At 63.4% G+C, this 56,907-nt stretch carries 51 protein-coding genes and 1 pseudogene (1 of these 52 only partly in view); 33 read left to right on the top strand and 19 right to left on the bottom strand.

Features of this window, described 5'->3' with window-relative positions; all coding sequences use genetic code 11:
• Positions 1 to 178: 178 nt before the first annotated feature.
• Positions 179 to 439: a DUF1344 domain-containing protein gene (locus tag NKJ04_RS10505; protein ID WP_023809849.1), complete on the top strand. Its 261-nt coding sequence runs from the start codon at positions 179 to 181 to the stop codon at positions 437 to 439.
• A 228-nt stretch (positions 440 to 667) separates the two neighbouring features.
• A complete protein-coding gene (locus NKJ04_RS10500) occupies positions 668 to 853 on the top strand; it encodes a DUF1059 domain-containing protein (protein ID WP_013529972.1) in 186 nt (61 codons plus the stop codon).
• A 1-nt stretch (position 854) separates the two neighbouring features.
• On the opposite strand, the gene NKJ04_RS10495 is transcribed toward NKJ04_RS10500, so the two are convergent.
• From NKJ04_RS10495 to NKJ04_RS10485, 3 genes are read right to left on the bottom strand one after another with little or no spacing between them, the layout of a single operon-like run.
• On the bottom strand, positions 855 to 2,120 hold the full coding sequence (locus NKJ04_RS10495; RefSeq protein ID WP_352674745.1) for a CCA tRNA nucleotidyltransferase: 1,266 nt from the start codon (positions 2,118 to 2,120) through the stop codon (positions 855 to 857).
• Complete coding sequence (locus NKJ04_RS10490; protein ID WP_023809851.1) at positions 2,117 to 2,749, bottom strand: CoA pyrophosphatase; 633 nt, start codon at positions 2,747 to 2,749, stop codon at positions 2,117 to 2,119. Before NKJ04_RS10490 ends, NKJ04_RS10495 begins: the two co-directional genes overlap by 4 nt.
• Positions 2,749 to 3,378 (bottom strand): DUF1285 domain-containing protein, encoded by a 630-nt coding sequence (locus tag NKJ04_RS10485; RefSeq protein WP_023809852.1) that lies wholly within the window; start codon positions 3,376 to 3,378, stop codon positions 2,749 to 2,751. Before NKJ04_RS10485 ends, NKJ04_RS10490 begins: the two co-directional genes overlap by 1 nt.
• Before the next feature lie 154 nt (positions 3,379 to 3,532).
• Between NKJ04_RS10485 and NKJ04_RS10480 the strand changes: the two genes are divergently transcribed.
• The 4 genes from NKJ04_RS10480 to NKJ04_RS10465 all read left to right on the top strand — a co-directional run bounded on the left by NKJ04_RS10480 (position 3,533) and on the right by NKJ04_RS10465 (position 10,463).
• Positions 3,533 to 4,537 (top strand): AAA family ATPase, encoded by a 1,005-nt coding sequence (locus NKJ04_RS10480; RefSeq protein WP_023809853.1) that lies wholly within the window; start codon positions 3,533 to 3,535, stop codon positions 4,535 to 4,537.
• Positions 4,537 to 5,502, top strand: coding sequence for a DUF58 domain-containing protein (locus NKJ04_RS10475; protein WP_023809854.1), 966 nt, complete (start codon positions 4,537 to 4,539; stop codon positions 5,500 to 5,502). Before NKJ04_RS10480 ends, NKJ04_RS10475 begins: the two co-directional genes overlap by 1 nt.
• Positions 5,499 to 8,321 (top strand): DUF4159 domain-containing protein, encoded by a 2,823-nt coding sequence (locus tag NKJ04_RS10470; RefSeq protein WP_352674742.1) that lies wholly within the window; start codon positions 5,499 to 5,501, stop codon positions 8,319 to 8,321. The genes NKJ04_RS10475 and NKJ04_RS10470 overlap by 4 nt, the downstream gene beginning before the upstream one ends.
• A gap of 63 nt (positions 8,322 to 8,384) precedes the next feature.
• The gene (locus NKJ04_RS10465; protein WP_352674740.1) at positions 8,385 to 10,463 is read left to right on the top strand and encodes a hypothetical protein; all 2,079 of its coding nucleotides are present in this window, start codon (positions 8,385 to 8,387) and stop codon (positions 10,461 to 10,463) included.
• Between the two features lie 2 nt (positions 10,464 to 10,465).
• Here the strand turns inward: NKJ04_RS10465 and clpS are convergent, their stop codons facing one another.
• The 4 genes from clpS to NKJ04_RS10445 form a co-directional block, all read right to left on the bottom strand.
• On the bottom strand, positions 10,466 to 10,771 hold the full coding sequence (gene clpS, locus NKJ04_RS10460; RefSeq protein ID WP_023809857.1) for an ATP-dependent Clp protease adapter ClpS: 306 nt from the start codon (positions 10,769 to 10,771) through the stop codon (positions 10,466 to 10,468).
• Between the two features lie 240 nt (positions 10,772 to 11,011).
• Positions 11,012 to 11,377 carry a hypothetical protein gene (locus NKJ04_RS10455; RefSeq protein WP_352674737.1) on the bottom strand — a complete coding sequence of 122 codons (366 nt, stop codon included), beginning with the start codon at positions 11,375 to 11,377 and terminating at the stop codon, positions 11,012 to 11,014.
• Positions 11,378 to 11,592: 215 nt separating this feature from the next.
• Positions 11,593 to 11,826 carry a hypothetical protein gene (locus NKJ04_RS10450; RefSeq protein WP_013529962.1) on the bottom strand — a complete coding sequence of 78 codons (234 nt, stop codon included), beginning with the start codon at positions 11,824 to 11,826 and terminating at the stop codon, positions 11,593 to 11,595.
• Positions 11,827 to 11,865: 39 nt separating this feature from the next.
• Positions 11,866 to 12,168 carry a hypothetical protein gene (locus tag NKJ04_RS10445; protein WP_023809859.1) on the bottom strand — a complete coding sequence of 101 codons (303 nt, stop codon included), beginning with the start codon at positions 12,166 to 12,168 and terminating at the stop codon, positions 11,866 to 11,868.
• Between the two features lie 252 nt (positions 12,169 to 12,420).
• On the opposite strand from NKJ04_RS10445, the gene NKJ04_RS10440 reads away from it, so the two are divergent.
• On the top strand, positions 12,421 to 13,137 hold the full coding sequence (locus NKJ04_RS10440; RefSeq protein ID WP_013529960.1) for a response regulator: 717 nt from the start codon (positions 12,421 to 12,423) through the stop codon (positions 13,135 to 13,137).
• The gene (locus NKJ04_RS10435; RefSeq protein ID WP_023809860.1) at positions 13,134 to 14,540 is read left to right on the top strand and encodes an ATP-binding protein; all 1,407 of its coding nucleotides are present in this window, start codon (positions 13,134 to 13,136) and stop codon (positions 14,538 to 14,540) included. The genes NKJ04_RS10440 and NKJ04_RS10435 overlap by 4 nt, the downstream gene beginning before the upstream one ends.
• Before the next feature lie 51 nt (positions 14,541 to 14,591).
• On the opposite strand, the gene choV is transcribed toward NKJ04_RS10435, so the two are convergent.
• The 3 genes from choV to NKJ04_RS10420 all read right to left on the bottom strand — a co-directional run bounded on the left by choV (position 14,592) and on the right by NKJ04_RS10420 (position 17,683).
• The gene (gene choV, locus NKJ04_RS10430; protein WP_023809861.1) at positions 14,592 to 15,773 is read right to left on the bottom strand and encodes a choline ABC transporter ATP-binding protein; all 1,182 of its coding nucleotides are present in this window, start codon (positions 15,771 to 15,773) and stop codon (positions 14,592 to 14,594) included.
• Complete coding sequence (choW, locus tag NKJ04_RS10425) at positions 15,770 to 16,624, bottom strand: choline ABC transporter permease subunit (RefSeq protein WP_127266555.1); 855 nt, start codon at positions 16,622 to 16,624, stop codon at positions 15,770 to 15,772. Before choW ends, choV begins: the two co-directional genes overlap by 4 nt.
• A gap of 123 nt (positions 16,625 to 16,747) precedes the next feature.
• Positions 16,748 to 17,683 carry a choline ABC transporter substrate-binding protein gene (locus NKJ04_RS10420; RefSeq protein ID WP_023809863.1) on the bottom strand — a complete coding sequence of 312 codons (936 nt, stop codon included), beginning with the start codon at positions 17,681 to 17,683 and terminating at the stop codon, positions 16,748 to 16,750.
• 258 nt (positions 17,684 to 17,941) lie between these two features.
• On the opposite strand from NKJ04_RS10420, the gene NKJ04_RS10415 reads away from it, so the two are divergent.
• A complete protein-coding gene (locus NKJ04_RS10415) occupies positions 17,942 to 18,553 on the top strand; it encodes a thymidine kinase (RefSeq protein ID WP_352674731.1) in 612 nt (203 codons plus the stop codon).
• A 70-nt stretch (positions 18,554 to 18,623) separates the two neighbouring features.
• Here the strand turns inward: NKJ04_RS10415 and NKJ04_RS10410 are convergent, their stop codons facing one another.
• Positions 18,624 to 19,520 (bottom strand): DMT family transporter, encoded by an 897-nt coding sequence (locus NKJ04_RS10410; RefSeq protein WP_128303731.1) that lies wholly within the window; start codon positions 19,518 to 19,520, stop codon positions 18,624 to 18,626.
• A 101-nt stretch (positions 19,521 to 19,621) separates the two neighbouring features.
• On the opposite strand from NKJ04_RS10410, the gene NKJ04_RS10405 reads away from it, so the two are divergent.
• From NKJ04_RS10405 to NKJ04_RS10370, 8 genes are all read left to right on the top strand, one after another.
• On the top strand, positions 19,622 to 20,479 hold the full coding sequence (locus NKJ04_RS10405) for a LysR substrate-binding domain-containing protein (RefSeq protein WP_128303730.1): 858 nt from the start codon (positions 19,622 to 19,624) through the stop codon (positions 20,477 to 20,479).
• A 114-nt stretch (positions 20,480 to 20,593) separates the two neighbouring features.
• On the top strand, positions 20,594 to 20,983 hold the full coding sequence (locus NKJ04_RS10400; protein ID WP_127809512.1) for a c-type cytochrome: 390 nt from the start codon (positions 20,594 to 20,596) through the stop codon (positions 20,981 to 20,983).
• A 311-nt stretch (positions 20,984 to 21,294) separates the two neighbouring features.
• Entirely contained in the window at positions 21,295 to 22,383 is a 1,089-nt protein-coding gene (locus NKJ04_RS10395; protein ID WP_127266549.1) for a hypothetical protein, read from the top strand.
• Positions 22,384 to 22,414: 31 nt separating this feature from the next.
• Positions 22,415 to 23,560, top strand: a complete 1,146-nt coding sequence (locus NKJ04_RS10390) for a hypothetical protein (RefSeq protein ID WP_352674727.1) — start codon at positions 22,415 to 22,417, stop codon at positions 23,558 to 23,560.
• 24 nt (positions 23,561 to 23,584) lie between these two features.
• The gene (locus NKJ04_RS10385; protein ID WP_352674725.1) at positions 23,585 to 25,495 is read left to right on the top strand and encodes an AAA family ATPase; all 1,911 of its coding nucleotides are present in this window, start codon (positions 23,585 to 23,587) and stop codon (positions 25,493 to 25,495) included.
• Positions 25,496 to 25,690: 195 nt separating this feature from the next.
• Positions 25,691 to 27,001: a DUF6638 family protein gene (locus NKJ04_RS10380; RefSeq protein ID WP_352674724.1), complete on the top strand. Its 1,311-nt coding sequence runs from the start codon at positions 25,691 to 25,693 to the stop codon at positions 26,999 to 27,001.
• 105 nt (positions 27,002 to 27,106) lie between these two features.
• Positions 27,107 to 28,231 (top strand): DUF2333 family protein, encoded by a 1,125-nt coding sequence (locus tag NKJ04_RS10375; protein ID WP_352674722.1) that lies wholly within the window; start codon positions 27,107 to 27,109, stop codon positions 28,229 to 28,231.
• 312 nt (positions 28,232 to 28,543) lie between these two features.
• Positions 28,544 to 30,223, top strand: coding sequence for a formate--tetrahydrofolate ligase (locus tag NKJ04_RS10370; RefSeq protein ID WP_023809872.1), 1,680 nt, complete (start codon positions 28,544 to 28,546; stop codon positions 30,221 to 30,223).
• A gap of 64 nt (positions 30,224 to 30,287) precedes the next feature.
• Here NKJ04_RS10370 and NKJ04_RS10365 read toward each other — a convergent pair whose 3' ends face one another.
• Entirely contained in the window at positions 30,288 to 30,932 is a 645-nt protein-coding gene (locus tag NKJ04_RS10365) for a cysteine hydrolase family protein (RefSeq protein ID WP_352674720.1), read from the bottom strand.
• A gap of 126 nt (positions 30,933 to 31,058) precedes the next feature.
• Between NKJ04_RS10365 and NKJ04_RS10360 the strand changes: the two genes are divergently transcribed.
• Positions 31,059 to 32,054 (top strand): GlxA family transcriptional regulator, encoded by a 996-nt coding sequence (locus tag NKJ04_RS10360; protein WP_352674717.1) that lies wholly within the window; start codon positions 31,059 to 31,061, stop codon positions 32,052 to 32,054.
• A gap of 5 nt (positions 32,055 to 32,059) precedes the next feature.
• Here NKJ04_RS10360 and NKJ04_RS10355 read toward each other — a convergent pair whose 3' ends face one another.
• Positions 32,060 to 32,617: a sugar O-acetyltransferase gene (locus tag NKJ04_RS10355; protein WP_352674715.1), complete on the bottom strand. Its 558-nt coding sequence runs from the start codon at positions 32,615 to 32,617 to the stop codon at positions 32,060 to 32,062.
• A 143-nt stretch (positions 32,618 to 32,760) separates the two neighbouring features.
• On the opposite strand from NKJ04_RS10355, the gene NKJ04_RS10350 reads away from it, so the two are divergent.
• From NKJ04_RS10350 to NKJ04_RS10335, 4 genes are all read left to right on the top strand, one after another.
• Complete coding sequence (locus NKJ04_RS10350) at positions 32,761 to 33,222, top strand: membrane protein (RefSeq protein WP_023809876.1); 462 nt, start codon at positions 32,761 to 32,763, stop codon at positions 33,220 to 33,222.
• Entirely contained in the window at positions 33,219 to 34,595 is a 1,377-nt protein-coding gene (locus tag NKJ04_RS10345) for an FAD-containing oxidoreductase (RefSeq protein ID WP_352674712.1), read from the top strand. The genes NKJ04_RS10350 and NKJ04_RS10345 overlap by 4 nt, the downstream gene beginning before the upstream one ends.
• Positions 34,596 to 34,721: 126 nt before the next feature.
• Positions 34,722 to 35,894: an MFS transporter gene (locus tag NKJ04_RS10340; RefSeq protein ID WP_292702147.1), complete on the top strand. Its 1,173-nt coding sequence runs from the start codon at positions 34,722 to 34,724 to the stop codon at positions 35,892 to 35,894.
• A gap of 87 nt (positions 35,895 to 35,981) precedes the next feature.
• Positions 35,982 to 37,037 carry a succinylglutamate desuccinylase/aspartoacylase family protein gene (locus NKJ04_RS10335; RefSeq protein WP_352674709.1) on the top strand — a complete coding sequence of 352 codons (1,056 nt, stop codon included), beginning with the start codon at positions 35,982 to 35,984 and terminating at the stop codon, positions 37,035 to 37,037.
• Between the two features lies 1 nt (position 37,038).
• Here the strand turns inward: NKJ04_RS10335 and NKJ04_RS10330 are convergent.
• Positions 37,039 to 37,810, bottom strand: a pseudogene (locus tag NKJ04_RS10330) (isocitrate lyase/PEP mutase family protein).
• Positions 37,811 to 38,125: 315 nt separating this feature from the next.
• Here NKJ04_RS10330 and NKJ04_RS10325 point away from each other — a divergent pair.
• Complete coding sequence (locus tag NKJ04_RS10325) at positions 38,126 to 40,315, top strand: anthranilate synthase (RefSeq protein ID WP_352674706.1); 2,190 nt, start codon at positions 38,126 to 38,128, stop codon at positions 40,313 to 40,315.
• A gap of 5 nt (positions 40,316 to 40,320) precedes the next feature.
• Positions 40,321 to 41,268, top strand: a complete 948-nt coding sequence (locus tag NKJ04_RS10320) for a cation diffusion facilitator family transporter (RefSeq protein ID WP_128303713.1) — start codon at positions 40,321 to 40,323, stop codon at positions 41,266 to 41,268.
• A gap of 244 nt (positions 41,269 to 41,512) precedes the next feature.
• Here the strand turns inward: NKJ04_RS10320 and NKJ04_RS10315 are convergent, their stop codons facing one another.
• Positions 41,513 to 42,604 carry a hypothetical protein gene (locus tag NKJ04_RS10315; RefSeq protein ID WP_352674704.1) on the bottom strand — a complete coding sequence of 364 codons (1,092 nt, stop codon included), beginning with the start codon at positions 42,602 to 42,604 and terminating at the stop codon, positions 41,513 to 41,515.
• 102 nt (positions 42,605 to 42,706) lie between these two features.
• On the opposite strand from NKJ04_RS10315, the gene NKJ04_RS10310 reads away from it, so the two are divergent.
• From NKJ04_RS10310 to NKJ04_RS10290, 5 genes are all read left to right on the top strand, one after another.
• Positions 42,707 to 43,144, top strand: coding sequence for a DsrE family protein (locus NKJ04_RS10310; RefSeq protein ID WP_352674701.1), 438 nt, complete (start codon positions 42,707 to 42,709; stop codon positions 43,142 to 43,144).
• A gap of 150 nt (positions 43,145 to 43,294) precedes the next feature.
• Positions 43,295 to 44,074, top strand: coding sequence for an SDR family NAD(P)-dependent oxidoreductase (locus NKJ04_RS10305; protein WP_023809885.1), 780 nt, complete (start codon positions 43,295 to 43,297; stop codon positions 44,072 to 44,074).
• A gap of 62 nt (positions 44,075 to 44,136) precedes the next feature.
• Complete coding sequence (locus NKJ04_RS10300; protein WP_127290228.1) at positions 44,137 to 44,445, top strand: putative quinol monooxygenase; 309 nt, start codon at positions 44,137 to 44,139, stop codon at positions 44,443 to 44,445.
• A gap of 28 nt (positions 44,446 to 44,473) precedes the next feature.
• Complete coding sequence (locus NKJ04_RS10295; RefSeq protein ID WP_023809887.1) at positions 44,474 to 44,719, top strand: type II toxin-antitoxin system Phd/YefM family antitoxin; 246 nt, start codon at positions 44,474 to 44,476, stop codon at positions 44,717 to 44,719.
• Positions 44,720 to 44,809: 90 nt separating this feature from the next.
• Positions 44,810 to 45,913, top strand: coding sequence for an AbrB family transcriptional regulator (locus NKJ04_RS10290; protein ID WP_352553369.1), 1,104 nt, complete (start codon positions 44,810 to 44,812; stop codon positions 45,911 to 45,913).
• A 7-nt stretch (positions 45,914 to 45,920) separates the two neighbouring features.
• Here NKJ04_RS10290 and NKJ04_RS10285 read toward each other — a convergent pair whose 3' ends face one another.
• A complete protein-coding gene (locus NKJ04_RS10285) occupies positions 45,921 to 47,000 on the bottom strand; it encodes an SIP domain-containing protein (protein WP_352674699.1) in 1,080 nt (359 codons plus the stop codon).
• A 130-nt stretch (positions 47,001 to 47,130) separates the two neighbouring features.
• Positions 47,131 to 48,024: a LysR family transcriptional regulator gene (locus NKJ04_RS10280; RefSeq protein ID WP_352674697.1), complete on the bottom strand. Its 894-nt coding sequence runs from the start codon at positions 48,022 to 48,024 to the stop codon at positions 47,131 to 47,133.
• Between the two features lie 147 nt (positions 48,025 to 48,171).
• Here NKJ04_RS10280 and NKJ04_RS10275 point away from each other — a divergent pair, with 147 nt between their 5' ends.
• On the top strand, positions 48,172 to 49,707 hold the full coding sequence (locus NKJ04_RS10275) for an MFS transporter (RefSeq protein WP_352674695.1): 1,536 nt from the start codon (positions 48,172 to 48,174) through the stop codon (positions 49,705 to 49,707).
• 23 nt (positions 49,708 to 49,730) lie between these two features.
• On the opposite strand, the gene NKJ04_RS10270 is transcribed toward NKJ04_RS10275, so the two are convergent.
• Positions 49,731 to 50,507, bottom strand: coding sequence for an esterase family protein (locus NKJ04_RS10270; protein ID WP_023809891.1), 777 nt, complete (start codon positions 50,505 to 50,507; stop codon positions 49,731 to 49,733).
• Positions 50,508 to 50,511: 4 nt separating this feature from the next.
• Entirely contained in the window at positions 50,512 to 51,678 is a 1,167-nt protein-coding gene (locus NKJ04_RS10265; protein WP_352674693.1) for an ATP-grasp domain-containing protein, read from the bottom strand.
• Between the two features lie 712 nt (positions 51,679 to 52,390).
• On the opposite strand from NKJ04_RS10265, the gene leuA reads away from it, so the two are divergent.
• The 3 genes from leuA to NKJ04_RS10250 all read left to right on the top strand — a co-directional run.
• A complete protein-coding gene (gene leuA / locus NKJ04_RS10260) occupies positions 52,391 to 54,067 on the top strand; it encodes a 2-isopropylmalate synthase (RefSeq protein WP_352674810.1) in 1,677 nt (558 codons plus the stop codon).
• Positions 54,068 to 54,251: 184 nt separating this feature from the next.
• Positions 54,252 to 56,027 (top strand): tetratricopeptide repeat protein, encoded by a 1,776-nt coding sequence (locus NKJ04_RS10255; protein WP_352674690.1) that lies wholly within the window; start codon positions 54,252 to 54,254, stop codon positions 56,025 to 56,027.
• Between the two features lie 197 nt (positions 56,028 to 56,224).
• A protein-coding gene (locus NKJ04_RS10250; protein WP_352674808.1) for an alpha/beta fold hydrolase crosses the window boundary here: on the top strand, positions 56,225 to 56,907 show its 5' portion. It continues 121 nt past the right edge of the window; 683 of the gene's 804 nt are visible here — the first part of the coding sequence; it begins with the start codon at positions 56,225 to 56,227; its stop codon lies beyond the right edge, outside the window.

Here is a 56,907-nt window from a genome sequence, read left to right as displayed (position 1 = left end):
GCCGGGTCGGGAAGCGCCGGCGGCTCGCCTGCGCGCAATTCCAGGAAAGTGCGAAACGGCTTTCCGACGGGAATTGCGTCAAGACAAAGCGAGCCGCGACCCGACGCGACCGGACGGCCCAAGACGATGCGGGACATCTTCGTCAAAAAGATACCCGCCTTTCCAGGAGTACTTCGCAATGCGCAAGATCATTGTTTCGGCTGCCGCCGCTGCCCTTCTCGCTTCCGGTTCAGTGGCATTCGCCGCCGTCAAGCACACCACCGGAACGATCAAGACCTTTGACACGACGGCCATGAGCCTGGTCCTCGATGATGGATCGTCTTTTACGCTTCCCAAAACCTTCAAGGATCCTGGCCTGACGGTCGGTGAAAAGGTCCGCGTCTCATGGGATATGAAGGGCAAGAACAAGGTCGCCGAGGCCGTCAAGGTCGCAAAATGATGGCTTGCCCGCCAGAGCAGGATGAGACGATATCCGGTCCTGTTTGGGGGTAGCGTAAGAGGGCGGAGCAGCGCCTGCTCCGCCTTTTCGCCGTTGACTGCAACCAATGCCACCCCATCTGTGTTATGCTTCTCCCGCTCGCGGCCCCCAGGATCCGATCTCGGATTTGGACCGTCAGCCAAAAAAGTGCCGGGGCCTCGGGCTCCACGGAGGAAAAGGAGAAATCTCATGAAGGAATTTCACTGCGGGTCGCTCGTGCCCGGCTGTGACTGGCACACGCGTGCCGACGAGGAGGCCGAGGTCATGCGCCGTGCCGTCGAGCACATGCGCGAGACGCATGGCGAGACGGTGATCCGCGAGACGATGATCGAGGCGATCCGCTCGCGCATCGAAAAGACCCGCGACGCGGCCTGATCTACCCGGCCTTCAAGGCTTCGGCGGCGCGCTTGAGGAGCGCGTCGCGATCAGGGGTAAACCCGGCTTCGACCCATTCCGCTTCAAGATTCCTGAGGATTTCGCCCAGTTTCGGCCCCGGAGTTGCGCCGAGCGCCGTCAGATCGGCACCTTTCAGCGGAAACAACGGCTTTTCCCATTCGGTGGCGAAGGCAAGCAGGCGCGAAAAGCCACCGGCTTCGAGCAGCGCCTCATTGTCCTCGACGGCGCGCACCCTGGCTGCCGCAAGCGACAGCCGCAGACGGTCGACAAACCCCTGCCGGTCACCGCGATAGAGCTTTTTCGCCAGTTCGCCCTCGGTCGTCTTCGGCTCGACGGCGGTGGCAAGCGCCCAGTGGCGCAGGCGATCCGCTTCGGCGGTCGAGAGTTTGAGCCGCTCGGCGAGCGTCTTCATGCGCGCGGCATCGGGCGGCACGATCGCTTCCAGTCTGAGCAGCGGGTCGGGTGCCCAGCCCAGATCCTTCCCGGCCTTGGCCAACCCATGGATGGCATCGATGCCCCATTTCTCGCTTTCCGGCAGCGCTGCGGTCAAGACACCTGCCTGCCGCATCCAGAGCAGCGCCCGTGACGGATCGGGCGCCGACAAAAGTTTCTTCAGTTCCGACCAGATTCGCTCGGACGAAAGCTGGGCCAGCCCTTCCTTAAGCCGGGCACAGGCTTTCAGCCCTTCGGCGTCCGGCCGCCCGTCGCCGTACCAGGCGAAGAAGCGGAAGAAGCGCAGGATGCGCAGGTAGTCTTCGCGAATGCGCGCTTCCGGGTCGCCGATGAATCGCAGCCGGCGCGCCTCGATGTCGGCAATGCCGCCGACCAGGTCGACCACCTTGCCATCGGCCCCGGCATAGAGCGCGTTGATGGTGAAGTCGCGCCGCTCAGCATCGAGCTTCCAGTCGCGCCCGAACGACACTTTCGCGCGCCGCCCGTCGGTCTCGATATCGGCGCGCAAGGTGGTGATTTCATAAGGTTTTCCGCCGGCAACCACGGTGATTGTCCCATGCTCGATGCCGGTTGGCACCGCCTTGAACCCTTCCGCTTCGGCGCGGCGGAGGGTTTCCTCCGGCAGGCAGGTGGTGGCGATGTCGATGTCGGCGACCGGCTGGCCCATCAGCGTGTTGCGCACCGCGCCGCCTGCGACTCGCGCCTCTTCACCGCCTTCGGCCAGTGCGAACAGCAGGCGCTGCAGATGCTTGTCGCCGAGCCAGTCGGCCCTGTCCGCGATCGAGACACTCACGCATAAAGCCTTTCATAGAGGGTACGGATGATGCCGGCGGTGACGCCCCAGATGCGCCGTTCGCCGTAAGGCATGTCGTAGAAGAACCATTCGAGATCGTTCCACATACGGCTGTCGCGCTTGTGGTTGGCCGGGTCCATCAAGAAGCGCAGGGGCACTTCGAAAGCGGCGTCGACCTCGTCGGCGTTGAGCGTCAGTTGGAAACCGGGCAGCACGATGCCCAGCACCGGCGCGATGCGGTAGCCGCTGCCGGCCACATAGTCGGGCATGCGGCCGATGATCTCGATGCGGTCTCGGCCAAGCCCGATCTCCTCGAAGGTCTCGCGCAGCGCCGCAGCCTCAGGGCTCGGATCGGTCGGATCGATTGTGCCGCCGGGAAATGCCACCTGCCCCGAATGGCTGCGCAGCTTTTCGGCCCGTTTGGTCAGGAGAACCGTCGCATCGCCCTCATGATCGACCACCGGGATCAGCACCGCGGCATTGCGCAGCGCCATGCCCTGATTGAGGCGCGGATGGCCGGGGTTAAAGCGATGATCGCCATAATCGTCGCCTGCATGCGCATCGGGCTGCACGGCAAAACGCGCGCGAAAATCCGCGGATGAAAACGGCGCCGGCGTCACCTGGTCCATCACGCGCTCAGCCGCTTCAACTGGTCCGCCGGCATGATCGGGAACACGGCGCCCTTGGAGCGCACCGCGAACATCGTCTCGCCGCCGATCTCGACCTCCTCGCAATGCCCGACCAGTTCATACATCACCGGCCGCGCCACCAGCGCCTCCAGACGGCCACGCACCAGCACATAGGGCTTCAATCCGCCGGTCTCGTTCTCGTCGACAAAGCGCAGCGGCCGTTCCGGCCCGGCCTCGACGACATCGCCGACATTGGTGCGGAAGGTGATGGTCTGCGCTTCGCCGCTACCCGAAACGTCCATTTCGACGGCGATGAACGGCGCATCGGCGACGCGGATGCCGACCTTTTCCACCGGTGTCACCAGATAGGTCCTGCCATCGGCGTCCTTGCGCAGCACCGAGGAGAAAAGCTGCACCAGCGGCATGCGCCCGATCGGCGTGCCCAGATAGAACCAGGTGCCGTCGGACTTGATCTCCATGTCCAGATCGCCGCAGAAGTCGGGATTCCAGCGTTCGACGGGTGCCGCGCCCTTGCCGGCACGGGCGGCGCGCGAGATGAGTGCCTCGAGGCCACGCGCCTCGGTGGCACCAGTCAGGCTTTCTTCACGATGTACCAAGGGTCCCGTCATGGTCACGAAATAGTCACTGTTGTTCCGCTTGTCAGCCTAAGTCTGTGATTTAAGTTTCGACATAGGCGCCACGCGAGGCCGAATCGCGGCAACTTATGGTATGGTGCAGCCGTTGTTCCAGCCATGGTATTCCAACCACAAGGATCGATGCGGCATGAGCGTGATGGTCAAGGAAAGCCCGATCAGCGAAAAGGACATGATCGCCGAGGCCGAAAAGGCGCTTGCCGACATCTCCCGGATCCGCGACGGGGTCGGCCGGGTCATCTTCGGACAGGAAAGCGTCGTCGAGCGTACGCTGGTGGCGCTGCTGGCCGGTGGACATGCGCTTTTGGTCGGCGTGCCGGGCCTCGCCAAGACCAAGCTGGTCGAAACACTTGGCATCGTGCTCGGCCTCGATTCGCGCCGCATCCAGTTCACCCCGGACCTGATGCCGTCCGATATCCTCGGCTCCGAGGTGATGGAGCAGGACGAGACCGGCAAGCGGGCCTTTCGCTTCATCTCCGGGCCGATCTTCGCCCAGCTTCTGATGGCCGACGAGATCAACCGCGCCTCGCCGCGCACCCAGTCGGCGCTGCTGCAGGCCATGCAGGAATACCACGTCACCATTGCCGGCGCCCGCTACGACCTGCCGGCGCCCTTCCATGTGCTGGCAACGCAGAACCCGCTCGAGCAGGAAGGCACCTATCCCCTGCCCGAGGCGCAGCTCGACCGTTTCCTGATGCAGGTCGACATCCTCTATCCAGAAATCGAGGCCGAGCGCCGCATCCTTCTGGAAACCACCGGCATCGAGGACGCGAAAGCCCAGAACGTGCTGCAGCCGGTGCGGCTGAAGGAAATCCAGACGCTGATCCGCCGCATGCCGGTGCCGGAAAGCGTCGTCGAAGCGATCCTGACGCTGGTGCGCTCGGCGCGTCCCGGCCAAGGCAACGCCGAAACCGACAAGAACGTCGCGTGGGGCCCCGGCCCTCGCGCCAGCCAGGCGCTGATGCTGTGCACAAGGGCGCGCGCGCTTTACGACGGACGGCTGGCGCCCTCGGTCGACGACGTGCGTGCGCTGGCCGAGCCGGTGCTGCAGCATCGCATGGCGCTGACCTTCGCCGCCCGCGCCGAAGGCACCAGCGTGCGTGACGTGGTGGCGAAACTCGTGAAAGGGATTTGATGCCGCGCATCGGCGAGGTCCAGGCTCCGGCAGCGACGCGTGACGCGCTCGCCCGTGGCCGGTTGCGGGCCTCGCTTGTGCCAGACCTGCTGGTTGAGGCGCGGCGCATCGTCAACACCGTGATCGCCGGCTGGCATGGCCGCCGCAAACGCGGCATCGGTGAGAATTTCTGGCAGTTCCGGCCCTATGTCGAGGGCGATTCCTCGCGCATCGACTGGCGCCGCTCGGCCCGCGACGACCACACCTATGTGCGCGACCGCGAATGGGAAGCCGCCCATACCGTTTGGCTGTGGGCCGACCCCTCGCCGTCGATGCTCTACAAATCGACCGGCGCCAGCGTTTCCAAGCAATCGCGCGCGCTGGTGCTGGCGCTGGCCATGGCCGAGCTGTTGTCGCGCAGCGGCGAGCGCATCGCCTGGCCGGGCCTCACCGATCCGTTCACCGCCCGCAACGGCGCCGAACGCATCGCCGCCCAGTTGATGCATGCCGGCGATTTGCCGGCAAAACCCGATTTGTCCGATATCAGGCGCTTCTGCGACATCGTCATCGTCAGCGATTTCCTCGATCCCGTCGAAGAGACGATGGCCTGGCTCGACGTGCTGGCCCGCCACGGCGTACGTGCCCACCTGATCGAGGTCGCCGACCCGGCCGAGGAGACCTTCCCCTATGCTGGCCGAACCGAGTTCACCGATCCTGAGACCGGCGACAAGCTGACCGCCGGCCGCGCCGAAATGCTGGGGGATGAGTATCGCCTGCTCTACGCCGCCCGACGCCACGAACTGGCAGCCTGGTGCAAACGGCTTGGCTGGAGCTTTACCGTCAACCACACCGATCGGCTGGCTTCCGACGCGCTGGTGCGGCTGCACATGGCGATGACCACTGATGGCCCCTCGGTCAGGCCGACCGCTGACGGTCGTGCCGGCACGATCGCCGGTGGCGATCGGCCAGGAAAGGCTGTCGCATGAGTTGGCTGCCGCTTTCCTTTGGCGCCCCCATGGTGCTGTGGGGCCTCCTGGCACTGCCGGTGATCTGGTGGCTGCTCAGGCTGACGCCGCCCAAGCCGCAGACCGAAATCTTCCCGCCGCTGAAGATCCTGGCCCGCGTGCTGAAGCGCGAGGAGACGCCGCAGCAGAGTCCGTGGTGGCTGACGCTGCTCAGGCTCTTGATGGCGGCCCTCATCGTCGCCGCATTGGCCGACCCGGTCTTCAATCCGCGCGAAAAGCTGCCGGCCGAGGGTGCAGCGCTTGCCCTGGTCATCGACAATGACTGGGCAAGTGCCGCCGACTGGGGCAAACGCGCCGCCACCGCCGAGCGGCTGATCAACGACGCCGGCTCCAACGGCGTGCCGGTCGTCATCGCCTTCACCGCCGAAAAGGCCAATGCCGAGATCGGCCCGTTCGATGCCGCCACCGCCCTTGACCGGCTGCGCGCCGCCAAGCCGCGGCCGATCCCGACCGACCGGCCCGCCGTCTATGCCCGCGTCGCCGGCGTGCTGGAGACCTTGCCCGGGGCCAGTGTCGCCGTGCTTGCCGACGGCCTGGCCGCAAAAGGCGATGAAGCCGCCTTCAACACACTTTTGTCGAAAAATGCCGCCCGTGTCGTCTGGGCAACCGCCGACAGGCTGTCGCTGACCGGTCTGACCGCCGCCGACAACCAGGTCGACGGCTTTGCACTGACCGCCATCCGCGCGCCGGGCGACCCTGCCCCGGCTCAGGTCACCGCCGGCGCCTTCGATGACAAGGGCCGCCGCATCGCCGATGCTACGCTGACCTTTTCGCCTGGCGAAACCACCGCCACCGGCACCATGGCGGTGCCGTTCGAGCTGCGCAACGACTTCGCTTCCATCGCGCTCGACGGCGAGCGGCAGGCCGGTGCGGTCCGCGTGCTCGACGAAAGCTCCAAGCGGCGGCGCGTCGGTCTATTGTCGCAGGCCGAGGCCGACCAGGCACAGCCGCTTTTGTCGCCGCTCTACTACATCAGGCGGGCGCTGCAGCCATTCGCCGATCTGGTCGAACCCTCCAGCGCCGATCTTGCCGACGCCATCCCGCAGATCCTCGACCAGAAGCCCGCGATGATCGTCATGGCCGATATCGGCACCATTCCCGGACAGGTCCGGCAGAGGCTTGTCGATTGGGTCGACAATGGCGGCACGCTGGTGCGTTTCGCCGGTTCGCGGCTGGCTACTGCGGGCGATGACGACGATCTGCTGCCGGTCCGCCTTCGCACCGGCGAGCGTTCGCTCGGCGGCGCGCTGTCATGGACGTCGCCGCAGCCTGTCACCGAATTCCCTAAGGCCGGCCCGTTCGCCGATCTGGCGCCCCCGACCGAGGTCACCGTCAGCAGGCAGGTGCTGGCCGAGCCGACACCCGATATCGTCGAGCGCACCTGGGCGGCCCTTGCCGACGGCACGCCGCTGGTCACCGGACTGAAGAAAGGCAAGGGCACGCTGGTGCTGTTCCACGTCACCCCCGAGGCAACCTGGTCGAACCTGCCGATCTCTGGCAGCTTCGTCGAGATGCTGCGCCGCATCGTGCAGTTGTCGCGCAACCAGGGCGCGGCCATCGCCAATGCCGAAGCCGCCGCGGCGTCGCTGGCGCCCTATCGCATGATTGCAGCCGACGGCTCGCTGGTGCCGCCGACGCCGGACGCGCGGCCGCTTGTACCGGGCGCCGGCGCGCTGCCGGTGACTTTTGAAAACCCGCCCGGTCTCTATGGTTCCGAGACAGGTGTATTTGCCCATAATTTGCTTGAAGCCGACAGCACGCTGGCTCCGCTGGCGCGCCCGCAAATCACTGTTCCCATCACCTCGATCCAGTATGCCTTTGACGAATCGCGCAATTTGAAAGGCGCGCTGGTCGCGGCCACCCTGGTGCTGATGCTGCTTGATACGCTGGCGGTGTTCTGGATGGGCGGCCTGTTTTCACGCCGGCCGCGTCGCGCCGGTGCCGTGGCAACCACCGCCGCGGTCCTTATTGCGCTGGGTAGCCTGTTCGGTCATGCCGACCTTGCCCGCGCCGACGACGCCAAGTCAGGTGATGAGGTTGCCATCGAGGCGATTTCGAAGACCCGCATCGCCTATGTGCTGACGGGCGTGCCGGGCGACGATTCGATCAGCCGCGCCGGGCTCGAGGGCCTGACCCGCTTCCTGGTCGAAAAGACGGCACTAGAACCGGGCGCGCCGGCCGGCGTCGACATCTCAAGGGACGAGCTGTCGTTCTATCCCTTGATCTATTGGCCGATCGATCCGGCCGCCCCAATGCCGAGCCAGGCCGCCATCGCCCGCATCGACGCCTATATGCAGCAGGGCGGCACGGTGCTGTTCGACACCCGCGACCAGTTCGCCAACGGCATCGGCGCCGATTCGACCAGTCCGGCGACGGAGCGGCTACGCGACATCCTGGGCAACCTCAACGTGCCGCCGCTGGAGCCGGTGCCGTCCGACCACGTGCTGACCAAATCCTTCTTCATCCTGCCCGAATTCCCCGGCCGCTTCGCCGGCAGCCCACTGTGGGTCGAGGCGTCGCTCGACGCCAGCAATGCCGAGAACCGGCCGGTGCGCACCGGCGACGGCGTCTCGCCGATCATGATCACCGCCAATGATTTCGCCGGCGCCTGGGCGGTCGACGAGAATGGCGATCCGCTGCTGCCGACCGTACCGGCAGACCCGATGCAGCGCATTTACGCGCTGCGTGCCGGCGTCAACATCATGATGTACATGCTGACCGGCAACTACAAATCCGACCAGGTGCACGTGCCCATCCTGCTCGAACGGCTGGGGCAGTAAGATGAGTTTGTTTGGTGCCCTCCGGTCTCGGATAAACCCTCCCCACAAAGGGGAGGGTAAGGAATGAACTGGTCGATCTCCTTCGAACCGCTGATCTCCTGGCCCCTGCTGGCCTTGGCGCTAGTGCCGCTGGCGCTGCTGGCGCTTGTCGGCCTGTGGTTTCGCCAGCGCGGCTCGGTCTTCCGCTTCATCGCCCTTCTGGCGCTCGCCGCCGCTTTGTTCAACCCGGTGTTCCTCAACGAGGAGCGCGAGCCGCTGAAAAGCGTTGTCGCCCTCGTCGTCGACCGCAGCCAGAGCCAGGACATTGGCGACCGCACTAAGCAGACCGACGAGGCGCTGGCCGGGCTGCAGCAGCGACTTGGCCGCTTCAAGCAGTTCGACGTGCGCCTCGTCGAGGCCGGCAAATCCGAGGCCGCCGAGGAGCGCACCGAGACACGGCTGTTCGGTGCGCTTGAAGGCGCCTTCCGCGACGTGCCGCCGTCACGCATCGGCGGCGCCATCATGATCACCGATGGCGAGGTCCATGACGCCCCCCCGGCCGCGCCCGATTTCAACGCCCCGCTGCATGCCCTGATCACCGGCAACGACCACGAAAAGGACCGCCGCATCCGCTTCGAGAACGCGCCGCGCTTCGGCCTTGTCGGCAAGCCGCTCGACATGACCTATCGCGTCATCTCGACCGAAAACGAGACCGGCCCGGTCGATGTGCGCGTCTCGGTCAATGGCGAACAGGTCGCCGTCGAGCACGCCACCGTTGGCCAGGCGATGCCGCTGCAGGTGACCATTCCGGGCGCCGGGCGCAACATCGTCGAACTCGCCATCGACCGCGAACCGGGCGAACTGACCGACACCAACAACCGCGCCATCGCGCTCATAGACGGCATTCGCGAGAATCTGCGCGTGCTGCTCGTCTCCGGCGAGCCGCATGCCGGCGAACGCACCTGGCGCAACCTGCTGAAATCAGACGCCTCGGTCGATCTCGTCCATTTCACCATCCTGCGGCCGCCGGAAAAGCAGGACGGCACGCCGATCAACGAATTGTCGCTGATCGCCTTCCCGACCCGCGAACTGTTCGTCGAGAAGATCAAGGATTTCGACCTCATCATTTTCGACCGCTACCAGCACCGCGACGTGCTGCCGATCCTCTATTACGACTACATCTCCGAATATGTCGAAAAGGGCGGCGCGCTGCTGATCGCGGCCGGCCCCGAATATGCCGGCGAAAGCTCGATCGCGCGCACGCCGCTGATATCCGCCCTGCCGGCGATGCCGACCGGCGAGGTGGTCGACAAGGCCTTCTATCCGCGCCTCACCGAACTCGGCCAGCGCCATCCGGTGACGCGTGGGCTGGATGGCTCTGCTAGCGAGCCGCCGCACTGGAGCCGCTGGTTCCGCACCATCGGCGTGCAGAATCCCGAAGGCGCAGTGGTGATGAAGGGCGCCGACAACCGGCCGCTGCTGTTGCTCGACCGCAAGGGCGAAGGCCGCGTCGGCATGCTGCTGTCCGATCAGGGCTGGCTGTGGGCGCGCGGCTTCGAGGGCGGCGGCCCGCATGTCCAGCTCTACCGGCGCATCGCCCACTGGCTGATGAAGGAGCCTGAACTCGAGGAAGAGCGGCTGACCGCCGACGGCCGCGGCATGGTGCTGGAAATCCGCCGCCAGACGATGGCCGACGATCCCGGCCCCGCGCAGATCATCACCCCGTCCGGCAAGACCTTGACCGTCAAGCTCGAGAAATCCGAGCCCGGCGTCTTCCTCGGCAGCGTCGAGACCAGCGAGATCGGCCTCTATCAGGTCGCCAATGGCGACCTCACCGCGCTCGCCCATGTCGGGCCGGTCAACGCACCGGAATTCGCCGACGTCATTTCCACCGAAAGCCGGCTGAAGGCGCCGGCTGAAGCCACCGGCGGCAGCGTGCGCCGGCTGGCGTCGTCCACAGCCCTTGGCAGCGACGTGACGCTGCCCTCCATCGTGCCGGTGCGCTCGGCTGGTGCCGCGTCCGGCAACGACTGGATCGGACTGCGCACCACGGACGACAGCGTGCTCAAGGCCGTCTCGCGCGTGCCGCTGTTCGGCGGCTTCCTCGGCCTCGGCCTGCTGCTTCTGGCAATGGGTTCGATGTGGTACCGCGAAGGACGGTAGGGCTACTCTTCCGGCTCCGTCGTGAACATCAGCGGATAGCCCTTGGCCTTGCCGGCATCGGTGGCACGCGTCGCCTTGGTCTCGGCGACATCCCTGGTGAACACGGCGACGACGCAGACGCCACGCCGATGCGCGGTGATCATCACCCGGTGCGCCTGGTCTTCGCTGAGCTTGAACTCGCCCTTCAGCACCGTCACCACGAATTCGCGCGGCGTGAAATCGTCATTGATGAGGATGACCTTGTAGAGCTTTGGCCGTTCGACCTGCGGCTTGACCTGGACGCGCGGTTTTGTGGTGATTTCAGGCATCGGAACCGACCGTTAGAGCAATTCCAGGAAAAGTGTAAAATGGTTTTCCGCCCGGAATTGCGTCAAGACAAAAGATCAGAACAGTTCACCGTTTCCACGAAACGGTGAATTGCTTCTGGCGTAGCAACCTTGCCGCCATTCTGGCACCAGCGAAAGCGGCCGTCTATTTCGAGCGACGCGCAAAGCCGATGTCCGCGGGCGCGGCCATTCGCAACTATGTGGGAAAGTGTCGGTTGCCGTTCAACGGTCCTGACGGCCGAACATGCGGCGGCTGGGAATCTGCCGAGCGGCCGTGGCCGACGGCATATCGGACCGAAAGCGGTTTCCACCGGCATCCGCCCGGCGTTCCAGCCAGGTCGCGATCGGCCACGCGGCGACGCAGATCAGCGTCGCGCCGGTCAGCACGACCAGCAGCCAGGTCTGTGCCGGCGTGATGTAGTCCCAGCTGGTGGAAATCGCCGGCGCGAACAGCGAAGGCTCGGTGCGTCCGGTGGCCGGATCGGGCACCGGGCTGGCGGTGAACAGGATCAGCACCCTGGCGACGCCGGTGGCAACCAGGCCGCCGATCACCATCGAGCGCAAAATGGACGAAAGCCGCTTCTTCATGCGGATTGTCCTACACGGTCGGCGTTGCAAACGGGTTAAGTGTCAGTCGAGGCGGAAGCTGCCGGTGCCAGACTTCGTCAAGATCAGTTGAACCCATCGACCCGCTTCATCGCCAACGTCAGGGCTTCAGCGGTTCGGACAGGAAGAAGGCCGCTCCAGCCGAAACCAGCTGGAGCGGCCTTGGTCAACAGGCCGGCATTTTGCGCCGGACCTTATTAGGTCTTCGGGGCGTCCTTCTTGACGGCCTTCTCGGCAGCCTTCTTGTGCTTCTTGACGGTCTTCTTGACGACCTTCTTCGGAGCAGCCTTGGCCGGAGCGGCAGTCGCCGGAGCGGTGGTCGTCGAAGCAGCCGGAGCAGCGGTCGTGGTGGCGGCGGCGTTGCCGAGAGCCGGCATCGCGAAGGCGAGAGCGACGGCGAGACCGGTTGCGGAGAGGATGGACTTTTTCATGGCTTCGTTTCCTTTTTATGCGGGCCAAGTTTCGGAGTGTTACTGAACCGGGTCGTTCGGCGTCACTCCAAGCAGCTTCAAAGCACTGGCGAGCATCCGGATGCCCTGCGCCTGTTTCTTGGCGGCGCAGTACCGGTTGCCCTTTCTCTGAAGTGCCTTTGCCGCGGTGACCTGCGTTGCCGTGGCATGGGTTTCGAGGGCTTCATCAAATTGGTGGCTAAGATTGGCGCACCGTTCGCTCCGGGTTGTGAGCGTCACCTTTGCGTCCGATTGTCCGACAGCGGCAGTGACCAGGCAGAAGCCCAGCAACGCACCCAACAAACTGATCGACAACCTTGGCATCGGTTTATCCGTAAACCCGGAGACTAGCGTCGCAGCCGATGACCTGACCGCCACGAGATCAGTTATGCCCTTGAAATTTTTCAGGAGTTTTTCTGAACTGTAGAATTTTGTTTCTGGATTGTGTCTGAGAAAGCCGGTGTGAACCCGTCATAGCCACTGGCCAACATATGGCCTGAATTCTATCGTGTGGGTTGCGACAGAAGGGCTTGGCAATCAAAGACAGAAGGGCTTGGCAACAATGACAGGGCTGCTGTGAAATCCGACGCACACATACTGATCGTCGACGACGACAAGGGTATCCGCGACCTGCTGCAGGAATTCTTCCAGAAACGGGGCCTGCACACCTCGGTTGCCGCCGACGGCATCGAGATGGAGACCATCCTGCGGCGCGTCCAGGTGGACCTCATCGTCCTCGACGTGATGCTGCCCGGCAAGAGCGGGCTGGAGCTGTGCCGCGACCTGCGCGCCCAGTATTCGACGCCGATCATCATGCTGACCGCCGTCACCGAGACGACCGACCGCGTCGTCGGCCTGGAAATGGGCGCCGACGACTATGTGCCCAAACCCTTCGACCCGCGCGAGCTTTTGGCGCGTATCCGCGCCGTGCTCAGGCGCAATGGCGCCGCCGAGCCGAAGCGCGCCACCACCAAGCAGATCTACCGCTTCGCCGGCTGGACGATGGATTGTGCTCGGCGCCGGCTGATCGCACCCGACGATGTCAGGGTCGAACTGACCATGGCCGAATTCAATCTGCTGCAGACCTTCGTCAAGAGCGCGCAGCGCGTGCTGACCCGCGACCAGCTCATCGAGCTGTCCGGCGGCGACAGCGACTATTCCTTCGACCGCAGCATCGACATCCTGGTCAGCCGGCTGCGACGCAAGATGGAGGATGACCCGAAGACGCCCAAGCTGATCCTGACCGTACGCAGCGGCGGCTACCAGTTCCTGCCCGAGACGACCTCCGAATGAGACGTTTCCTGCCGCAGACCTTGCCTGTCTGGGTGCTGCTGATCGTCATTGCCGGCCTGCTGATCAGCCAGGTCGCGACCCTCTATATCGTGTCGCGCGACCGCGCCGCCGCCAACGGCGTCGTCGACCTCTACCGGCTCAACGACCGTGCCTTCTCGCTGGTTCAGCTCATGCATGACGCCAGTCCGGACGAGCGCAAGGCGACGGCGACCGGCCTCTTCAACTCCACTTACGCGCTCACCGTTTCGGACACGCCGGCGGTCACTTCGTCGATCGCCGGCGACGACGAACTGGCCGAACTCGAAGACATCCTCGTCGGCCGGCTGTCGAAATTCGGCATCACCGATGCACGCGTGCGCCGCGATCCGGCGACGCGCGAGGCCGATGACGCGGACGGCACGGCGCCGGGACCCGACATCGGACAGGTCGAGCGTGACCTTCTGGTGCTGGCCGCCGACTTCGCCCAGAGCGACAAGCTGACGGCCTCGCTGCGCTTCGCCGACGGCCAATGGCTGAACTTCACCGAACCGATCACGCCCGTCGGCCCGATCCTGAGCTTCGACAGCCTGCCGCTTTATTCGCTGATCGCAGGGCTGGTGGTGATCATGTCGATCTGGTCGCTGCGCCGGCTGACGGCGCCCTACCGGATGATGGAAACCGCCGTGAACCGGATCGGCAAGGATCTGAAGAGCCCACCGATCGCCGAGAGCGGCAGCCGCGAGGTCCGTGCCGCCGCCAAGGCGATCAACGCCATGCAGGCGAGGTTGCGCGAATATGTCGAGGACCGCGAACATCTGGCGGCGGCATTGGCGCATGATCTGCGCACGCCGATGACCAGGATGCGCCTGCGCCTGGAGCTGTTGCGCAAATCGGCGGTCCGCGAGGCGCTGGCGCACGACCTCGCCGACGTCGAGGGCATCGCCAGCTCGGTGATCGACTTCGCCACCTTCGAAGTGACCGAGGAAAAGAACGAACGCATCGATTTCTGGTCGCTCGTGGAATCGATCGCCGACGGCTATGACGACGTGTCGTTCGACGACGAGACCCGTTCGCGCGGGCTGATCTGCATGGCGCGGCCGGTCGCGCTCAAGCGCTGCGTCACCAATCTGGTGCAGAACGCGGTCACCTACGGCAAGAAGGCGCATCTTTCGCTGCGCCGGTCGGAAGACATGATCCTGCTCACCATCCGCGATGAAGGGCCCGGGATACCGCAGGCACAGATCGACGCCGTGTTCGGCTCGTTCGTGCGCCTCGAACAATCGCGCAACCGCCAGACCGGCGGTCTGGGCCTCGGCCTGACCATTGCCCGCAACATCGCGCGCGCCGCAGGTGGCGAGATCCGCCTGTCCAACAACCCGGGCGGTGGCCTGCTGACGCAACTGCGCCTGCCGCTGGCGGCATAAAAAGCATTCAAGCAGCCTCCGCTGCCCGCGGCGGCGTCCACGAATTTGGCGTTACCGCCGCAGCACCGCGCTCAGCACATCGCGGATGCCGATGGCGCCGACGAAGCGCGACTGGTCGTCGAACAGCGCCACGGGTGCTGTCTGCGAGCGGTGCATGGCCAGCATGACGGTTTTCAGCGAGGTGCCCGGATTGGCCCAGAACACCTGCGCTACTTCCTCGGGCTGGCCTTCGACGTCGGCGCACGACACCCACACCGCCGGCTTGCCGTCGCGTTCGGCCGCCGCCACCAGCCCGTGATCGTCGATCTTGAAGCGCGTCGTCTTGCGGCGGTCGAGCCACACCCAGCCGTCCTTGCCGTGCTCCAGATCGCGACGGTCGCGCATCACGTTCCAGGCGGTCAGCACCGACAGCGGGTTCACATTGGCGATGAAGTCGCGGACATAGTCGTTGGCAGGCCGCAGCACGATGTCCTCCGGCGCGCCGGTTTGCACGATGCGCCCACCCTCCATGATGGTGATGTGGGAGCCAATCTTCAGCGCCTCCTCGAGGTCGTGGCTGACGAAGATGATGGTCTTCTTCAACTCGGCCTGCAGTTGCAGCAATTCGTCCTGCAGCTTGGTGCGGATCAGCGGGTCGAGCGCCGAGAACGGCTCGTCCATCAGCAGGATCGGCGCCTCGGTGGCGAAGGCCCGCGCCAAGCCGACGCGCTGCTGCATGCCGCCCGACAGCTCATGCGCGTATTTCTTCGACCACTGGTCGAGATTGACCAGCTTGAGCTGGCGTTGCACGCGCTCCTTGCGCTCGGCTTCCGGTACGCCGGCGAGTTCGAGGCCGAGACCGACATTCTCCTCCACCGTACGCCAGGGCAAAAGGCCGAACTGCTGGAACACCATCGCCACCTGTTTCTGGCGCAGGCGCCGCAGGGTCGCCTCGTCGCAGGTGACGACGTCGACGGTCTTGTCGCCATCCTTGACCAGCACCTGGCCGCGCGACACCACGTTGAGCCGGTTGACCGCCCGCAGCAATGTCGACTTGCCCGAACCGGAGAGACCCATCAGCACGGAGATTTCGCCCTCGTTCACGGTCAGGCTGGCGCCGGCGCAACCCAGTACATTGCCGGTCTTGTCGAGGATCTCGGCGCGGCTGGCTCCGGCGTCGACCATCTTCAGCGATCCGGCCTGGTCGGCGCCGAAGACGATATCGACGTTCCGGAAATCGACGGCGACGGTCATTTCTTGCCTCCAACGGCGATGCGGGTCATCCGGTCGAGCACGATGGCCAAAACGACGATAGCGAGGCCCGCCTCAAGCCCGAGGTCGATCTTGCGCGAACCCAGCGCCCGGTTGATTTCGGTGCCGAGGCCGCCGGCGCCGATCAGTGCGGCAAACACCACCATCGACAGCGACAGCATGATGCACTGCGTCAGACCGGCCATGATGGTAGGCAGCGCCGAGGGCAGCTCCACCTTCCACAGCAACTGGCTCTTGGTGGCGCCGAACGCCTCGCCGGCCTCGACGATCGACTTCGGCACCGAGACGACGCCGAGATGCGTGAGACGAACCGCGGTCGGGATGACGAAGATGATCGTGACGATGAGGCCGGGCGCATTGCCGAGGCCGAACAGCGTCAGCACCGGGATCAGGTAGACGAAGGTCGGCAGCGTCTGCATCAAATCGAGCACCGGCAGCATGACGCGATAGACCTTCGGCTTGTGCGCCGCCCAGATACCGAGTGGCACACCGATGGCCATCGAGGCGGCGGCGGCGGCAACCACCAGCACCAGCGTCTCTACCGTCTGCTTCCAGAGGTTCTGGTTAAGGATGAACAGCAACCCGAGAAAGACAGCCACGGCCAAGCCTCTCGATCGCTGCAGATAATAGGCAAGCAGTGCAATCAGCGCGATGAGAAGGACCGGGGGTACCAGCAGCAGCGTGTCGACCACTCCGTCGAGCAGGAAATTCAAACCGCCGGAGAGACCGCGGAAGAAGGTGTTGAAATTGTCGGTAAGGAAGGTGAAGAACGCTTTGCCCCATTCGCCTATGGGGATCTTATAACTGACAAAGAATTTTGAAATCGGATCCATCTTGCCCCTCTTTGACAGTCGCCGTCCTTGCCGGACGGTCATCTTGTCACAGGATATGAAAAAGGGCAGCCCCTTCTAAAGTGACTGCCCTTCTTGATCGGTCACGCCGAACGCAAGACCTGCTCAGCTTCCGAGCGCAGTCTTCACGGCTGCAGCCGCGTCGCCGCCATCGAAAGTGGTCACGCCGGCAATCCATGGAGCAACCGCGTCCGGATGCTTCTTGAGCCAGTCGGTCGCAGCCGTATTGGCATCGGCGCCCTTGAGGATCGCGTCCATTATCTCGCCTTCCATGTCGAGATTGAACTTCAGGTTGGCGATGAATTTGCCGGCATTCGGGCACTCGGTGGTGTAACCCTTGCGCACATTGGTATGCACGGTGGCTGCGCCAAAGCCGCTGTCGCCCATGCCATCGAGATAGGTGATCTTCATGGCACCCATCACCGGATGCGGCGTCCAACCGAGGAACGCGATCCACTCATTGCTCTTGATCGACTGCTCGGCCTGCGTGAGCATGCCAGCCTCCGAGGATTCGACCAGCTCGAAGCCTTCGAGATTGTCCTTCGGGTTCTTGATCATGTCGAGGATGATGCGGTTACCATCATTGCCGGCCTCGATGCCGTAGATCTTGCCGTCGAACTTGTCCTTGAACTTGCCGAGGTCGGTCAGCGTCTTGACGCCGGCGTCCGCGACATAGGTCGGCACGACGATACCGTAGCCGGCGCCACTGAGGTTTTCGCTGATGGTCTCGACCGAACCGTCGGCGGTGTAGTCCTTGATGTCGTTGGTCATCGACGGCATCCAGTTGCCGAGGAAGACATCAAGATCCTTGTTCTTCAGCGACGCCATGGTCACCGGCACCGACAGCTGGATCGTCTGCGGTTCGTAGCCGAGCGCGGTGAGCAGTACCGATGCGACGCCGGTCGTCGCCTGGATGTCGGTCCAGCCGACATCGGAAAGACGCACCGCCTTGCAGCTCGCCGGATCGCCGGCAAAGGCAGCGCTGGTGGACAAAAAAGCCGCCAGGCCGAGGCCGGCGACGAAAGAGTTCATACGCGACATAGACAGTCTCCCATTGTGATTCTTTGGCGAAGCGTAGCTACGGTTTCTATGCCCGCCTTGTTTCGTCAGCCAAACACCATTCTGGTGTGGTTTCAAGCATTAAGACAATCACGATCAACGGCGCGGGCTGGCCAATCAGCGACACATCAGGCGCTTTTGCCATGCCGGACGGTTTTTTCGAAGACGGGCGGGCTTTTTCAGGGGAATGCGGGCGACCGCCCCTCCCCGTATCAGGGCAAGGCGGCTTAAAAGAGCGGCATGGCCAAGCTTTACTTCCACTACGCGACTATGAACGCCGGCAAGACGACGATGCTCTTGCAGGCCTCTTACAATTATCGCGAGCGCGGCATGGGCACGATGCTGTTCGTCGCCGGCCACTACCGCAAGGGCGACACCGGTCTGATCTCGTCGCGCATCGGCCTGGAGACGGAAGCCGAGATGTTCCGCGATGGCGACGATCTGTTCACCCGCGTCGCCGATCATCACGCGCATACGTCAGTGCATTGCGTCTTCGTCGACGAGGCGCAGTTCCTCGAGGAGGAGCAGGTCTGGCAGCTCGCCCGCATCGCCGACCGGCTGAATATCCCGGTCATGTGCTACGGCCTGCGCACCGATTTCCAGGGCAAGCTGTTTTCCGGCTCGCGCGCGCTGCTGGCCATCGCCGACGATTTGCGCGAAGTGCGTACAATCTGCCGCTGCGGCCGCAAGGCGACGATGGTCGTGCGCCTCGGCCCCGATGGCAAAGTGGCGCGCCAGGGCGAGCAGGTGGCGATCGGCAAGGACGTCTATGTCTCGCTCTGCCGCCGTCATTGGGAAGAAGAAATGGGCCGCGCCGCGCCCGACGACTTCATCGGCTTTATCAAGGGCTGACTCTGTCTCTTGGTTTTTGGAGCAATTCCCAGGGGGAGCGCTATGTGCTTTTCTTGGAATTGCACCGGGCTCATACGGTCGAGACACGCCACTTCGGAAACCGCCAACCCAGCCGCACACCCAGCGTCGCCACTGCAATCAGCGCCATGCCGGCAGCCTGCGCCGGTCCGAGCGGATGCCCATAGATCGCCCAGTCGACGATGATGGCGACGACGGGATAGATGAAGGTGATGACGCCGATCACCGGTGTCGTCAGGCGCGGAAAGGCCGAATTCATCAACACGTAGGCGATGCCAGTGTGCAGCACGCCGATGCCGAGCAGCCAGCCCCATGACGCAGGCGCAATATGTTGGCCGATGCCGGCGAACGGGGCGAGCATGACGACCCCAACCAGTGTTTGGCAGAGTACCGTAATTTCGGCGCGCTGCTGACCAAGGCCCTTGGCGAGGATCGTTGTAACGGCGTAGAGCATTGCGCCGCCCAGCGTCAGCGCAATGCCCGGCGCCCAGTTGGCATCGTCGTGGCCGTGCGCGAAGACGAGGCCGCTGGCCAGCACGACGCCGAGAAACGCACCGAGCATCCACAGCAGTTGGTCGAGCGAGATGCGCTCCTTGAGGAAGACGACACCGATCAGGACCACGAAGAACGGCTGGATATGGTAGATAATCGTCGTCGTGGCGATCGATGTCATGGCGAAGCCGGCGAAGAAGGCCGTCCAGCTCAGCACCATGCACACGCCGGCAAGTGCTGCAAGGGCAAGCCGAGACGGCGACAGCGTCCGATCCGGCAGATAGCCGCGCAACAGGCACCATAAGAAAAGGAATATCGCGCCGAACACACATCGCCAGAAGACGACGGCAACGGGATGCAGCCCCGATTCCGTGGCGAAGGCGCCGACCGTACCGGCGATCACCATTGCCAGAGCAAGGCTCGCGGCCGGAAAGCGGGCTGTCGAGGCGTCCGTCATGTGGTGGTTTCCCAGCGATCCCAGCAACCATCTGGTCACTGGCGCCACCTTCAAACAAGCGAATAGATTTGTGATGACCTATTCGATATACTGATAGCACCATGGCCGCGCCACTCGATCTCAATCTGCTGAAAACCTTTGTCGCCGTCGTCGAGAGCGGCAGCCTTTCCAATGCAGCACCCAGGGTCGGCCGCAGCCAGTCGGCGGTCAGCATGCAGATGCAGCGGCTGGAGGAGATGGTCGGCAACCAGCTTCTGGTGCGTGGTCCCAGAACCGTCACTCCCAATGCGATCGGCGAGGATTTCCTGATCTATGCGCGCCGGTTGCTGAAACTGTCGGATGAAGCCTGGGCAAGTGTCACCCGGCCCAAGGAAACAGGCAGCGTCCGCTTGGGGGTGCCCGACGATTATGCCGCCTTCCTCCTGCCGCCCGTGCTCTCACGCTTCGCGGCGGAGCATCCCCTGGTGACGGTGGAGTTGATCTGCGAACAGTCGACCGCGCTGGTGAAGACGCTGGCGGAGGGGCGGCTGGATCTGGCGATCATCACCCGCTTGCCGGAGCAGCCGCTTGAGGTGATCCGGCTGGAACGCTTCGTCTGGGTCGCCTCATCAAACCATGTCGCCTGGGAGACCGATCCGCTTCCGGTCGCCTTGTTCGAACCGGGCTGCGCCGCCAGGATGAATGTCCTGCAGGCGCTTGGCGATGCCGACCGCTCCTATCGCTGTACCTATTCAAGCGCCTCTCTGCTTGGCCTGATCGCCGTCGTCCAGGCCGGGCTCGCGGTGGCTGGCCTCGCCCTGCGCAGCGTACCACCGTCGCTGCGCATCGTCGGCGGCAATGAAGGGCTTCCGGTGCTGCCGGACCTCGAAATCGGCATCCTTCGCAACCCGCTGTCGACGACCCAGGCGGTCGAGCGGCTGAATGATTTCCTGCGCCGCGATCTGGCACAACAGGCCTGACTCGCGGGCCTGTCTTCCGCAATCCCGCCGCGATGCAGCGTTTGTTTCCGCGATGCAGCGTTTGTTAAAGCCTCGGCACTATAAGGCCGCCAGCCAGAACTCTCCGGGGGCAGCATGTTTCGAGCCGCTTCGTCCGCCAGCATCCTTCTCCTTGCCAGCTCGCTTGTGGCCCATGCCGGCGGCGACCCGGCCCTGGGCAAGAAGGCCTTCAACCGGTGCATGGCCTGCCATGAAGCAGCCACCGACCGCGACAAGGTCGGTCCGCATCTGTTGGGCGTCGTTGGCCGCACCGCCGGCAGCGCCGAGAGTTTTCTTGGCCGCTATTCCGAGGCGATGAAGAGTGCCGGCGCCGCCGGCCTGGTCTGGGATGAAGCCAATCTCGCCGAGTATCTCAGGGCACCCAAGCTGAAAGTGCCCGGCAACAAGATGGCGTTTGCCGGCCTGACCAAAGACGACGACATCGCCAATGTCATTGCCTATCTGAAGGCCGATCCCAAGCCCTGATCCGCTGTTCGTCAGCTCTGTAAAGCCGGCTTTCTCCTCGCATATCGCGGCCGCGATTGCTTCGGTGGTTTGCCCAATACAAAGGCATCCGTGCGCCTTCGCCTTGCCGCATGAAAGTTCAATGACAGCTGAACTATGGCTGGTCGGCAAGCTAATCACGCCAAGCCCACGCCTTCACTGGCTTTCAAGACCCTGACGAATTTTTTTGTTTTCACGCCGCCCTTATCTTCACGTCTTTCAATCCCCTGATGCCCCACATATATTCGCCGCTGTTCGCGACCAGCGACGTCATGCCGAAGCGGGAGGCCCCAATGGCGACATTGCAGAATTTCGACGCCGAAATTGCCAAGACCAAGCAGGTCGTGCAGGACATGCGCTCCAAGATCGAGCAGTCCGGCACCATGCTTGATACGCTTGCCACATCAGACAAGAAGATCGGCGACGCCAATTTCGACCTCGAGAACGCCCGCATCGAGGATGTGCTGAAGCAGCAGAAGGTGATGGAAGGCAACATTGCCGACCTGATCATCGGACTGGAGGACGCCACCAACGTCTTCGGCGCCGAATTCGAGAGCATGAAGAACTACACCGGCTGGGAAAAATTCATCGGCATCTTCTCCAGCCAGAGCAAGCAGCGCATGCGCACCGACCGCGTCCGCAACATGTCGCTGGCCGGCAATCTGCAGGAACTGTTGGTCAAATCCGACACCATCGTCGGCATATTGAAGGCGCAGAAAGAGGTCCTCGACCAACGCTACAAGACCTCGGAAACCAGCCTGTCGCAGGTGATCGAGCGCCGCAAGACCACCATGACCAACCTCGAAGCCGTGCAGAAGCGCATCGAGGAGCTCAACCCGATGCTGCTCGACATCGAAAACAAGATCGCCGCTTCGACCAGCCAGAAGGATCGCACGCAGCTCGAAGGCGAACGCTCCAAGCTGGCGACGGAATACAACGAAAAGCAGGCCAAGGAGCAGGAGCTGCTGGCCGAGAGCCAGACGCTCGAGCGCTACACCTCGATGTTCCAGACCTTCGTCGATTCGCTCAACAACCAGATCGCGGCGCAATCGACGCTGATCAACAAGCTGACCATCGATACCGAGCAGCGCATCGTGCTCTACAAGGCGCTGGAAGATTCGCTGAAGACCGCAGCTCAGCAGGACGTCGCCCACAAGATCAACACGCTGGGCAGCCAGGTCGACAACACCGCCGAGGAAACCATGGCCGGCATCGGGGCTGCTTCGCAAAAGCACATCGGTGACCTGCTTGAGATGCACGAGAAGAACATGGTCGCTACCGCTGACATCCAGCGCCGCAAGAAGCTGGCCGACGATGCCTTTGCCCGCCGCTTCGACGAGGTGCTGAAGAAGCACAATTCGGCGAACTACGTGCAGTCTTAGGAGTGACAGGACTGCCCGCGAGCGCACAGGCATGACCCCCGAAAACGAAGCGGCGGCACGGTATTTTTCCGCCATCACGGCCGCACTCAGCGGCCTTGAAGTGTTCATGCGCGACGATCGCTCGCCGCTCTACCGGCATGGCATCGTCGCCAAGATCGTCGCCGAACACATCGCCAGGCTCGACAAGTCGTTTTCCTGCTGGCGCAACCGGCTCGGCTTCATGGACACATTCCGCATTTCGCGCGCCGAAAGCGGATTTCCGGTGTTCCAGAACCTGCTCGAACTGGAAAACGACCGACGCCAGGCCGACGCGCGGCTTGCCAACATTCCGCTCGCCGGCGAGTTGCGCGAGGAAATGGCCGACTTCATCCTGCGCCACAAGGAATTCCCCGCGGCGCTGCAGAAGTCGATAGCCGAGCGGCTTTATCTCGAGGACGTGAAAAGCGAGAACACCTTCGGCCCGTTCACCCTGGCGCAAACGGCCAAGGTCTCGGTCAATCCGAAGACGGGGCGGCCTTATTATCTCGTCCACTGGGCGACGTTCGACGGCAGCGCCAACCTGCCGCTAGTCTACATGGTGACGGTGGAGGATTCGTCCGAAACGATGATTCGCCAGCTTGTCGATAGAAACGGCAAGCTGAACGAGACGATTGACATTCCGCTGCCGGTCGATGGCCTGCTCAATCCCGAGCTTGCCCACCGTTTCGACGATTTCACCGAGAAGAACTCCGCCTACACGCTGTCGCCGGCGACCATCGCGGTCAATCTCGACAAGGATTTCGAGCCGCTGCACCCCAAGCAGCTGCGCCGCGTTGTGCTCGGCCCGTTCTATTCGGCTGGCATCACCGACAACAATTCGACGGTGACCGAGGTTTTGGCCAAGGTGCGCAAGCCCGAAAATGCCTGGCTTTTGACCTGGACCATCCAGGAGGTCTATTCCAAGAGCGAGAAACCCGGCCGCAAGGGCCTGTTCTCCAGCGAGAAGACGACCCAGGAATACTTCATCAATACCGACGATCTGGAAGCCGCGCGCCAAGGCGTGTCGAGCTACGAAAACCATGCGCTGATCCCGCACGAAGCCTATCAGGCGCTCTATGCCGCTGGCGAAGCGCAAAAGGTCTTTGCCGGCTACAAGGTTCACATCCTGTCCAACGGACAGGTCATCTCAGACGTCTGACCGTCACACCACGGAGCACCCTTCATGGATACCGGCCTGACCACCATCCCGGAAGCCGCCATCGAGAAGCACCGCGCTACCGCGCAGAGCTTCATCACCCGTGTCGTCGTGCTGGAGGACCCGTCTAGCTCCTCCGGCACAGCACTTGCCGGCACCAACCGCCGCTTCGTTTCGACCGTCTCGGTCGGTTCGGTGCGCCGCACGCGCGAGGTCGAGCTGTCGAAGACCGTCGGCGCCGTTCATCCCGATGATCAGCTGCTGACCATCCCGCAGCACACGTTCCTGTTTCGCGCCCGGCGCGGCACGGCGATCGCGCTGGCAATATCGGACGTCTTTGCCGAGGGCTCGGACCTTGAAAGTCTGCAGGCCAAGAACACCCGCGCGCCGCTCGAAGGCGACGAGGCGTCTACCTTCAAGAAGCTTCTGTCGGCCTCGGCTTACATTTCGGCCTTCAGCCTCGCCTCCTACCTGTTCCAGCTGATCGACAGCGACGGCGAGGCGCCCAACGACAGTCCCGAACCGGACTTCCTGTTCGACACGCCGCAGGATGCAGTGAAGTCGATCCTGGCCGGCCTCGACAAGGCGATCTCGGGATCGTCCGACGACGCCGACCTGATGACAAGGGCGCGTGCCTTCGCCCGCGTCGCCATCGACGGGCTTCTGGCCCGCAAGGGCCGCTTCGACGGCATCGGCCCGTTCGAGAACGCGCATATCCGTATCGATGCCGACGATTTCACCCTCGATGGTTTCGACGTCGCGCCGGGCAAGCGTTCAAAACCGCTGGTGATGACATTCAAGAAGCCGGAAGAGGTCGTCGGCAATCACATCGCCAAATACCAGTCGGTCAAGCTCGCCAAGATGCTGATGGCCTACGACTTCGAGCGCGAACTCAATCCGTTCGTCGAACTCGGCGGCTTCCTGTTCACCTTCATCGGCGACGGCGCCCCCGGCACCGGCAAGACGACCCTGATCCAGATGATCGCCGGCCTCGTCAACGGCTATTGCCAGGTCGCCGGCTATCCCTTCGCCTACGAGAATTTCGGCGTCGACCAGATCTCGTCCTATCAGGGCAAATCAGGCCAGAACTGCCGCCAGTTCATCAACAATGTCTTGAACCCGCGCGTCATCGGATTCGGCACCATCGACGACATCGACCAGGTGGCGGCGCGCCGCTCAGACGACCGCGCCTCGGCCGGCCAGCAGGAAATCACCGGCGTGTTGATGGATGCCTTCGCCGGTGCCGCCACCGTGGTGCGCGGCAACTGCTCGTTCGGCATGTTCTCCAACTACCCCGAAAATGTCGACGACGCGCTGCGTCAGCGCGCCGGCGCCCGCTGGCTGGTCGACGGGCCGCAGAGCCGCGACGACTACATCGACATTTTTGTCCTGCTGGCGGGAAAAAACCACAAGATCCCGCTCGGCGACCACGATCTCTACGCCGCGCAGGAAATCCAGCGCGCCGTGACCGAAGCCTATGAGGAGCACGAGAGGCCGCAAGAAGACGGGCTGATGAAGGTCTACGAGCGCTACATGAAGGAGAACGGCGCGCCGAAAACGATGGCCGACATCGGCACCTATCTGCACCTGATCAAGGATGCCGAGCCCCGCTTCACCGGCCGCGCCATCAAAAACGTCACCGACGCCATCAAGATGCGCGCCATGGACATCGAGCTTCCCGACGACTGGTTCGAGAAGCCGGAAGTCTTCATGCACAAGGGTTATAACGAGAAGAAAGCGATGATCGAGGAACTGCGCGGACCGTTTTCGATGGACATGGTCATGCAGGAGATCAACCGCTACGCCGACTCGGAGTTCCGCTATTCCGACAAGTCCGACGACTCCGCCGTACAAAAGCTGCTGCGCGACGCCCGCCTGCGCGAACGGGCCGCGCGCGAGATGGAGGAGATGAAGAAGAAGGGGCTGTGGAATGCGTGAGTGCGCGCCTACCCCCCTCTGGCCTGCCGGCCATCTCCCCCTCAAAGGGGGAGATCGACTTCCATCATCGCTTTCGCCAATCTTCGACCTATCTGGAAAAGCAGCATGGACGACGCTGCCAATCTCCCCCCTTGAGGGGGAGATGGCCGGCAGGCCAGAGGGGGGTGCTGGCACGCTCCTAGGGAGCGATGCACCTTGACCGCCAAACCTACCAAGAAGCCCGATCTTCTGCGCGACAATGAGCTGATCTACGGCCGGTTGCTGACGGTCGACGAGCCGCATCTGATCCAGCGCTACAACAAAGCGCTCGCCGCGTTCGGCTTGAAGCCGACGAAACTGAAGAGCTTCCAGATCGACCGCACCGGCTTCTCGCCGGAAGTGGCCGAGGAATGTGACGATTATGACTATCTCGATCCCAACGAGGTCAACCGCCGTTTCATCATCCTGACGCCGTCGCAGATCGACCTGCCGGTGGTGCACACCGCCTTCTCCAACACCTCGCAACTCATGTTCGAGTTCATGTCCAGGAACCGGCGCGCCATCGATGCGCTGACGATCAAGGACGTCATCTACGGCGAGATCGAGGATTCCATTCCCAAGGTCAACGACATCGAGGATTTGCTGTCGATCAGCCAGGTCGAATTCAAGGTGCTGTCGGCCGAGGATGTGCTGGGCAAGGCCGCCGAACTCGGCAAGCTCGTGGACCGGCTGAAGCAGGAGCCCGATGCCTGGCGCGACAGCGACATGCTGAACCGCATGGTGGAGCTCGCCAAGATCTGCGGCGACATCCGCGAGAACGCGCTGGTGCCCGACCAGGTGATCTTCCGCCACAATGCCTACTGGACCAGCCACTTCGGCGGCCTCTACGTGTTCGTCGATCCGGATATAACGACGGTGATCAGCGATCCGGCCGCCCCCGGTTTCCGCCGCTCGCGGCCGTGGCAGGTCAGCTATCTCTCCATCAACGACGCCGACAAGGTGTTCAAGTTCCTCGCCACCACCGGCCGCATCGAGCTGCCGCGTGCCTCCTGGGTGGAGACCTCGGGCTATCTCGAGCACCGCGCCGAGATGGTGGTGCGCGCGCTGATCCGCGATGCCGAGCCGAACCGCAATTTGACCGATGTCGACAAGGTCTGGCTGCAGACCTGGATCCAGAGCCATGCCGACCTGATCACCAGAGACGGCAATTTTCCGTTCCTCAACGCCGCCAAGCGCGAGATCGCCCAGCTCGGCCACCTCAAGATCGAGGATGTCTTCCCGCAGCAACGTTTCCTTGTCATCCGCGCCAAGCCTGACCACCCCGACGCCTGGCTGACCAACCGGCTGATCTCGGATTTCGTACCGTCGGACTTCGTCTCGCGCTACATCTTCAACAAGGACGGCTTTTATGAGGACTATGGCGGCTTCAGCGACGCGTGGCGATCGCATGTTGTGGACGTTCTCAAAACCACATATTTGAAAGACAAGGTGGCGTTTCGCACACGCCTCTACGGCCTGACTGACTAGAACGAAATGAATCGTTATGTCGTTCTAACTTCTTGTTTTGGCGCATGATGTTATCCAAAAAGCCTGCAACTTTTTGGCGTCATGCTTTGAGGGGGTGACACAGCCATGCTCGATCCGATCGTGAATTTCTTCACCCGCATTTTCCAGTGGATTGGCCGCGGCATCGGCCTGTTGATCGGCGTGATCCTGTGGCCCTTCCTGTGGGCCGGGCGCTGGTACACGCAGCGCGGCTGGATCCTCAAGGCGGCGGTCGGCCTTGCCCTGCTGGTGCTGATCGGCCTCTACGCCAATTTCTTCTACGCCACCCAGTGGTGGAACAATTTCAACCCGAACTATCCCGACACCTACACGTTCGAGAAGCGCAATGTCTCCGCCGGCGAACAGGTCGCCGCCGGCGCCGGCACCGACACGGCCAAGACCTGCGGCAACTCCGGCATTGCCCAGATCGCCGCCGACCTGACCGACTTCAACGTCAACCAGAATGCCTGGATCTCGTCGATGATCCTCTACAAGCTTGGCCTGTTCGGCATCGACTGGGACAACACGCCGTGGATGGACAACAAGGCCTCCTTCCAGCGCGGCATCAACCAGGCGGTGCGGCGCACCGCGACCGAACTCGCTGACAATCTCGGCCGCGTCCGCACCACCTCGCAGATCGACAGCGATCTGCAGAATGCCCGCGGCAACCTGCAGTTCGACGAGGAGACCTGGTATTTCGGCCTGAACCCGTTTGGCCCCAAGACGCCGACACCGAGCTACTATCGCGACGCCGTGCGCATGCTGCGTTCCTTCAACGCTCGCCTTGCCACCTGCCAGGCGACATTCGACGCCCGCGCCGACAATCTGAAACAGTATATCGACCGCATCTCGTCCGACATCGGCTCGACCTCGGCGATCCTCAAGGAACGCGCCGAGAACCACAACAATGGCTGGTTCGACTTCCGCGCCGACGACCGCTACTGGTTCGCCTATGGCCAGCTCTACGGCTATTACGGCCTGATGAAGGGCGCCCAGGCCGACTTCGAGGACGTCATCAAGGAAAAGCATCTGCAGAACCTGTGGGACACGATGGACTCGCAGTTCGTTTCGGCGCTGAAGATCCAGCCTTTCATCATCGCCAATGGCCGCGAGGATGGCTGGCTGTTGCCGACGCATCTGACGACGATGGGCTTCTATGTGCTCAGGGTGCGCTCCAACATGGTCGAAATCAGCAACGTTCTGACGCAGTAGCGCTGTTCCATTAGGGACCAGGCGATGGCGAATTTGCGCCGTCGCCTCTGTCGCATTCCGTGCATTGTGCGGCTGTTTTGAGACGGCGGCGCGGCGTGTCCTCTGGCTTCTATACGGCGCGGCAACGGAGCCAGGAAGAACCGATGACAGGTCGGCCGGTCCGCAGAGGAATTTTCTCTATAGGAAACATAGTTGCATGAAAGTTGACGCCGCGGCAGCGACAGGGTTAGAACATGCCCGCGCCCGGGTCCAACCTGCCTGCGAGTAAGATCAACCCGTCCCCTCCATCGTCCAATCCAGAGGAAAGCCGTCATGGCCGAAGTGAAGTCCGACATCGAGATCGCGCGCGGCGCCAGGAAAAAGCAGATCCAGGAGATCGGCCAGAAGATCGGTATCCCGACCGAACATTTGCTGCCCTATGGCCACGACAAGGCCAAGATCTCAGCTGAATTCATCAAATCGGTGAAGGGCAACAAGGACGGTAAGCTGATCCTCGTCACCGCCATCAACCCGACGCCGGCCGGCGAAGGCAAGACCACGACCACGGTCGGTCTCGGCGACGGCCTGAACCGCATCGGCAAGAAGGCGATCATCTGCATCCGCGAGGCCTCGCTGGGCCCGAACTTCGGCGTCAAGGGCGGTGCCGCCGGCGGCGGCTATGCGCAAGTCGTGCCGATGGAGGACATGAACCTCCACTTCACCGGCGACTTCCATGCCATCACCACGGCGCACAACCTGCTTTCGGCGCTGATCGACAACCACATCTACTGGGGCAATGAGCTCGGCATCGACACCCGCCGCGTCGTCTGGCGCCGCGTCATGGACATGAACGACCGCGCGCTGCGCGAAATCATCTGCTCGCTCGGCGGCGTCGCCAACGGATTCCCGCGCGAGGGCGGTTTCGATATCACCGTCGCCTCGGAAGTCATGGCCATCCTGTGCCTGTCGACCGACCTGAAGGACCTCGAAAAGCGCCTCGGCGACATCATCGTCGCCTATCGCCGCGACAAGTCGCCGGTCTATGCCCGCGACCTCAAGGCCGACGGCGCCATGGCCGTGCTGTTGAAGGACGCCATGCAGCCGAACCTGGTGCAGACGCTGGAGAACAACCCGGCCTTCGTGCATGGCGGCCCGTTCGCCAACATCGCGCATGGCTGCAACTCGGTCGTCGCCACCACGACGGCGCTCAAGCTCGCCGACTACGTCGTCACCGAAGCCGGCTTCGGCGCTGACCTCGGTGCTGAAAAGTTCTTCGACATCAAGTGCCGCAAGGCGGGCCTCAAGCCGGCGGCGGCCGTCATTGTCGCCACCGTGCGCGCCATGAAAATGAATGGCGGCGTCAAGAAGGAAGACCTCGGCAAGGAAAACGTCGAAGCGGTGAAGAAGGGCTGCGCCAATCTCGGCCGCCACATCGAGAACATCCGCCAGTTCGGCGTGCCGGCGGTGGTTGCCATCAACCACTTCTACTCCGACACCGACGCCGAGATCCAGGCGATGAAGGACTATGTCGCCTCGATGGGCGAAGAGGCGATCCTGTGCAAGCACTGGGCGCACGGCTCGGCCGGCATCGAGGATCTCGCCAACAAGGTGGTGGCACTGGCCGAATCCGGTGCTTCGCAGTTCGCGCCGCTCTATCCCGATGCCATGCCGCTGTTCGAGAAGATCAACACCATCGTCCAGCGCATCTATCGCGGCTCGGAAGCGATCGCCGACAAGTCGGTGCGCGACCAGCTCAAGGCCTGGGAAGACGCCGGATACGGCCACTTGCCGGTGTGCATGGCCAAGACGCAGTACTCGTTCTCGACCGACCCGAACCTGCGCGGCGCGCCGACCGGCCACACGGTGCCGGTGCGCGAGGTCAGGCTTTCGGCCGGTGCCGGCTTCGTCGTCATCATCTGCGGCGAGGTCATGACCATGCCCGGCCTGCCCAAGGCGCCGTCCTCGGAAAAGATCTTCCTCAACGAGATGGGCCAGATCGAAGGCCTGTTCTAAAATCCTTCAGTTCAAACCGCAAAGGGCGCCGCAGCGATGCGGCGCCCTTCTGTTTTCGGATAACCTAAGCAGCGCTACGCGACAGCGCCCGCTGGTTGGAGCCGAAGATGGTGTCGCGTTCCGGCAGCGCGCCGGTCTTCAGGCACTCGACCCATTCGGCGGTCTTGAGCACGGCGGCGAAGCGCGACTGCAGGATGATCGTGACCACGCGGTGGATCTCCTCGGCCGAGGCGTAGCCGGCGCTGTTGGCGTAAGGCACCGAGCCGGTCGCATCCGACAGGAACTCGACGGCAAAGCCCATATGCACGGCGTGGATGATGGTCGACAGGTCGCAATTATGCGTCATGTAGCCGACCACCGTGATCGTATCGATGGCGTTGGCGCGCAGCCAGTCCTCGAGGTCGGTGCCGGTGAAGGCGGAGGGCAGGTTCTTTTCGACATAATGGTCGCGCTCACGCTTGGCGATTTCGGGATGCAGTTCGCCGCCATGGCTTCCCCTGGCGAAGATCGGCGATGTCTCGGGCGCCATCTGCTTGACGACCACCACCTTGATGCCGGCCGCTGCCGCCGCGTCCAGGGCGCGTGCCACATGGACGACGCTGTCGCGGAACGGCGGATGCTGGATGGCAAGACTGCCGCCATCATAGTCGTTCTGCACATCGACGACGATCAGCGCCCGGCGTGGCGTGGTGTTGGCTGGGTCAGACATAGTGTTTTCCTTTCCGGCTCGAATGCGATGGACCGAAAATAGGCGGACTCCCCGACAGTCGAAAGTGGCCCAATTGACATCATTCGAAAGAATTGGGACAATCGCATTCAACTGCCGGAAGCACCCATGACCGACCCGATCATTGCCGTCCTCGCCTTCGACGGCATCAGCCCGTTCCATCTTTCCGTGCCCTGCCTGGTCTTCGCAGAGGACAGGACGGCGCTTGGCCTGCCGCGCTTCGACTTCCGCATCTGCGCGGCCAAGCCCGGCCCGATCCACACCGAGGCCGGACTGACAATTGCCGCGCCGCATGGGCTCGAAGGCCTCGACGGCGCCGATATCGTCATCATTCCAAGCTGGCATCATCTCGGCGAGCCGGCATCGCCGCCGCTGATGGAGGCGTTGCGCCGGGCGCACCAACGCGGCGCCTTGATCGTCGGCCTGTGCCTCGGAACCTTCGCCATTGCCGCGGCCGGGCTGCTTTCGGGCCATCGTGCCGCTACGCACTGGGCCTATTCCGAACAGTTGCAGAAACTCCATCCCGACGTCGCCGTCGACGCTTCGGTGCTCTATGTCGACAATGGCGACATCGTGACCTCGGCCGGCGTCGCCGCCGGTCTCGACTGCTGTCTCCACATCGTGCGCGCCCGCTACGGCGCGGAAGCGGCATTGCGGCTCGCCCGCCAGATCGTTCTTTCTCCGCATCGGCAGGGCGGGCAGGCGCAATTCATCGAGCATCCGGTGGCAAGAAGCGCGGACGCCGACCGCTTCACCCAGGCCCTGGACTCGGTTCGTGCGACGCTTGGCGAGACGCATAGCCTCGACAGCGTCGCCGAGGCCGCTGGCCTGACCCGCCGCACCTTTACCCGTCGCTTTCAGAAATCGATCGGCGCCAGCTTTGGCGATTGGCTGACCAGCCAGCGGATCGAACTGGCGCAGCGTTTTCTGGAAGCGACGGAGAAATCCATGGACATAGTGGCCTTCGAAGCCGGCTTCGGCAGCGCCACCTCGCTGCGCCAGCATTTTTCGGCACGGCTCAAGACATCGCCGGCGCAATACCGGCGGGAATTCTCCAGAAGGACCGATCAGGACGAGCGCATGACGTACGTCCTATCGTCCTGACCTGTTCAGCCTCGCTTGATCGCCCGCGCCGGATTGCCGAGCACCGTGGTGTTCGCAGCCACGACGCGCGTCACCACCGCCCCCGCACCGACGATGGCCCCTTCACCAATACTGACGCCGCCAAGGATGACGGCTGAGCCGCCGATCCAGGCATTGGCGCCGATCTCGACGGGTCGGGCGATCTCCAGTCCGGCTTGCCGCCCAGCGACCTCCTTGTGATGCTCGGCGCAATAGATCTGCACATTGGGACCGAGCAGCGTTCCCTTGCCGATGCGCACACTCGCTGTGTCGAGGATGGTGCAGCCGGCATTGAGAAAGACGCCGTCGCCGAGAAAGATGTTGAAGCCATAGGCGCAGTGGAACGGCGCCTCGATGCGGGCGCCCTCACCGGCGTTGCCGAGCAAAGTTTTCAAGCCCGGCCCGAGATTGCCGCGCTGCCGCGGCGGCAGGCAATTGTGCTCGAACACCGCGTCACGCGCGACAACACGCAAGGACTCCAGCTCATCATCGAGGCAGGTGTACCATTCGCCGGCCGCCATCTTCACGCGCTCGCTTTCGGCCATGACGCGGTCTCCAGTTCACGTCCTTGCAAAGCACAAGTGCAGCCAACAGAAAAGCGCCGATGCAAGTACTGGTCAAATATTGGACCTATGGTAGCCTGCCGTCTCAAAGGCCGTCCTGGCCCGGTGATCGAGGGGGATCGACCATGCTCTACATTCTCGCACTTCTGATCGGCGTCATTGCCGGTCTTCGCGCCATGACGGCGCCGGCTGCCGTTGCCTGGGGCGCTTATCTCGGCTGGCTGCCGGTTGCCGGCACCTGGGCGAGCTTCATGAGTCACTGGGCGGCTGTCGGCATCTTCACCATCCTGGCCATCGTCGAACTGGTCACCGACCAGTTGCCGTCGACGCCGAGCCGTAAAGTGCCGCAGCAATTCGGCGCCCGCATCGTCATGGGCGCCTTCACCGGCGCGGTGATCGGAGCGACAGGCGGCGCCACCATCGGCGGCCTGATCGCGGGCGCCATCGGCGCTGTCATCGGCACGTTGGGGGGCGCCGAAGCACGCGGCAGGCTGGCAGCCGCCTTCGGCAAGGATCCGCCCGCCGCCTTCATCGAGGACGCGGTGGCGATCATCGGCGGTCTGCTGATCGTGGCTGCGGTGGCATGACGACGAAAACCTTCGACGCCATCATCATCGGTGCCGGACAGGCTGGCCCTCCGCTGGCCGGCCGGCTGACGGCCGCCGGCAGGAGCGTGGCGCTGATCGAGCGCAAGCTGGTCGGCGGCACTTGCGTCAACACCGGCTGCATGCCGACCAAGACCATGGTCGCCAGCGCCTATGCCGCGCATCTGGCGCGCCGCGCCACCGACTACGGCGTGACGCTCAGTGGCCCCGTCGGCGTCGACTATGGCAGGATCAAGGCGCGCAAGGACAAGGTGACGATCGACGCTCGCACCAATCTCGAGACCTGGATTGCCGGCATGGACAAATGCACCCTCTATCGCGGCCATGCGCGTTTCGAATCCGCCAACACGGTGCGCGTCGGCGACGATCTGCTGACCGCCGAAAATATCTTCCTCAACACCGGCGGCCGCGCCTCGGTCCCAGACCTGCCCGGCATCCACGACATCGACTATCTGACCAATTCCTCGATGATGAATCTCGACGTGCTGCCGCGCCATCTCATCGTCGTAGGTGGCAGTTACATCTCGCTCGAATTCGCACAGATGTTCCGCCGCTTCGGCTCGGAGGTCATAGTCATCGAAAAGAGCCCACGCCTGACCGGCCGCGAGGACGAGGACGTCTCTGCCGCCATCCTGTCGATCCTCGAAAACGAAGGCATCGCGGTCCATCTCGGCGCCGACGACATCGCTTTCGCCAGACAAGGCCAGGACATTGCCGTGACCTTCTCCGCCGGCAAACCGCCGGCGGTCGGCTCGCACGTGCTGCTGGCTCTGGGGCGGACGCCCAACACCGATGACCTCGGCCTGGAGAGGGCTGGCGTGGAGGTCGACAAGCGCGGCTTCGTCTCTGTAGACGACCAGTTGCGCAGCAGCGTGCCCGGCATCTGGGCGATGGGCGACTGCAACGGCAGGGGCGCCTTCACCCACACCTCCTACAACGACTACGAGATCGTCGCCGCCAACCTGCTGGACAATGATCCGCGCAAGGTCAGTGATCGCATCGAAGCCTATGCGCTCTACATCGACCCACCGCTCGGCCGCTGCGGCATGACCGAGGCTGCGGTGAAGAAATCCGGCCGTCGCGCGCTGGTCGGCCAGCGGCCGATGACCCGCGTCGGCCGCGCTATCGAAAAGGGCGAGACGCAGGGTTTCATGAAGATCCTGGTCGATGCCGACACCAGGGAGATCCTCGGCTGCTCGGTGCTCGGACCCGGCGGCGACGAGGTTATCCATTGCGTGCTCGACCTGATGTACGCCAAGGCGCCCGTCGACACGCTGGCGCGTGCCGTCCACATCCACCCGAATGTCTCGGAACTGCTGCCCACGATCGCCCAGGAACTGAAGCCGCTGGCTTGACAGCCTGTTGGCGATCCATTTCAAAGCTCTTCCTTTTCTGCATCGCTGCAATGCAGCAATGCAGCTTGCGCACGGTGGCGTCCTTCGCGCAGTCTCAATTTGAACCGATTCAGTCTGGACGCCCCCATGCCCTTGCCGATCCTTGCGCTTGCCATTGCGTCCTTCTGCATCGGTACCACCGAATTCGTCATCATGGGCCTGCTGCCCGAGGTCGCAGCCGACCTCGGCGTCTCGATCCCTTCGGCGGGTCTGCTGGTCACCGGCTATGCGCTGGGCGTCGTCTTCGGCGCCCCGATCGTCGCCATGGCCACTGCGCATTTGCCGCGCAAGCCGGTGCTGGTCGGGCTGGCCGTGCTGTTCGTCGTCGGCAATCTGTTTTGCGCCATCTCGCCCAACTACTGGACGCTGATGGCCGCGCGCGTTTTCACCGCGTTCGGCCATGGCGCCTTCTTCGGCATCGGCTCGGTCGTTGCCGCCAGCCTGGTGCCGCGCAACAAACGCGCCAGCGCCATCGCGCTGATGTTCGCCGGGCTGACGCTGTCCAACATCCTTGGCGTTCCCGCCGGAACCGCACTTGGCGAAGCCTTCGGCTGGCGCTCCACCTTCGTTGCCGTGGTCGGTATCGGCCTGATCTCGGTGGCAGCGATCGCCTGGCTGGTGCCGTCCGATGTCGCCCAGCCAAGCGGTGGCGGCTTGCGCGGCGAACTGCGCGTGCTGGGCAAGCTGCAGGTCTGGCTGGCCATGCTGATCGCGGCGCTGACTTCCGCAAGCCTGTTCACCGTCTTCACCTACATCAAACCCTACCTCACCGAGGTGTCGGGCTTGTCGACCTCGGCAGTCACGTGGGTTCTGCTGCTGTTCGGCGCGGGCATGACCATCGGCAACATTATCGGCGGCAGACTGGCCGACTGGAAACTGATGCCGACAGTGATCGGCACGCTGCTGCTGATGGCCCTGCTTTTCGTTGGCTTCAGGCAGTTCGGCGCAATCGCCAGCGTTGCCGTCGGCATCGTCTTCCTGTGGGGCCTGCTCATCTTCGTCGTCGTGCCGCCGCTGCAGATCCGGGTCGTCGAGGCGGCCTCCGAGGGACCGAACCTCGCCGCCACGCTGAACCAGGGCGCCTTCAATGTCGGCAATGCCAGCGGCGCCTGGATCGGCGGCGTAGCCCTTTCCGCCGGTGTTTCCTATGCCAATTTGCCGCTGGTCGGCGCAGCACTCGCTTTGTTGGCGGTCACCGTCGCCGTGCTGTCACAGGCGCTGGACCGGCGCGCGCCGGTCATCCCGCTCCCGGCTGAATAGTCTCTTGCGCCCATAGCGCGGCGGGCTGGACCAATCGACATAGGCGCCTTCACATCGCATGTCTTCTGGTCCTTGATGGAGGAAGTCATGCAGAAATCGATCGAGCGCATCGCCGGCGAAAGCGAAGGGGTTTCCTACGAATTCCCGCTGTTCCGCTTCACTGGTTCCGACAAGGCTGCTCCTTCGGCCTATCTGCAGGCGGCGCTCCATGCCGGTGAGTTGCCGGGCGTCGTCGCCATCGACGCGCTGATGCCGATGCTCGCCAGGGCGGAGGCCGAAGGCCGCATCAAGGGCAACCTCACCGTCGTGCCCTGGGCCAACCCTGTCGGCCGGGCGCAATATCATTTCGGCGAGCATCAGGGCCGCTTCCATCTGGGCACGCGCACCAATTTCAACCGCGGCTTTCCGCTGCTCGCCGCGCCCGACACAGCCCTCTTGCCAGACACCACCCTTGGCAGCGTCGACCAGCGGCTGAAGACGCGGCTGGTGCAGCTGTCGTTCGGCCATGACATCGTGCTCGACCTGCACTGCGATGACGAGGGCCTCGCCTATCTCTACGTCCACACCAGCCTGTGGCCGGCCATGGCCGATTGCGCCGCCGCCATGGGCGTCGACGCGGTCGTGCTGTGGAGCGAGGACACCGACGGCACCTTCGAGGGCGCCTCGATCATGCCCTACCAGAACGTCCCCGCCGATATGGCCAAGCTCGACCGTCGCGTCGCCACCACCGTCGAATATCGCGGCATCCTCGATGTCGACGGTGCCTTGGCCGACGCCGACGCCGACGGCCTCTACCGGCTGCTGGTGGCGCGCGGCGTGATCGCCGATAGCGCCCTGCCCGCGCCGGGTCCTTTCACCGGCTTCGTGGCGCCATTGGAAAACATCGACATGATGCCGGCGCCACGGGCCGGTGCCGTGCTCTACGACGTGAAACCCGGCGACCGCGTCGCCAAGGGCGCGCGCCTAGCCACCATCGTCCATGCACCGGGTGAAACCGATGGCCGCACCGAAGTGTTTGCGCCGCAGGATGGCATCATCCTGACCCGCCGCTCGCGCCGCATCATCCGCGCCGGCGAGGATCTGTTGAAGCTGGTCGGCGACAGGAAGAGCGCCGACGCCCGGTCGGGGACGCTGGAGGACTGACTTAACCCGAAATAGCCAGCCGCGCCTTCGCCTCCAGCCATTCGGCCATCTGCCGGTAAGGCACCGGGCCGTGGCTGAATGCGGGCGACACCCAGTTCCGCCAGCCGCTGGCGCGGCGGCACATGCGCCAGCGCAATGATGTTGACCGGCAACGCAATTGCCTTGCAGAGTGTCTCGATCAGGCCCTCATCGCCAAGGCCCGGCGCAAAGAAGCCGTGCGCGCCAGCTTTTTCGAAGGCCTGTGCGCGCTCTATGGCCTGGTCGAGCAGGGCGTCATCATGCGCATCCGGTTTCGCCTTGAGGAAGATGTCGGTTCGAGCGTTGATGAACGCCGGTATCCCGGAAGCCTTGACGGCCGCCGCCGCGGCTTCGATGCGTTTTACCTGAACAGCGATGTCGTGCAGGCCGCTGCCACCGACAACCTGGTCTTCGAAATTGAACCCAACAGCGCCGGCCCGCAGTGCCGACGTTACCGTGCGAGCAACAATTTCCGGGTCGACGCCGTAGCCGCCCTCGAGGTCCATGGTCACCGGCAGGTCGACGGCAGTGACGATGCGCTTGATGTTGTCGAGCGCCAGCTCCAGCGGGATTTTCTCGCCATCGGCATAGCCGAAGGCGGCCGCCACCGGCCAGCTTCCGGTGGCGATCGCCTTGGCGCCCGCTTTCTCGACGATCTTGGCCGAACCCGGATCCCAGACGTTGTAGAGAACGATCGGGTTTCCCTTGACGTGGAGGGAATGGAACGTCCGCGCACGCTCGATCTGCTCGGTCATGATTGTTTTCTCGTCTTCCTGCTGTTGATGAACATTCTAAGCGCCATAGCCGGTTCTGGCGATATACCATGAGGCGCAGAAGCGACAGCCACCGCAGGCTTTTCAAATCAGTTGCGCATCCGGTTTTTCGCGGCTATGGATTCGCCATGAACATGCGTTCGATCAAGACCATTTGGTGGTGGGCCTGCTGACAGCGGCCTGTTCGAACACGTGCGCGTGAAAAGAGAGGGTGGCCGCAACGGAAAGTCCGGGCGGCCATTTGTTTTTTCCAAGCCATTCCCGGGTCCGTTGCCCAAGAAGCTGATGGAGACGGCAATGACGATGAAGGTTCTGGAAAACGGCGCGGAAAGTTTCGTGACCGCGGGTGGCATAACCATCACGCGCGCGCGCCACGACCGGCCCTATGCAGGTGCGATTGACGCCTATGTCGACGGCCTGAATTCGCGCCGCGGTGCGGTGTTTTCCTCCAATTATGAATATCCCGGCCGCTACACGCGCTGGGACACCGCCATCATCGATCCGCCGCTGGTCGTCTCGGCGCGCGGCCGTGCCATGCGCATCGAGGCGCTGAACCGCCGTGGCGAGGCGCTGCTGCCGGTCATCGGCAAGGCGCTCGCCAGCCAGGCGGATGTCACCATCGCCGAGACGTCGAAGACACTCATCCGCCTCGATGTCGCCAAGCCCGGCCGTGTCTTCACCGAGGAGGAGCGCAGCCGCGTCCCTTCAGTCTTCACCGTACTGCGCGCCATCACCGCTCTGTTCAAGACCGAGGAAGACGCCAATCTTGGTCTCTACGGCGCCTTCGGATACGACCTCGCCTTCCAGTTCGATCCGGTCGAACACACTCTCGAGCGCAAAGAGAGCCAGCGCGACCTGGTGCTTTTCCTGCCCGACGAGATCCTGGTCGTCGACCATTATTCGGCCAAGGCCTGGACCGACCGCTACGACTATGCCGGCGACGGGTTTTCGACGGAGGGGCTGGCGCGCGACGAAATCGCCGAGCCGTTCAAGAGCCCCGACCGCATCCCGCCGCGCGGCGACCATGAACCCGGCGAATACGCCGATCTGGTGCGCAAGGCGATGGATTCGTTCAAGCGCGGCGACCTGTTCGAGGTCGTGCCCGGCCAGATGTTCTACGAGCGCTGCGAAACGCAGCCATCCGAGATTTCGCGCAAGCTGAAGGCAATCAACCCCTCGCCCTATTCCTTCTTCATTAATCTGGGCGAAGGCGAATATCTGATCGGCGCCTCGCCCGAAATGTTCGTTCGCGTAAACGGCCGCCGCGTCGAGACCTGCCCGATCTCGGGCACCATCAAGCGCGGCGACGATGCCATTTCGGACTCCGAGCAGATCCTGAAACTGCTCAACTCGAAGAAGGACGAATCCGAGCTGACCATGTGCTCGGACGTCGACCGCAACGACAAGTCGCGGGTCTGCGAGCCGGGTTCGGTGCGCGTCATCGGCCGCCGGCAGATCGAGATGTATTCGCGCCTGATCCACACCGTCGACCACATCGAAGGCCGGCTGCGCGAAGGCATGGATGCCTTCGATGCCTTCCTGTCGCATGCCTGGGCGGTCACCGTGACCGGCGCGCCGAAATTGTGGGCCATGCGCTTCATCGAGCAGAACGAGAAAAGCCCGCGCGCCTGGTATGGCGGCGCGATCGGCATGGTCAATTTCAACGGCGACATGAACACCGGCCTCACCCTGCGCACCATCCGTATCAAGGACGGCATTGCCGAAGTGCGCGCCGGCGCCACATTGCTGTTCGACAGCATTCCCGAGGAAGAAGAAGCCGAAACCGAACTGAAGGCATCCGCCATGCTCTCCGCCATTCGCGACGCCAAGACAGGCAATTCCGCCAGCACCGAGCGAACCACCGCGCGCGTCGGCGACGGCGTCAACATCCTGCTCGTCGACCACGAGGACTCGTTCGTTCACACGCTGGCCAATTACTTCCGCCAGACCGGCGCCAATGTCTCGACCGTCCGCTCGCCGGTGCCGGAGGAAGTCTTCGACCGGCTGAAGCCCGACCTCGTCGTGCTGTCGCCCGGCCCCGGCACGCCGAAAGATTTCGACTGCGCCGCCACCATCAAGAAGGCGCGCGCCCGCGACCTGCCGATCTTCGGCGTCTGCCTTGGCCTGCAGGCACTGGCCGAGGCCTATGGCGGCGAACTCAGGCAGCTGCATGTGCCGATGCACGGCAAGCCGTCGCGCATCCGCGTTTCCAAGCCGGGCATCATCTTCTCCGGCCTGCCCAAGGAAGTCACCGTCGGCCGCTACCATTCGATCTTCGCCGATCCGGTTCGCCTGCCCGACGATTTCATCGTCACGGCCGAAACCGAGGACGGTGTCATCATGGCCTTCGAACACCGCAAGGAGCCGATCGCCGCGGTACAGTTCCACCCGGAATCGATCATGACGCTCGGCCACAATGCCGGCATGCGCATCATCGAGAACATCGTCGCCCACCTGCCGCGCAAGGCCAAGGAAAAGGCCGCCTGACGATCATGGCTGAAGCCGAGAACACGACGGCGATCGCGGCCAAGGCGGCCGCGAAGCGCAAGATCGCCAATCTCGCCTTCTGGTCGATTATCGTCGCCTTTGTCGTGCTCGCGCTGAAAGCTGCCGCCTGGTACGTCACCGGCTCTGTCGCGCTCTATTCGGACGCACTGGAATCGATCGTCAACGTCATCGCCTCGGTCGCCGCCTTCTGGGCGATCCAGGTCAGCCACAAGCCGGCCGACCAGGATCATCCCTTCGGCCACCACAAGGCCGAGTATTTCTCGGCAGTGCTGGAAGGCGTGCTGATCGTGCTTGCCGCGCTCTTGATCCTCAACGAGGTCTGGCGCTCCTGGCAGACCCCGTCACCCTTGGAACAGCCTTGGGAAGGTCTTGCGGTCAACGGCGTTGCCACGGTCATCAACGCCTTCTGGGCCTGGACGTTGATCCGCGCCGGCAGGGCTGAGAAATCACCGGCGCTGGTTGCCGACGGCAACCACATCATGACCGACGTGGTGACCTCGATCGGCGTCTTCGGCGGCCTGGTCGGGGCGATCCTGACCGGCTGGCAGATCCTCGACCCGGCGCTTGCTGTCCTCGTGGCCTTGAACATCCTGTGGCAGGGCTGGCATGTCATAGGCTCGTCGATGAACGGCCTGATGGACCGCGCAGTCGATACGCAGGAGCACATGCGCATCCGTGACGTCATCTCGGCCAATTGCAAGGGCGCGCTGGAGGTGCACGACCTCAAGACGCGCATCGCCGGCCGCGCCACCTTCATCGAGTTTCATCTGGTCGTGGATGCCGACATGTCGGTCGGCGCCAGCCATGTCATCTGCGACCGGATAGAGGACGCGCTGAAGGCCGAAATCCCATCGGTGCGCGTCACCATCCACGTCGAGCCCGACGACGAGGCCAAGCTGCCCAAGGGCACGACGGCCGTGCCGTTTGCATGAGGCGGTTTCCGTCACGTCTTTGAAAAATTAGCCAAAGCCCCTCGACTTCGTCATCCACGGGCGGAGCAGGAGCGAAGCTCCGTCGCGGAGACCCGAGGATCCATGCCGCGACCTTGGCCTCAGAGTGCAGCGGAACAGAATTCTGCACCGCAGCAGCGCTCGGATGTCACGGCATGGATCCTATGGTCTGCGCCGCGTCGCTTCGCTCCTTGCTCCGCCATAGGATGACGAAAACGCTGGGTGCTTACGGAGCGCATGCCGATTGCGGCATCGGCTGCAGCCGATAGACCTTGTCGTCGGATTTCGTCTTGCCGTCGACGGCCTTCGAACACAGGTCGACGATCGCGAGTGCACTGTTGGGATTTGCCAGCATCATTGTGCCATCGGCGCCACGCTTGAGGAAAATCTCCTTCTGCGCGATGTCGCAGGAGAAATCGCTCATCTTCGAACTGGCCGCGCAGCGCCACTGGTCGGCTTCGCCCTGGCAGGAATAAGTCTGCGTCACCTCAGCCGATTTCTGCTGTGTGGTGACGGTAACGGCAATGTCGGCGCCGTCTGGCCAGTTGGCGGCGTCGCCACCCGAGGCGAAGGACGCCAGCTCTACCTTGCCGCGGAAAACCCGGATCGACTTGGTGAGCTGATCGGGGTGCGAGCCGAGATGCGCTGCATCGTAGTCGCGCCCATAGCAGAATGCCTGGTCCGGCTTCAGCCGCTCGCGCAGTGGAACCCCGAGCGCAGGGGCGATCGGATCGATGCGCGCGAACTCGGCCTTGCAGGTCACCGCCGGCATCGGGTCGAGGCGGAAATTGTCGTCCTCCGAGCCGAGCGCCTGCCTGTCATACTCCGCTGCGCCAAGCTCCTCTTCCGATCCGGCATCGAGATAGATGTCGGGCTGCAGATCCGAGAGAAGCAGCCGGCCCTTGTCGTCGACCTTCAGCGATGCAAGCGTCCGGTCGCACTCCATACCGCAATGGATGGGGCCTGTCTTGCCGTCCTCCGACACATGATTGCACCAGCCGCCGGCCCATTCCGGCGCCTTGGCGCCGCGCACGGAGGTGGCGATGAAGGCATTGTAAGAAGTGTCGGAATTCACGGTCGGCTCTTCATTCGGCCGGCTGACCGGATCATGGCCGTAGTAGAAGAAGATCCGCGCCACCTTCTGCTTCGGGTGCGCCTTGAGATGCGCCGCATCATAGACGCGGCCGAAACAGGCGTCAGTGCCGTTGGGACTGAGTTCAGTGAGCTTGAGTGCATCATCGGCGAAGGCCGAGCCGGCAAGCGTGGCAATCAGCGCCGCGCCAGCAATTGTCTTCCATTCCCCTGCCCTGAACGCCACGTGATCTCTCCTCCGCATCGACAGGACGCAACGTCAATTTATGCTAGTATTGCGGCCGCAGCCACGCAATTCGCGGCGGGCCGCCAAGCGAAGGAGGATGCCATGCGTCGGCGCGACATGTTCCGCGCGGTTCTTGCCGGAACCGGAACGCTTCTCGGTTTGCGGGCAGCACAGGCAGCCGCCACCGAGCCCACAAGGCAAAAAGTCGCCTACCACTTGAGCGACACCGACAAGGTCAATTTCGTGCTCGGCAACATCAAGAACCACTATGAGGGCACCGGCGGCAATGTCGACATCGTGCTGGTCGTGCATGGTCCGGCCTTGGCCAGCTTCAAGTCGAAGGGAATATCGGCCGCGATTTCCGGGCGCTTCGCCGGCCTGGTGCGGCAGGGGCTGGAATCCCATGCTTGCGCCAACACCATGCAAGGCATGGATCTTTCGCTCCCCGACCTGCTCGCCGGGTTTCATGCCGCCGACAAGGGCGGCGTCGTCAAACTCGCCGAACTGCAAGGCCAAGGTTACGCCTATCTGCACCCGTAGAGCGGTTTGCTTGGCGCAAATTCCCCAAGGGAAAGCGCTACTCCTTTTCCCGGGAAACCGTTTCACACGTTTCCTTGAATTGCTCAAAGGCTTGAACACCGGGGTGGCAAGGGCCTACGAAGGACAGGCAGACGTCCCGGAGGAAGAACCGTGCCAGCCACCACACTCAGCATACCCGATCTTGCCGGCAAGGCAGTGCTGGTCACCGGTGCGTCGACCGGCATCGGAGCGGCGCTCGCGCTGGCCTATGCAGCGCAGAAATGCAAGGTGGCGCTGCACTACAATTCGAGTCAAGACGCCGCCGAGAAGCTCGGCCTGACGATTGCCGACAAGGGCGGCGAGGTGTTTCTCGTTCAGGGCGATTTCTCCGTTGCCGCCGATGTCGAGCGCGTCGTCGAGGATAGCGCGCAATATTTCGGCCGCCTCGACGGGCTGGTCAACAATGCCGGCGGCATGCTTGGCCGCATTCCCTATGCCGAGCAGACCGAGGCGCATTACGACGCTGTGATGGACCTCAACGCCCGTTCGGTACTGACTGCTTCGCGCAAGGCGATCCCGTGGCTGAAGAAACAGGGCGGCTTCATCGTCAACACCTCCTCGATCGCCGCCCGCAATGGCGCCGGCGGCGGCGCCGGGCTTTACGGCTCGGCCAAGGCCTTCGTCTCCAATGTGACGCGCGGCATGGCCAAGGAACTGATCGGCTTCGGCATCCGCGTCAACGCGGTGGCGCCCGGCACCATTCTCACCCCGTTCCACGAGCGCTATTCGACCGACGAGCAGATCAAAGGCATGGTCGCCACCATTCCGCAGGGACGCGCCGGCACGGCGCAGGATTGCGTCGGCGCCTATCTGTTCCTCTCTTCCGATCTTCTCAGCGGCTACATCACCGGCCAGGTCATCGAGGTGAATGGCGGCCAGTTGATGCCTTGAGCGGCTATCGGCATACTGGCGGTCTGCACGCTCTTGTCGAAACCTCAAAGGGAGACAACGGAATGTATGGACTGATCGGCAAGATGCGGGCGGCGCGCGGCCAGCGTGACGCGGTCATCGACCTCCTGCGCGCCAGCACCGGCGCCCTGCCGGGTTGCCTGAACTACATCATCGCCCGCGACCCCGCGGATGCCGATGCGATCTGGGTCACCGAAGTGTGGACCGACGCCGAAAGCCACAAGGCCTCGCTGCAGCTTCCCGAAGTCCAGGCGGCGATCGCCAAGGCGCGGCCGTTCATCGCCGGCTTCGAATTCCAGGTCGAAACCCACCCTGTCGGCGGCTTCGGCCTGGCCGACGGCAAGACGGGGTGAGTTCGATGCCAACTTTGAGGAGCAACCTTTGACGCAGACAGTAAACATTCGCGATGCGAAAGCCCATCTGTCGCGCCTTGTGAGACGTGCAGCCCAAGGCGAGTCGTTTGTTATTGCCAAAGCCGGCAAGCCGTTGGCCAGAATCGTGCCGATCGAACAACCGGCTCTGCAGGCGCGACGGGTCGGTTTTATGGCCGGCCAGTTTTCCGTCCCCGACGATTTCGACCGCATGGGTCGCAATGAGATCGAGCAACGGTTCGACGCCGGCTTATGAAACCTGTTACTCGACACCTGGACGGGTGAAACAATAGTTTTCTATGAACCGCGGTTCGCATTTTTCGCCCTGCGGGTCTAAGAGCGAAACATGGATTCCTCGGCCGAGCAGCCCTCCCCGGACCTGCCCACACTCGAGCGCATGGCGCGGATGCGCAAGCTCTGGCAGTGGCTTGCCCTGCTGGTTGTTTCTCTCCTGTTTGCCGGCGCGCTGGAACTCGCCACCCTGCCGGCGGCGTTGCTGATCGGGCCGATGCTGGCGGCCATCGTCGCCGGCACCAATGGCGCCACGGTGCGTGTGCCGCGCCTTCTGTTCGGCGCCGCCCAGGCGATCGTCGGCTGCCTCGTCGCCAGCTCGATCTCGGCCGACATCTTTCCAGTCTTCTACCGGGAATGGCCGCTGTTTCTCGGTGTCGTGGTGGCCACCGTCACGGCCTCCAGCCTGCTCGGTTGGCTGATCAGCCGCTGGCGCATCCTGCCCGGCACCACCGCCGTCTGGGGCTCGTCGCCGGGCGCGGCCACCGCCATGGTGCTGATGGCCGGTGCGTTCGGCGCCGACCAGCGTCTCGTCGCCTTCATGCAATATCTGCGCGTCATCTTCGTCTCGATGACGGCAGCACTCGTTGCCAAGATGTGGGTCGACACATCGGGCGTCGAAATCCCCGCCATCACCTGGTTCCCGCCGATCGACGCCCAAGCCTTCGCCGCCACCATCGGCATCGCGTTTATCGGCGGCTTGGCGGGAAAGCTGTGCCGGCTGCCTTCTCCCTACTTCCTCGGCACCTTCATCTTCGGCGGCGTCATCCATCTCGGCCTGGGCGTTGAGATGCAATTGCCGCCCTGGCTGCTGGCATTCAGTTACGCTATGGTCGGCTGGTCGATCGGGTTGAATTTCACCAGGGCGATCCTGCGCCATGCGACACGCGCGCTGCCGCAGATCATCGCCTCGATCGTGGCGCTGATCGCCTTTTGCGGCGGCCTTGCCTTCATGATCAGCCATCTCCTGGGCATCGATCCGCTGACCGCCTATCTGGCGACCAGCCCCGGCGGCATGGACAGCATCGCCATCATCGCCGCCGCAGCGCAGAACGTCGACATCTCCTTCGTCATGGCCCTGCAGTCGGCACGCTTCCTGATCGTGCTGCTGGTCGGCCCGAGCGTCGCGCGACTGGTGGCGAGAAGCGTCAGGCAATAGGCAGCGACTAGTCCTCGCCGCCCTCGCCCACGCTGTGCGCGTCCCGGCGCCAGTAGGCGGTGACCAGGTGCCGGTCGCGCGATAGGTTCCACTGCTTGCGCACGATCTTGCGGATCTCCCGGAAATCGCCGAATTCGCATCCGGCCCAGACATAAAGACCGTCGGCAAGCGCCATGTGGCTGCGCTCCCGCAAGGCGGCTGGCAACAGGCCGGCGGTGCCGGCTTCTCGGCCGTGCCGGTAGAGCCAGGTGATATCGACATTGTCCCCTTGCGCCAGCGCGATCCGGTCATCCGGGCCATCGACCTCGATCAGTGCCTCGGCGCGGGTTGACGCCGGCAAATGCTCCAAAATCCGGCCGATGGCTGCCAGTGCTGTGTCGTCGCCGAGCAGAAGCAAGGTCTGCGCCACCGGGGCGTCGCCGCCACCGGGTCCGATCATGCCGATCACGTCTCCTGCCTGTGCGCTTTGCGCGAAGGCGGCGGCGGGCGTCTCCTGGCCTGGATGCAACACGAAATCGACGTCGAGCCAACCGCTTGCGGCGTCCACCGCCCGGATCGTGTAGACCCGCACGGCAAGCGCATCGTCGCCCGAAGGCCAGACAATCAGGCCGTCAGCGCCCATCGTCGGCCAAACCAGCCGGCGGCCAGGCGGCGGCAGCAGCAGCCGCATGTGCAGGCCGCCATGGCTAAATCGGCCGAGATCCTTGCCGGCGAAGCGCAGACGCTGCATATGCGCCGAAATCCGCGTCGACGACATCACCGTGATCTCGCGGAAGAAGACCGGCGTGCCGGCGTCAACGCCGTCGCCTTGCCAATGAATGCCCTTGGTCGTGCCGAGATGTTCGGCGACATGGCCGGCAACCGTCATCTTCATGTAGGAGAGGCAGGTTTCGTCGGTCGCCGCGACGCGGATCAGCACGCTTTCATCATCAAGCGTAGCGCTCAACGAACCATAGTAGAGGCGAAGCTCCCACTGGTCGGCAACGCCGGTGTCGATCTCGAATTCGCTGTGCTCTGCGCGCAGCCGATCCATCACCGATCTGATCGCCGCGTCGCTGATCCGGGTTTGCGCGCTTAGTTGGTCCATCGCTCAAGTCCTTCGAAACAGTTCGGGGCAAGGCGCCGCGCGGCACCCTCACCGTCAGCGGCATGCCACAGCCGCTCCGATGTTTCCACAGAAACATGACAATAATAATCATATTTATTCGATGAGTTGGCTACGAACCGCTTGTCGCAGCAAGTCGCTCGGGAAGGAAATCGACGAACACGCGCACCTTCGGCGACAGATGGCGATTGGAGGGCCACAGCATCCGGAACTGGCCGCGGCCATCAACATGATCGTCGAGGACGGTGCGCAGCCTGTCTTCGTGCAGCGCCTCGCGGATCAGGAAATTCGGCATGCAGGCTATGCCGAGGCCGGCGAGTGTGGCGCCCTTCAACGCTTCCATGTTGTTGCAGGTCAGCATCGAGCGTATCTGCGGTTCGGCGCTTCCGGTGATGAATGGCCACTCCAGCAGCCTGCCGCTGTTCAGGAAGCGGAAGTTTATGCCGAAATGCCTGATGAGATCCGCCGGCACACTGGGTGTGCCATGGCGGTCGAGATAGGAGGGCGCCGCGCACAGCAGCATGCGAAAGGGGGCAACGGGTCTCGAAACAAGGCGCGAATCCGGCAGCTCGCCGCTTCGGATCGCGACATCGATGCCCTCGTCGATGACGTCGACGATCCGATCGTTGAAATCGATGTCGAGTTCTATCTCCGGATAGCGGGCCATGAACTCCGACAGCACCGGCAGCAGCAAATGATAGGTGACGATCGGAGTGGATATGCGCAGCCGCCCATGCGGCGTTTCCCGTGTCCGCGACAGCATCGCCTCGGCATCGCCGATGTCGTCGAGGATCCGGCGCACCCGCTCGTTGAACAGTCTGCCCTCTTCCGTCAGGCCAATCCGCCGCGTGCTGCGCTGCAGCAGCCGCACGCCGAGTTCCTGCTCGAGCCGCGCGACGCTCTTGCCGACGGCGGAAGCCGAGATGCCGAGCGCCCGCCCTGCAGCGACGAAACTGCCGAATTCGGCGGTGCGGGCGAAGGCCAGGAGCCCGTTGAGACGATCCATCGTGTCATTCCATTCGAGCGTTTCAGTCCGATATACCAGGAGATATAACACCATTTTTCCTGAAATGCCGACGACCTATCTTGTCGTCACGACCGGCTCCGCAAACGCGCGGCCGACCGGCGAGTGCTGTTTCAGATAGGGAAATCCATGACTTCTAGGACCACAACCGGCTCTGCCGAGAGATGGCTCGTGCTCTTGTCCGTTTGCCTTGCCGCGATGACGATGCCCTTGACCTTCACCGGTCCGGCCGTCGCTCTGTCGCGCATCGCGGCCGATCTCGGCGGCAGTCCGATCGAGCTCAACTGGGTGACAAACGCCTTCATGCTGACCTTCGGCGCCACCCTGATGGCGTCGGGCGCTCTGGCCGACAACCATGGCCGCAAGCGTCTCTTCCTCGTCGGCCTCTCCCTCTATGTCCTGGCGTCGCTGGGCGCGATGCTGGCGCCGGACATCATCTGGTTCGACATTTTCCGGGCCGCGCAGGGGATCGGCAGTGCGGCCGCCTTCGCTGGCGGCGCCTCGGCACTCGCCCAGGAATTCGAAGGGCCATTGCGGCTGCGCGCCTTCAGCTTTCTCGGCACCAGTTTCGGCATCGGCCTCGCCTTCGGCCCGATCGCGTCGGGCCTGCTTATCTCTGCATTCGGCTGGCGGTCGATCTTTATTCTGGTTGCAGCACTCGCGATTGCCGCCGCCATGCTCGGCCTGCGCACCATCAGGGAATCGCGAGATCCGGATGCGACTGGCCTCGACTGGGCGGGAGCCGGCACCTTCACGATCGCGCTGGCGTCGCTGACCTATGGCGTGCTCCAGGCCCCGCAGCGCGGCTGGGCCGATCCCCTTGTCGTCACCCTTCTGGCCGCTTCTGTCATCTGTTTTGTCGCCTTCGTCTTTGTCGAGCGACGCGCACAACGGCCGATGCTTGACCTCACGCTGTTTGCCTATCCCCGCTTCGTCGGCGTCCAGTTTCTGGCTGCGGCACCCGCTTACGCCTTCGTCGTCCTGCTCGTCCTGTTGCCGATCCGCTTCATCGGCATCGAGGGCATGAGCGAGATCAAGGCCGGGCAATTGATGATCTGCCTATCAGGCCCGCTGCTGATCCTGCCGATGCTCGCCGGACAGCTGGCGCGCTGGATCGCGCCGGCCACGATCTGCGGCGTCGGCCTGCTTGTCGCTGCCGCCGGGCTTGTCTGGCTGAGCCTGACACCACCGGTCGATAGTGCGCTGGTGGCGCCGCTGATGCTGATCGGCGTCGGCATCGCCCTGCCCTGGGGATTGATGGACGGGCTTGCCGTCAGTGTCGTGCCGAGAGAGCGCGCCGGCATGGCGGTCGGCATCTTCAACACCACCCGCGTCGCCTGCGAGGGTGTGGCGCTCGCGATCGTCATGGCGACCCTTTCCGGCTTTACCGCCGCGCAGGTCGCCGCCGAGGAAACGGCATCTTCGACGGAGGCGGCGGCGGCAGCCCAGCTGCTGGTGACCGGCAATCTCGGCGAAGCAGCACAACATCTGCCCCAAGCCGGAGCCGCTGTTCTGGTCCAGGCCTACGAGACGGCGTTCGACAGGCTGCTGATCGTGCTGGCGGCAATCACCGTCATGACCGCCATCGTCGTCTTCCTTGGCCTGCGTCGCGGATCGGCTTCAGGTGAAAGTGTCGACGTCCAGGCAGTGCCGCAGGAAGGGTAGCAGTCAGCGGACGGCCCCCGCTATCAATCGAGCCTGTGCATCAGGTCCTCATCCAGCCAGCGGCCGAAGAAATAGACCAGTTGCTTGTGCCACCACGGCCAGTCGTGGCTGACATCGCCACCCCAATAATCGACCCAGGCGGGAATGGACTTGTCGCGCAGGATTTGTTCCAACCTGCGCGTCTCGACCAGCATCCGCTCTTCCCATGCGCCCTGCCCGCAGCAGAAGATCAGCCTGAGCGCCTTCAGCCGGGTCAGCAGTTTGGGATCGACGATGCCGGGCAGATAGTCCAGCGGCGAGTTGTAGAAAATGTCGCCCTCGAGCGCTTTGCCGAAGAAGTCGCGCGCCGAATAGACGCCCGACAGCGCGATGACGCCGCTGGCAAGTTCGGGAAAGCGGAAGACGAAGTTCGACGAGTGATAGCCGCCCATCGAACAGCCCGAGAACAGCGGCTTCAGCTTGCGGCCGCCATTGGCCTGCTCGGCTGCGGACAGGAACTCCGGCAGCGCCTCCTCGCGCACATAGCGGAAATAGGCTTCGTGGCGGGCGATGCGATGGGCCGCGTCGGCATGCTTGTCGAAGAAGGATTCCGAATCGACGCCGTCGACCGTGAACAGCTGGATGCGGCCGGTGTCGATGAATTCGGCCAGTGCGCCCACCCCGCCGGAATCCTCGAACTGGTAGAACCGGCCCTGCGAGGTCGGAAACACCACCACCGGCCGGCCGGCATGGCCGTAGCGCTTGTATTCCATGTCGCGGCCGAGCTGGCTCGAGAAATTCTTGTGATAGGAGATGTCCATCGCCTCACGCCTTTTCCGCGTGGATATAGGCGACTGCCTCGCGCAACGCTGCTTCGTCCTTCGAGCGCATCTGATAGGCGTAATTTCCCATGGCGCGGCTGAAAACCTCTTCGATGGCCTGTTGGTGGACGATCTTGTCGCGGTGCGCGGCTAGCACGTCCTCATGGCTGTGCAAATAGTGGAGGCGTCGCTTGCGGCTGGCATAGGCGGTGAAGTATTTGCCCTCGTAAGGGCCGCCGGCGGCATCTCTGACCACCATATCGGCCCATGCCGCATAGACGTCGACGTCGAACGTATAGTTGATCGCATCGGTCATCCAGGCGCCGGGCGGACGCATGTTGACCTCCAGCGCGATGACCCGGTCGTCCTTGGTCTCGAACAGCTCGATGTGGAAGAAGCGTTCGCGCACGTCGAACGCCTTCAGTATCTTGCGGCCGGCCTCCTCGATCGCCGGTCTAACCTTGGGAAAGCAGGTGTAGCTCATGTGGCGGTCCTTGTTGACCACCTCCATGATGCTCTGGTCATAGCGATGGCTGGCCGCCAGCACCACCTCGCCGTCGCGGTTGACCAGCCCGTCATAAGTCACCACCAGTCCCTCGATGAACTGCTCCATGACGAAGGTCACGTCCTCGGGCTTGTCCCGGAAGAACTGGTCGAGTTCCTTGGCGTTGGAGATCTTGAAGGTGTTCGATGCGCCGGAACCGCTGTCGGGCTTGACCACCACCGGATAGCCGACGCGCCGGATGAAAGTCATGGCCCCGGCACGGTCGGAGCATTTGCGCTGCGCGATGGTGTCGACGCCACTCTTGCGGAAGAAGGCGCGCATGCGGCTCTTGCGCTTCAGATTCTTCACGAAATCGAGCTTGGTGCCGTAGATGTTGAAGTCGGAGCGGATGTTGGCTTCCAGCTCCAGCCAATGTTCATTGAGCGATTCGAAACGGTCGATGCGGCCCCATTTGTGGATGAAATGCCCCATCGCCCGGAACACCGGATCGTAGTCTTCCATGTCGGCGACACGGTAATATTCCGAAAGCGCCGCCTTCAGCTTGGCGTCGAGTGCGTCATAGGGTGCGTCGCCGATGCCGAGCACCCTGGCTCCGGCCTTCTTCAAACGGTCGCAGAAATCCGCGCCGTTGGCGGGAAAATGCGGGGAGAAGAACACGAAATTCATGGACAACCCCATCGCAACCCGTCGATGCCCAAGTCTGGCGCATTTGCAGCGCCTGGGGAAGGGCACGTGCGGTGGGGACAATATCCAGCAAAATCCGGCCAGCAATGCCAAGGCACCGAACTCGGGTTCCCTCGCAGCCTTCGGCGCGTTGGCTGACGGAGCATCAAACGAAAAACCCGCCTGTGCGGCGGGTCACTGGCGCAGATCAGCACCATGGACGAATATGTACCATAGCTGAGGTCACCGAGTCAAGAAAAAATTCCTATCGTGGAAAGCTGCCGGCACAAAAGCTGCCAACACTGCCGACTCGCTGTCATCAGCATTACCCGCAATGCGGCCCCACTTGCCTCCCACAAGCCACTCCTATATGAGATCAGCCATGAACACGCGCGCCACCAACGCTTCCCGTCCGACCGGTTTTTCCGGCGAGACCGTGCGCGCGCTGGCTTCGACCCTGCTTCTTCTCGGCCTTATCGGCGATCGCCGGGTTCGCTGAAGGAGCGCCCGGCGGTCGAACCGCCGCGCAAGCGCATGCTCCTTGGCAATCACATCAAGCGAACGAAATTCTGGTAAAGGCGCCGCTCGCCATCAATCCCCCTGAGGGTGGATCCATGAGCCGCCGGGAGAAACGACGATGAACGCACGAGAAGAAATCCGCTCCGATGCCGCGGTAGCCGACACGGATTCGGAACGAAGCATCCAGAACAAGGGCATGTCCGACGCAGCCCGCAAATATCAGCCCTATCCGACCGTCGGCCTCACCGACCGGACTTGGCCTTCGAAGGTGATCGACAAGGCGCCGATCTGGTGCTCGGTAGACCTGCGCGACGGCAACCAGGCTCTGATCGATCCGATGGGCCACGAGCGCAAGGCACGCATGTTCGGCCTGCTGCTCGACATGGGCTTCAAGGAGATCGAGATCGGCTTCCCCTCGGCCTCGCAGACCGATTTCGACTTTGCCCGCTGGTGCATCGAGGAAGGCAACGTGCCCGCCGACGTCTCGCTGCAGGTGCTGGTGCAGTGCCGGCCGGAGCTGATCAGCCGCACCTTCGAGGCGCTGAAGGGCGCCACCAACCCGATCGTCCATTTCTACAATTCGACCAGCGAGCTGCAGCGTCGCGTCGTCTTCGAAAAGGACGTCGACGGCATCAAGCGCATCGCCACCGACGCCGCCAAGATGATCACCGACATGGCGGCCAAGGCCGGCGGAGGCTTTCGTTTCGAGTATTCGCCGGAGAGCTTTACCGGCACCGAACTCGAAGTGGCGCTGGAGATCTGCAACGCCGTCACCGAGATCGTCAGGCCGACGGCGGACAACAAGCTGATCGTCAACTTGCCGTCGACGGTCGAGATGTCGACCCCCAACATCTATGCCGACCGTATCGAGTGGATGTGCCGCAACCTCGACAACCGGGAGAACCTGCTGGTCTCGCTGCATCCGCACAATGACCGCGGCACCGGCATCGCCACCACCGAACTCGGCCTGATGGCCGGCGCCGACCGTGTCGAAGGCACGCTGTTTGGCAATGGCGAGCGCACCGGCAATGTCGACATCGTCACGCTGGCGCTGAACATGTACACGCAAGGTGTCGATCCGTTGATCGACTGCTCCGACATCAACCGGATGAAGGACGTCTACGAATATTCGAACCAGTTGAAGATCCCCGAGCGCCACCCCTATGTCGGCGAACTCGTCTACACCGCCTTTTCCGGTTCGCACCAGGATGCCATCAACAAGGGCATGAAGGCGCTGAAGAAGGCCAATACGAGCCTGTGGGAAGTGCCCTATCTGCCGATCGATCCGGCCGATGTCGGCCGCAGCTACGAAGCCATCATCCGCATCAACTCGCAGTCCGGCAAGGGTGGCATCGCTTATGTGCTGCAGGCCGATTACGGCCTCAACTTGCCGCGCAATCTGCAGATCGAATTTAGCCAGGAAATCCAGGCGATCACCGACGCCGAGGGCAAGGAAGTGCCGGCCAGGCGTATCTACGAGCGCTTTCTCGAGACCTATGTCGATCAGCCGGCCGCGCGGCTGAAATTCCTCGATCACCACACCTATCCCAGCACCGAAATCAAGGGCCGGCGCGTCGTCGAGGCGGTCATCCTGGACAATGGCAAGGAAGTGACGATCTCCGGCACAGGCACCGGTCCGATCGACGGCTTCGTCGATGCGCTGTCGCGCCATGTCGGCGTCGAGATGTCGGTGCTCGACTATTCCGAGCACTCGATGCAGCGCGGCTCGAACGCGTCAGCCATTTCGTATGTCGAGATGGAGTATCCCCAGGGCAAGCTGTTCGGCGCTGGCATCAACACCAACATCGTCGCCGCCTCACTGGAGGCGGTGATGTCTGCCGCGAACCGGATCGTCGGTAAAAAAGCCGGCTGACGCCCGACGGGAACAAAGATCGGAACCCTCCCAACCTGGTGAACGGTTCCGATCTTTCGGGGCATTAACCACCGCGGAATTATCCGGTGGGTACGTGATCGCATAACGGGGTGTATACTTGTGTGGTGGTGCGGGACCTATATGATCGCGCCTCAACCTGTGCCGACTTCGAGAGGATCGACACTTGCAGCATGCCACGCCTGCCGCCCCCGCAGTGCGCGAGACACTGGAGCGACTGCTTGCCAGCCAAACGTTCGGCCGATCCGAACGTGCGCGCAAGCTGCTGCGTTATCTTGTCGAACGTGAACAGGCCGGCGAAGCCGACAGGCTCAAGGGCTTTTCCATTGCCATGGATGTTTTCGGCAAGGACGGCGACTTCGATCCGTCCACCGATGCCGTGGTGCGTGTGCAGGCAGGCAGGCTGCGCGAGCTTCTGCAGCATTATTTTGCCAATGAGGGAATTGCCGAGCCGGTCCGCATCGCCATTCCGCGCGGCGGCTATGTTCCTGCCTATGAATTGAACGCGATCCGCCTGCCGGGTCTTGCCGAGGCTGTTCCCGAACTCAGGCTGGACGGCGCCGTATCCGCCGATCGGTCCAACGAAGCCGGCACGGGCATGCTGGACGCGATGTCTCTGGCTTCCGTACCGTCTTCGCCTGCCCCCTCGGTGGCGCGCCATCTCCGCTTTTTCTGGATGGCGATCGCCCTGGTCATCGCCATGCTGGGCGTACTGATCCTTCGCCAGGGCAGCACTGCCTTGCTGGCAGGCGGCGACATCTCGGCAACGCCGGAGATCGCTGGCGCAACCGCAAGCGTCACGGCATCGGCAAGGGCTGATGCCCTTCCGCAAGTCTATATCGGACTCAAGGCCGACGGCCCCGACGCCAGCCGTGTCGCCGCATCGCTGCGCGCCGGCCTGAGTGGCTTCGATACCATCGACTTCATCGGCCGCGACACCGTCGGCGATCCGGCCGACGACGCTGCGAGCTTCATATTCGACGTCCTGCCCGGACCGGACGCGGGCGACATCACGATCGAACTGCAAAGCATGGCGTCCGGACGAGTGCTTCTATCGCGCAATCTCACCCCCGCCGACAGCGCACCTGCCGCGGTCGAAGACCGTATCGCCGACATGCTGAGCTCGGCACTCCCCGCCTCCGGCACCATCTACAACTATATTGAGCAGACCGGCACGCCAAACGGCCTGACGCAATGTCTGCTGCTCAACGGCAAATATTATCTCGACCAGAACGCCAGGACCCATGAGGCAGCCTACCGTTGCCTCGAGAAGCTGGCCAATGGTGGAACCAAGTCCTCGCTCGTCTATTCGGAACTTGCTTCCCTGCATCTCGAGGCGGTGTCCGACCATTACGCCTATCCGCCCAATGCGACGATTGAGACAGCCGTCGAGTTTGCCCATCGCGGCGTGCAGATGGGTCCGACCAGCCCTTATGCGCATCGCTCCTACGGCTATGTCAGTTCGCGCCTCGGCAATACGGACGAAGCGATCCGCTGGATGCGCAAGGCCTATGAACTCAACCCCTACGACCTCGGCATGGCCGCCGCTTACGGCTACGGGCTGATCTTCGCCGGACGATATGCCGAGGGAACGCCGATCCTCGATCATGCGGCGGAGACCTTCAGCGGGCACCCGACATGGTGGGACTACGGGCTGTTCGTCGGTGAGTTCATGCTCGGCGACATGAACAAGGCGGTCGCGGCCAGCATGGCACTGAGAACGACGGCAACGAAATCACACTATCTGGCGGCACGGCTGGTCGGCGCCAAGGCAGCCGGACAGGACCACCTGGTGAGCACGCTGCTGAAACAGCTGACCACCGAGTTCCCCAAATTTGCCGCCGATCCGCGGGCGACTTTCGTCGAGCGGAAATATCCGGCCGACCTGACCGACCGGCTGGTCCAGGCACTCCGCGCTGCCGGGCTCGGCAGCCCAAGCTGACACCATCGACGTCCGCGCACTGGCTGCGCCGCGTCCCGATGAAATCCTGCGCTCCGATCGCCGATTGCCGATTGGTGGCCAAGTTCTGTACACAACCGTACAAATCGCGAAAATTTTACTGGTCATCACGTTGGACTAGGAGCAATTCAGCCATCATTGGTGTCGCGCATTCTGCAATAACAAAAAAATCAGCTTTCATGACCGCATCACTTTTTGCCGCCGAAGAGGGTGTTGGCTCGAAGGCCATCGTCCTGCTGCACGGTTTCGGCGGCTGCCATGATGTATGGCGCGAGGTGATTTCCGCCCTGACGCCTTCCACGCATACGCTGGCCTATGATCTGCCTGGGTATGGGATGTCGCTCAATTTTCCCGCCGCCGGTCCGGCCAGGGTGGCGGCCAAGGCCGTGCTCGCCGATCTCTCTGAGCGTCGCCTGAAGCGCGTTCATCTCGTGGGCCACTCGATGGGCGGTGCCGTGGCGGCGCTGATGGCGCTGGCCGAGCCTGAAAAGATAGCCTCGCTGACGCTTCTGGCGCCGGGCGGCCTTGGCCCCGAAATCAATGGACCGCTATTGCGCCGCTATGCCGAAGCCTCGGATCGGTCCGAGATCCGCTCCTGCCTCGCCGTCATGTCGGGACCTTCAGCCCCGCCACTCGAACATATGGTGGACACCCTTTGGGAAATGCGCAGGCGACCCGGCCAACTCGAAAAGCTGGTCGAGATCGCAGCCGCCATGACCGTGGACGGTCGGCAAGGCGTCATCCCGCACGATCGCCTCGATGGACTGAACATGCCAGTGATGGTGGCATGGGGAACCAACGATGCGGTGCTGCCCTTTACCCAGGCGGATGACCTGCCGGCGCATTTTCACGTGCACCACGT

The sequence above is a fragment of the Mesorhizobium sp. M0618 genome (genome assembly GCF_040320765.1).
In the GTDB taxonomy this organism is placed as follows: domain Bacteria; phylum Pseudomonadota; class Alphaproteobacteria; order Rhizobiales; family Rhizobiaceae; genus Mesorhizobium.
The sequence above is the reverse complement of the archived record's forward strand: the minus strand, read 5'-3'. Positions and strand labels throughout refer to the sequence as shown.

Excerpts from the sequence above, each read along its gene's own strand:
- NKJ04_RS10505 (WP_023809849.1), top strand. The coding sequence starts at position 179 with ATGCGCAAGATCATTGTTTCGGCTGCCGCCGCTGCCCTTCTCGCTTCC.
- NKJ04_RS10500 (WP_013529972.1), top strand. The coding sequence starts at position 668 with ATGAAGGAATTTCACTGCGGGTCGCTCGTGCCCGGCTGTGACTGGCAC.
- NKJ04_RS10490 (WP_023809851.1), bottom strand. The coding sequence starts at position 2,749 with ATGGACCAGGTGACGCCGGCGCCGTTTTCATCCGCGGATTTTCGCGCG.
- NKJ04_RS10485 (WP_023809852.1), bottom strand. The coding sequence starts at position 3,378 with ATGACGGGACCCTTGGTACATCGTGAAGAAAGCCTGACTGGTGCCACC.
- NKJ04_RS10480 (WP_023809853.1), top strand. The coding sequence starts at position 3,533 with ATGAGCGTGATGGTCAAGGAAAGCCCGATCAGCGAAAAGGACATGATC.
- NKJ04_RS10475 (WP_023809854.1), top strand. The coding sequence starts at position 4,537 with ATGCCGCGCATCGGCGAGGTCCAGGCTCCGGCAGCGACGCGTGACGCG.
- NKJ04_RS10470 (WP_352674742.1), top strand. The coding sequence starts at position 5,499 with ATGAGTTGGCTGCCGCTTTCCTTTGGCGCCCCCATGGTGCTGTGGGGC.
- NKJ04_RS10465 (WP_352674740.1), top strand. The coding sequence starts at position 8,385 with ATGAACTGGTCGATCTCCTTCGAACCGCTGATCTCCTGGCCCCTGCTG.
- clpS (WP_023809857.1), bottom strand. The coding sequence starts at position 10,771 with ATGCCTGAAATCACCACAAAACCGCGCGTCCAGGTCAAGCCGCAGGTC.
- NKJ04_RS10455 (WP_352674737.1), bottom strand. The coding sequence starts at position 11,377 with ATGAAGAAGCGGCTTTCGTCCATTTTGCGCTCGATGGTGATCGGCGGC.
- NKJ04_RS10450 (WP_013529962.1), bottom strand. The coding sequence starts at position 11,826 with ATGAAAAAGTCCATCCTCTCCGCAACCGGTCTCGCCGTCGCTCTCGCC.
- NKJ04_RS10445 (WP_023809859.1), bottom strand. The coding sequence starts at position 12,168 with ATGCCAAGGTTGTCGATCAGTTTGTTGGGTGCGTTGCTGGGCTTCTGC.
- NKJ04_RS10435 (WP_023809860.1), top strand. The coding sequence starts at position 13,134 with ATGAGACGTTTCCTGCCGCAGACCTTGCCTGTCTGGGTGCTGCTGATC.
- choV (WP_023809861.1), bottom strand. The coding sequence starts at position 15,773 with ATGACCGTCGCCGTCGATTTCCGGAACGTCGATATCGTCTTCGGCGCC.
- choW (WP_127266555.1), bottom strand. The coding sequence starts at position 16,624 with ATGGATCCGATTTCAAAATTCTTTGTCAGTTATAAGATCCCCATAGGC.
- NKJ04_RS10420 (WP_023809863.1), bottom strand. The coding sequence starts at position 17,683 with ATGTCGCGTATGAACTCTTTCGTCGCCGGCCTCGGCCTGGCGGCTTTT.
- NKJ04_RS10415 (WP_352674731.1), top strand. The coding sequence starts at position 17,942 with ATGGCCAAGCTTTACTTCCACTACGCGACTATGAACGCCGGCAAGACG.
- NKJ04_RS10410 (WP_128303731.1), bottom strand. The coding sequence starts at position 19,520 with ATGACGGACGCCTCGACAGCCCGCTTTCCGGCCGCGAGCCTTGCTCTG.
- NKJ04_RS10405 (WP_128303730.1), top strand. The coding sequence starts at position 19,622 with ATGGCCGCGCCACTCGATCTCAATCTGCTGAAAACCTTTGTCGCCGTC.
- NKJ04_RS10400 (WP_127809512.1), top strand. The coding sequence starts at position 20,594 with ATGTTTCGAGCCGCTTCGTCCGCCAGCATCCTTCTCCTTGCCAGCTCG.
- NKJ04_RS10395 (WP_127266549.1), top strand. The coding sequence starts at position 21,295 with ATGGCGACATTGCAGAATTTCGACGCCGAAATTGCCAAGACCAAGCAG.
- NKJ04_RS10390 (WP_352674727.1), top strand. The coding sequence starts at position 22,415 with ATGACCCCCGAAAACGAAGCGGCGGCACGGTATTTTTCCGCCATCACG.
- NKJ04_RS10385 (WP_352674725.1), top strand. The coding sequence starts at position 23,585 with ATGGATACCGGCCTGACCACCATCCCGGAAGCCGCCATCGAGAAGCAC.
- NKJ04_RS10375 (WP_352674722.1), top strand. The coding sequence starts at position 27,107 with ATGCTCGATCCGATCGTGAATTTCTTCACCCGCATTTTCCAGTGGATT.
- NKJ04_RS10370 (WP_023809872.1), top strand. The coding sequence starts at position 28,544 with ATGGCCGAAGTGAAGTCCGACATCGAGATCGCGCGCGGCGCCAGGAAA.
- NKJ04_RS10365 (WP_352674720.1), bottom strand. The coding sequence starts at position 30,932 with ATGTCTGACCCAGCCAACACCACGCCACGCCGGGCGCTGATCGTCGTC.
- NKJ04_RS10360 (WP_352674717.1), top strand. The coding sequence starts at position 31,059 with ATGACCGACCCGATCATTGCCGTCCTCGCCTTCGACGGCATCAGCCCG.
- NKJ04_RS10355 (WP_352674715.1), bottom strand. The coding sequence starts at position 32,617 with ATGGCCGAAAGCGAGCGCGTGAAGATGGCGGCCGGCGAATGGTACACC.
- NKJ04_RS10350 (WP_023809876.1), top strand. The coding sequence starts at position 32,761 with ATGCTCTACATTCTCGCACTTCTGATCGGCGTCATTGCCGGTCTTCGC.
- NKJ04_RS10345 (WP_352674712.1), top strand. The coding sequence starts at position 33,219 with ATGACGACGAAAACCTTCGACGCCATCATCATCGGTGCCGGACAGGCT.
- NKJ04_RS10340 (WP_292702147.1), top strand. The coding sequence starts at position 34,722 with ATGCCCTTGCCGATCCTTGCGCTTGCCATTGCGTCCTTCTGCATCGGT.
- NKJ04_RS10335 (WP_352674709.1), top strand. The coding sequence starts at position 35,982 with ATGCAGAAATCGATCGAGCGCATCGCCGGCGAAAGCGAAGGGGTTTCC.
- NKJ04_RS10325 (WP_352674706.1), top strand. The coding sequence starts at position 38,126 with ATGACGATGAAGGTTCTGGAAAACGGCGCGGAAAGTTTCGTGACCGCG.
- NKJ04_RS10320 (WP_128303713.1), top strand. The coding sequence starts at position 40,321 with ATGGCTGAAGCCGAGAACACGACGGCGATCGCGGCCAAGGCGGCCGCG.
- NKJ04_RS10310 (WP_352674701.1), top strand. The coding sequence starts at position 42,707 with ATGCGTCGGCGCGACATGTTCCGCGCGGTTCTTGCCGGAACCGGAACG.
- NKJ04_RS10300 (WP_127290228.1), top strand. The coding sequence starts at position 44,137 with ATGTATGGACTGATCGGCAAGATGCGGGCGGCGCGCGGCCAGCGTGAC.
- NKJ04_RS10290 (WP_352553369.1), top strand. The coding sequence starts at position 44,810 with ATGGATTCCTCGGCCGAGCAGCCCTCCCCGGACCTGCCCACACTCGAG.
- NKJ04_RS10285 (WP_352674699.1), bottom strand. The coding sequence starts at position 47,000 with ATGGACCAACTAAGCGCGCAAACCCGGATCAGCGACGCGGCGATCAGA.
- NKJ04_RS10280 (WP_352674697.1), bottom strand. The coding sequence starts at position 48,024 with ATGGATCGTCTCAACGGGCTCCTGGCCTTCGCCCGCACCGCCGAATTC.
- NKJ04_RS10275 (WP_352674695.1), top strand. The coding sequence starts at position 48,172 with ATGACTTCTAGGACCACAACCGGCTCTGCCGAGAGATGGCTCGTGCTC.
- NKJ04_RS10270 (WP_023809891.1), bottom strand. The coding sequence starts at position 50,507 with ATGGACATCTCCTATCACAAGAATTTCTCGAGCCAGCTCGGCCGCGAC.
- NKJ04_RS10265 (WP_352674693.1), bottom strand. The coding sequence starts at position 51,678 with ATGAATTTCGTGTTCTTCTCCCCGCATTTTCCCGCCAACGGCGCGGAT.
- leuA (WP_352674810.1), top strand. The coding sequence starts at position 52,391 with ATGTCCGACGCAGCCCGCAAATATCAGCCCTATCCGACCGTCGGCCTC.